39 protein-coding genes are annotated in these 45,777 nt (G+C 45.5%); 37 read left to right on the forward strand and 2 right to left on the reverse strand.

The genetic code is table 11. The annotated features are described in order from the left end of the window. Positions 1–455: 455 nt before the first annotated feature. The 7 genes from galU (at position 456) to rfbC (ending at position 7,316) form a co-directional block, all read left to right on the forward strand. Complete coding sequence (galU, locus tag B6K08_RS11405; RefSeq protein WP_080326177.1) at positions 456–1,325, forward strand: UTP--glucose-1-phosphate uridylyltransferase GalU; 870 nt, start codon at positions 456–458, stop codon at positions 1,323–1,325. Between the two features lie 11 nt (positions 1,326–1,336). Further along, on the forward strand, positions 1,337–2,353 hold the full coding sequence (gene galE, locus B6K08_RS11410; RefSeq protein ID WP_080326178.1) for a UDP-glucose 4-epimerase GalE: 1,017 nt from the start codon (positions 1,337–1,339) through the stop codon (positions 2,351–2,353). Between the two features lie 219 nt (positions 2,354–2,572). Beyond that, complete coding sequence (gene ychF, locus B6K08_RS11415) at positions 2,573–3,679, forward strand: redox-regulated ATPase YchF (protein ID WP_039205849.1); 1,107 nt, start codon at positions 2,573–2,575, stop codon at positions 3,677–3,679. 21 nt (positions 3,680–3,700) lie between these two features. After that, complete coding sequence (gene rfbA, locus B6K08_RS11420; RefSeq protein ID WP_080326179.1) at positions 3,701–4,600, forward strand: glucose-1-phosphate thymidylyltransferase RfbA; 900 nt, start codon at positions 3,701–3,703, stop codon at positions 4,598–4,600. A 1-nt stretch (position 4,601) separates the two neighbouring features. Next, the gene (gene rfbB / locus B6K08_RS11425) at positions 4,602–5,582 is read left to right on the forward strand and encodes a dTDP-glucose 4,6-dehydratase (protein WP_080326180.1); all 981 of its coding nucleotides are present in this window, start codon (positions 4,602–4,604) and stop codon (positions 5,580–5,582) included. An 8-nt stretch (positions 5,583–5,590) separates the two neighbouring features. Further along, positions 5,591–6,502: a dTDP-4-dehydrorhamnose reductase gene (gene rfbD / locus B6K08_RS11430; protein WP_080326181.1), complete on the forward strand. Its 912-nt coding sequence runs from the start codon at positions 5,591–5,593 to the stop codon at positions 6,500–6,502. A 208-nt stretch (positions 6,503–6,710) separates the two neighbouring features. Beyond that, on the forward strand, positions 6,711–7,316 hold the full coding sequence (rfbC, locus tag B6K08_RS11435) for a dTDP-4-dehydrorhamnose 3,5-epimerase (RefSeq protein ID WP_080326182.1): 606 nt from the start codon (positions 6,711–6,713) through the stop codon (positions 7,314–7,316). Between the two features lie 236 nt (positions 7,317–7,552). On the opposite strand, the gene B6K08_RS11440 is transcribed toward rfbC, so the two are convergent. Continuing rightward, entirely contained in the window at positions 7,553–8,344 is a 792-nt protein-coding gene (locus B6K08_RS11440) for a carbon-nitrogen family hydrolase (protein WP_080326183.1), read from the reverse strand. Between the two features lie 72 nt (positions 8,345–8,416). Here B6K08_RS11440 and B6K08_RS11445 point away from each other — a divergent pair, with 72 nt between their 5' ends. From B6K08_RS11445 to B6K08_RS11590, 30 genes are all read left to right on the forward strand, one after another. Continuing rightward, positions 8,417–8,599, forward strand: a complete 183-nt coding sequence (locus B6K08_RS11445) for a DUF951 domain-containing protein (protein ID WP_027397681.1) — start codon at positions 8,417–8,419, stop codon at positions 8,597–8,599. A gap of 79 nt (positions 8,600–8,678) precedes the next feature. After that, on the forward strand, positions 8,679–9,857 hold the full coding sequence (locus B6K08_RS11450) for a hypothetical protein (protein ID WP_080326184.1): 1,179 nt from the start codon (positions 8,679–8,681) through the stop codon (positions 9,855–9,857). Further along, positions 9,841–10,377: a hypothetical protein gene (locus tag B6K08_RS11455; RefSeq protein WP_143254915.1), complete on the forward strand. Its 537-nt coding sequence runs from the start codon at positions 9,841–9,843 to the stop codon at positions 10,375–10,377. The genes B6K08_RS11450 and B6K08_RS11455 overlap by 17 nt, the downstream gene beginning before the upstream one ends. 276 nt (positions 10,378–10,653) lie before the next feature. After that, complete coding sequence (locus B6K08_RS11460; protein ID WP_080326186.1) at positions 10,654–11,949, forward strand: putative porin; 1,296 nt, start codon at positions 10,654–10,656, stop codon at positions 11,947–11,949. A gap of 191 nt (positions 11,950–12,140) precedes the next feature. Beyond that, positions 12,141–13,835 carry a putative bifunctional diguanylate cyclase/phosphodiesterase gene (locus B6K08_RS11465; protein WP_080326187.1) on the forward strand — a complete coding sequence of 565 codons (1,695 nt, stop codon included), beginning with the start codon at positions 12,141–12,143 and terminating at the stop codon, positions 13,833–13,835. Between the two features lie 291 nt (positions 13,836–14,126). After that, a complete protein-coding gene (sucC, locus tag B6K08_RS11470) occupies positions 14,127–15,326 on the forward strand; it encodes an ADP-forming succinate--CoA ligase subunit beta (RefSeq protein ID WP_080326188.1) in 1,200 nt (399 codons plus the stop codon). Positions 15,327–15,340: 14 nt separating this feature from the next. Next, positions 15,341–16,243, forward strand: a complete 903-nt coding sequence (sucD, locus tag B6K08_RS11475; protein ID WP_027397675.1) for a succinate--CoA ligase subunit alpha — start codon at positions 15,341–15,343, stop codon at positions 16,241–16,243. A 395-nt stretch (positions 16,244–16,638) separates the two neighbouring features. Next, a complete protein-coding gene (gene mreB, locus B6K08_RS11480) occupies positions 16,639–17,661 on the forward strand; it encodes a rod shape-determining protein (protein WP_080326189.1) in 1,023 nt (340 codons plus the stop codon). A gap of 25 nt (positions 17,662–17,686) precedes the next feature. Beyond that, complete coding sequence (flgF, locus tag B6K08_RS11485; RefSeq protein WP_080326190.1) at positions 17,687–18,496, forward strand: flagellar basal-body rod protein FlgF; 810 nt, start codon at positions 17,687–17,689, stop codon at positions 18,494–18,496. Between the two features lie 117 nt (positions 18,497–18,613). After that, a complete protein-coding gene (gene flgG, locus B6K08_RS11490) occupies positions 18,614–19,405 on the forward strand; it encodes a flagellar basal-body rod protein FlgG (RefSeq protein WP_039211403.1) in 792 nt (263 codons plus the stop codon). Continuing rightward, positions 19,405–20,154 carry a flagellar basal body P-ring formation chaperone FlgA gene (gene flgA, locus B6K08_RS11495; RefSeq protein WP_080326191.1) on the forward strand — a complete coding sequence of 250 codons (750 nt, stop codon included), beginning with the start codon at positions 19,405–19,407 and terminating at the stop codon, positions 20,152–20,154. The genes flgG and flgA overlap by 1 nt, the downstream gene beginning before the upstream one ends. 35 nt (positions 20,155–20,189) lie before the next feature. Continuing rightward, on the forward strand, positions 20,190–20,780 hold the full coding sequence (locus B6K08_RS11500; RefSeq protein WP_052212524.1) for a flagellar basal body L-ring protein FlgH: 591 nt from the start codon (positions 20,190–20,192) through the stop codon (positions 20,778–20,780). Between the two features lie 26 nt (positions 20,781–20,806). Then, complete coding sequence (locus B6K08_RS11505; RefSeq protein ID WP_080326192.1) at positions 20,807–21,922, forward strand: flagellar basal body P-ring protein FlgI; 1,116 nt, start codon at positions 20,807–20,809, stop codon at positions 21,920–21,922. A 12-nt stretch (positions 21,923–21,934) separates the two neighbouring features. After that, on the forward strand, positions 21,935–22,411 hold the full coding sequence (locus tag B6K08_RS11510) for a rod-binding protein (RefSeq protein ID WP_052212141.1): 477 nt from the start codon (positions 21,935–21,937) through the stop codon (positions 22,409–22,411). An 85-nt stretch (positions 22,412–22,496) separates the two neighbouring features. Further along, a complete protein-coding gene (locus B6K08_RS11515; RefSeq protein WP_080326193.1) occupies positions 22,497–24,002 on the forward strand; it encodes a phosphodiester glycosidase family protein in 1,506 nt (501 codons plus the stop codon). A gap of 71 nt (positions 24,003–24,073) precedes the next feature. After that, positions 24,074–26,146, forward strand: coding sequence for a SpoIVB peptidase S55 domain-containing protein (locus B6K08_RS11520; RefSeq protein ID WP_159446774.1), 2,073 nt, complete (start codon positions 24,074–24,076; stop codon positions 26,144–26,146). Positions 26,147–26,405: 259 nt separating this feature from the next. Then, the gene (locus tag B6K08_RS11525; RefSeq protein WP_080326195.1) at positions 26,406–27,176 is read left to right on the forward strand and encodes an MlaE family ABC transporter permease; all 771 of its coding nucleotides are present in this window, start codon (positions 26,406–26,408) and stop codon (positions 27,174–27,176) included. Positions 27,177–27,195: 19 nt separating this feature from the next. Next, complete coding sequence (locus tag B6K08_RS11530) at positions 27,196–27,936, forward strand: ABC transporter ATP-binding protein (RefSeq protein WP_080326196.1); 741 nt, start codon at positions 27,196–27,198, stop codon at positions 27,934–27,936. A gap of 2 nt (positions 27,937–27,938) precedes the next feature. Beyond that, positions 27,939–29,216: an MlaD family protein gene (locus tag B6K08_RS11535; protein ID WP_080326197.1), complete on the forward strand. Its 1,278-nt coding sequence runs from the start codon at positions 27,939–27,941 to the stop codon at positions 29,214–29,216. Positions 29,217–29,297: 81 nt separating this feature from the next. Beyond that, entirely contained in the window at positions 29,298–30,653 is a 1,356-nt protein-coding gene (locus tag B6K08_RS11540; RefSeq protein ID WP_080326198.1) for a TolC family protein, read from the forward strand. Positions 30,654–30,784: 131 nt separating this feature from the next. Then, positions 30,785–35,230, forward strand: coding sequence for a translocation/assembly module TamB domain-containing protein (locus B6K08_RS11545; RefSeq protein ID WP_080326199.1), 4,446 nt, complete (start codon positions 30,785–30,787; stop codon positions 35,228–35,230). Between the two features lie 21 nt (positions 35,231–35,251). Beyond that, a complete protein-coding gene (locus B6K08_RS11550; RefSeq protein ID WP_080326200.1) occupies positions 35,252–35,884 on the forward strand; it encodes a sigma-70 family RNA polymerase sigma factor in 633 nt (210 codons plus the stop codon). Between the two features lie 136 nt (positions 35,885–36,020). Beyond that, positions 36,021–36,584, forward strand: coding sequence for a hypothetical protein (locus tag B6K08_RS11555; RefSeq protein ID WP_052212134.1), 564 nt, complete (start codon positions 36,021–36,023; stop codon positions 36,582–36,584). A 33-nt stretch (positions 36,585–36,617) separates the two neighbouring features. Further along, on the forward strand, positions 36,618–38,606 hold the full coding sequence (locus B6K08_RS11560) for a BamA/OMP85 family outer membrane protein (protein ID WP_080326201.1): 1,989 nt from the start codon (positions 36,618–36,620) through the stop codon (positions 38,604–38,606). Then, positions 38,606–39,937 (forward strand): AIR synthase family protein, encoded by a 1,332-nt coding sequence (locus B6K08_RS11565; RefSeq protein ID WP_080326202.1) that lies wholly within the window; start codon positions 38,606–38,608, stop codon positions 39,935–39,937. The genes B6K08_RS11560 and B6K08_RS11565 overlap by 1 nt, the downstream gene beginning before the upstream one ends. 116 nt (positions 39,938–40,053) lie before the next feature. Then, positions 40,054–40,518, forward strand: a complete 465-nt coding sequence (locus B6K08_RS11570; protein ID WP_039206226.1) for an OmpH/Skp family outer membrane protein — start codon at positions 40,054–40,056, stop codon at positions 40,516–40,518. Positions 40,519–40,599: 81 nt separating this feature from the next. Beyond that, entirely contained in the window at positions 40,600–41,664 is a 1,065-nt protein-coding gene (locus B6K08_RS11575) for a coiled-coil domain-containing protein (protein ID WP_080326203.1), read from the forward strand. Positions 41,665–41,703: 39 nt separating this feature from the next. After that, positions 41,704–42,153, forward strand: coding sequence for an OmpH/Skp family outer membrane protein (locus tag B6K08_RS11580; protein WP_051555527.1), 450 nt, complete (start codon positions 41,704–41,706; stop codon positions 42,151–42,153). Between the two features lie 28 nt (positions 42,154–42,181). Further along, complete coding sequence (gene lpxD, locus B6K08_RS11585; RefSeq protein ID WP_039207796.1) at positions 42,182–43,201, forward strand: UDP-3-O-(3-hydroxymyristoyl)glucosamine N-acyltransferase; 1,020 nt, start codon at positions 42,182–42,184, stop codon at positions 43,199–43,201. A 418-nt stretch (positions 43,202–43,619) separates the two neighbouring features. Beyond that, entirely contained in the window at positions 43,620–44,762 is a 1,143-nt protein-coding gene (locus tag B6K08_RS11590; RefSeq protein ID WP_080326204.1) for a glycerophosphodiester phosphodiesterase family protein, read from the forward strand. Positions 44,763–44,867: 105 nt separating this feature from the next. On the opposite strand, the gene B6K08_RS11595 is transcribed toward B6K08_RS11590, so the two are convergent. After that, a partial coding sequence (locus tag B6K08_RS11595; protein WP_143254916.1) for an IS3 family transposase occupies positions 44,868–45,777 on the reverse strand: 910 nt, incomplete at its 5' end.

Here is a 45,777-nt window from a genome sequence, read left to right on the forward strand (position 1 = left end):
GCAGGAATTATCTCCGGAGGGCATGACCCTGATGAATAGCTAAGCTGGCACCCTGGTTATGGATAGGCAGAACGAAGGAAGTGAGGACTCCCCTTGTTGGGATGATCCTGTTGGACATGAGAGGTGAGCTGCCATATAGGGATGGGTATTACATCGAGGCCATTTAAAATAGTTTAGTGATGACGTTTTATTTGGTATACCCATTAACACTATATATCTGCCCTGTATGAGGTGAAGATCACTCCATAACCTTAGCTTCATTCATTATGAGGACTCAAAGAAGTATTGATTTTACTGAAGAAAACACTTGACTATATGGAGAGGATATGGTAAGAAAAAGGTTTCTTAACGCAACATGACCTATTGTTCAAGACATCTGTCCCAGTCTATTTTTTTGCCTTAAAATATGCTAAAATTAATTGTTGCCATAAATTTAAACGTACGGAGTGTATATTATGCAGAAAATCAGAAAGGCAGTGATTCCTGCAGCGGGCTTTGGCACCCGCTTTTTGCCGGCCACCAAGGCCACCCCAAAGGAAATGCTGCCCATTGTAGATAAACCGACCATCCAGTACATTGTGGAGGAGGCTCTGGCCAGCGGTATAGAGGAAATCCTTATTATCAGCGGTCATGCCAAGCGGGCCATCGAGGATCATTTTGATTCTGCTCCCGTCTTGGAGGCCATGCTGGAGGACAAGCACAAGGATGACCTTTTGGCCATGGTTCGGGAGACTGCCGATATTAACATACATTACATTCGTCAGAAGCATATGCGGGGCCTGGGGGATGCCATTCTCTGTGCCCGTTCCTTTATGGGGGGAGAGTCCTTTGCGGTGCTTCTGGGCGATGATGTGGTTTATACTGAAGGAAAGCCTGCACTGAAGCAATTAATTGATGTTCACGAGTCCTATGGCGGCAGTGTTCTTGGCTGTCAGCTGGTGCCTGATGAGAAGGTGAGCTCCTATGGCGTTGTAGCTGGTGAGCAGATTGCCGGAGCAAATCTCCTGAAGGTTACTGATATGGTGGAAAAACCGGACGTTGGGGAAGCACCTAGCAATATGGCGGTTTTGGGACGTTACATAATTTCTTCATCAATCTTTGATATATTGGAAAAAACTCCACCAGGAAAGGGAGGGGAAATTCAGCTCACTGATGCCTTGAAGGTGCTGGCAGAAAATGAGCCGGTATGGGCCTTTAATTTTGAAGGCCAGCGCTATGATGTGGGGGACAAGCTGGGCTTCTTGAAGGCTACAGTGGAATTTGCTTTGCGTCGTGAGGACCTGGGTACGGAGTTTAGAGCATATTTAAATGATGTATTGAAGTAATGAGGTCGCTTATGAAAATTTTGTTAGCCGGGGGAGCTGGATACATTGGCTCCCATACGGCAGTTTCTCTGTTGGGAAAAGGCCATGAAGTAGTTGTGGTTGATAATTATGATAATAGCTCTCCTGAGTCCATAAGGCGGGTGGAGCAGCTTACGGGAAAGTCCGTGGCTCTCTATGAAGCTGACGTCAAGGACAAAGTAAGGGTACTGAAAATAATGCAGAAGGAGCAGCCGGATTGTATTATCCACTTTGCGGGATTAAAGGCAGTGGGGGAATCTGTTCAGCAGCCTATCCGTTATTATCGCAATAATATAGATACGACTCTTACACTTTTGGAGTGCATGGAGCAGACTGGCTGCAAGGAAATCGTATTTTCTTCTTCGGCTACTGTTTATGGTTCAGAAAATCCTTCCCCATGTCATGAAGGGATGCCAAAGGGCAGCTGTACCAATCCATACGGTTGGACAAAATCCATGATGGAGCAGATTTTGCAGGATGCCTCTGTGGCGGACAAGGAATTAAGTGTGGTACTCCTTAGGTATTTCAACCCAATTGGTGCCCATGAATCTGGCCGCATTGGTGAAGACCCTCAGGGCATACCGAATAATTTAATGCCTTATGTTTCTCAGGTGGCTGTGGGCAAACGGGAAAAGCTCACCATTTTTGGTGGCGATTATGATACTCCTGATGGTACCTGTCTCCGTGATTATATTCACGTTATGGATTTGGCTGAGGGCCATGTAAGTGCTGTGGAATTCTGTGCCCACCATCACGGTACGGAGATTATTAATTTAGGTACTGGTCAGCCATATAGTGTGCTGGATATTGTGAACACCTTCCAAAAGGTCAATGATGTTAAGGTGGCCTATGAAATTGGCCCACGGCGTACCGGGGATTTGCCGGCGGTGTATTCCAATGCCCATAAGGCGGAACGGGTGCTGGGCTGGAAGGCAAAGCGCAATCTGGCAGATATGTGTCGTGACAGCTGGAACTGGCAGAAAAATAACCCTAATGGGTACAAGAGATAAAAATCGTTGGCTGCCAGACGAAGCATTAGGCCGATGGTCGTAAAGAAACTGCTTTTTGCTAGCCTGCATTAGCTTAAAAAATCAATTGCTTGAGCGAAGCGAGTTTTGATTTTTTTAGCTATTTTAATTAGCAAAAAAAGTTTTAGACCTGAGTGCCGTGCTGAGACTGACAGCCAACGATGATTTATTAGATCATTATTAGTAGGGAGATATGAAAAATTGAGTAATTTAGAAGTAGGTATAGTTGGTTTGCCTAATGTGGGCAAGAGTACACTTTTTAATGCTATAACCAAGGCTGGAGCAGAGGCGGCAAATTATCCATTCTGTACAATTGAGCCAAATGTAGGTATAGTTGATGTACCAGATGAGCGTCTTCAGGTGCTTCACGAAATGTATGATTCCAAGAAAACCACCCCGGCAGCATTCCGTTTCGTGGATATCGCTGGCTTGGTAAAGGGTGCCTCCAAGGGTGAAGGTTTGGGCAATAAGTTTTTGGAGCATATTCGTCAGGTGGATGCAGTGGCCCAGGTGGTACGCTGCTTCGATGATGGCAACATTACCCATGTGGAGGGCTCCATTGACCCTATTCGTGATATTGAAATAATTAATACTGAGCTGTGTCTTGCTGATATGGAAGTGCTGGAGCGTCGTTTGCTGAAGCTCACCAAGCTGGCCAAGTCCGGAGCCAAGGAAGCCAAGGCAGAGGCTGAGGTGCTGGAGAAAATTAAGGCAGCTCTTGATGAAGGTAAAACTGTTCGTAGTGTTGATCTCTCTGATGATGAAAAGGACATGATTAAGGAAATGAATTTCCTTACCTTGAAGCCTACCCTTTTCGTTGCCAATGTCAGCGAGGATGAGGTGGCTACCGCCGATACGGATAATCCTCATGTACAGCGGGTAAAGGAATATGCTAAGACAGAAGGCGCTGAGGTGGTTACCATTTCTGCCCGTGTGGAGTCTGAAATCGCCGAGTTGGATGACGAGGAAGCCAAGGAATTTTTGGCAGACATGGGCTTAAAGGAGTCTGGTCTTCAGAAGCTCATAAAGGCGGCTTTTGATTTGCTCGGTCTTATGACTTTCCTTACTGCCGGTCCTGATGAGTGCCGTGCCTGGACTATTGTAAAGGGCACTACTGCTCCTAAGGCTGCGGGGAAGATCCACTCAGATATTGAGCGTGGCTTTATTCGTGCGGAAATCGTTAATTTTGATGATTTGGTGGCAGCTGGCTCTACTGCAGCAGCCCGCGAGAAGGGACAGGTCCGCCTGGAGGGCAAGGACTACATTATGCAGGACGGAGATGTAACCTACTTCCGCTTTAACGTGTAAGAGATAAAAAGGAGATAAGGTATGAAGGGCATAATACTTGCAGGAGGTTCTGGCACTCGCCTGTACCCACTGACGATGGTAACCTCCAAGCAGCTGTTACCAGTCTACGACAAACCAATGATTTATTACCCAATGTCCGTCCTCATGCGGGCGGGAATTCGTGACATTCTCATTATCTCCACCCCTCAGGATACCCCGCGTTTCCAGGCTCTCTTAGGTGATGGTAAGCAGTTTGGCGTCCATCTTTCCTATGCCGTACAGCCAAGTCCTGATGGTTTGGCTCAGGCCTTTATTATTGGTGAGGAGTTCATCGACAAGGACAGTGTTGCCATGATTCTCGGTGATAATATTTTTTCGGGACATGGTATGACCAATCGCCTTAAAACTGCGGTAAAACACGCGGAGATAGGTAATGGGGCCACGATTTTTGGCTACTACGTGGATGATCCTGAACGCTTTGGTATTGTGGAATTTGATAAGGAAGGCAAGGCAGTGTCCATTGAAGAAAAACCAGCCCAGCCAAAGAGCAATTACTGTGTAACAGGGCTCTATTTCTACGATAATCGTGTTATTGAGTACGCCAAGGCCCTTAAGCCAAGTGCCCGCGGGGAGCTGGAAATAACCGATTTGAACCGCATTTATCTGGAGCGGGGGGAGCTGAGGGTAGAGCTGCTGGGGCAGGGCTTTACATGGCTGGACACCGGAACCCACGAGTCCTTGGTAGATGCCACTAATTTTGTTAAGACCATTGAAACCCATCAGCACCGTAAAATTGCCTGCCTTGAGGAAATCGCCTATTTGAATGGCTGGATTTCCAAGGAAGATGTGCTGCGGGTTTATGAGGTGCTGAAAAAGAATCAGTATGGACAGTATTTGAAGGATGTACTGGACGGCAAATATCTTGATGTTACGGGAGTTTAAAATGACTATTATTGTTACTGGCGGTGCCGGATTTATTGGCAGCAATTTTATTTTTCATATGTTGAAGGCCCATCCGGATTATAGGATTATCTGTTTGGACAAGCTCACCTATGCAGGCAATCTTTCCACATTGGAGCCTGCCATGACCAATCCAAAATTTTTGTTTGTAAAGGCGGATATCTGTGACCGTAAAGCAGTAAATGAACTGTTTGAAACACAAAAGCCTGATGTGGTGGTAAATTTTGCCGCTGAAAGTCATGTGGATCGTTCCATTGACAATCCGGATATATTTTTGGAAACCAATATAAAGGGGACAGCTGTGTTGATGGATGCTTGCCGCAAGTATGGCATCAAGCGCTATCATCAGGTGTCTACTGATGAGGTTTATGGTGATTTGCCTTTGGACAGGCCGGATTTGTTCTTTACCGAGGAAACACCGCTCCATACCAGCTCACCATACAGCAGCTCAAAGGCTGGGGCAGATTTGCTGGTAATGGCCTATCATCGGACATATGGACTGCCTGTAACCATCAGTCGTTGCAGTAATAACTATGGTCCATATCATTTTCCTGAAAAGCTGATTCCTTTGATGATAACCAATGCCTTGGCAGACAAGCCGTTGCCGGTTTATGGCGAGGGCATCAATGTGCGGGATTGGCTCTATGTGGAGGATCACTGCAAGGCTATTGATTTGATTATTCATAAGGGCACTGTAGGCGAGGTTTACAATATTGGCGGCCATAATGAAATGCGTAATATTGATATTGTGAAGCTCATTTGCAAGGAGCTGAACAAGCCGGAAAGCCTAATTACTTATGTTACAGACCGTAAGGGCCATGATATGCGTTATGCTATCGACCCAACCAAGATTCATAATGAGCTGGGCTGGTTGCCGGAGACCAAATTCGCTGACGGTATCAAAAAGACCATCAAGTGGTATTTGGAGAACGAAAAATGGTGGAAGCCGCTGCTTAAGAATTGAGGTGCCCTATGAAGGTATTTGTTACTGGTGTGGCGGGGCAGCTGGGCCATGATGTGGTGAATGAATTGCATAAGCGGGAACATGAGGCTGTGGTCTCAGACATTGCACCTGTATATAGTGGCATTCAGGATGATAGTGCCGTTTGCTCTGCCGAGTATATTCAACTGGATATTACTGATAAAGAGGCGGTTCGGGAGACCATAGCTGATATACGCCCTGATGCGGTGGTTCATTGTGCTGCCTGGACTGCTGTTGATGCTGCAGAGGACGAGGCCAATAAGGATAAGGTTTGGGCGGTAAATGTTACTGGTACTGAAAATATAGCTGAGGCCTGCAAGTCTATAGACTGCAAAATGCTGTATCTCAGCACGGATTACGTTTTTGATGGTGAGGGCACTGAGCCTTGGCAGCCTGATTGCAAGGAATATAAGCCACTTAACGTATATGGTGAAACTAAGCTGGCTGGAGAGCAGGCCGTAAGTCGTCTGCTATCTAAATATTTTATTGTACGTATTGCCTGGGTATTTGGAAAAAATGGCAATAATTTTATTAAAACTATGCTTAAGGTGGGACAGACTCATCCAGAGCTGCGGGTAGTCAGCGACCAGATAGGGACCCCGACATATACCTACGATTTGGCAAGGCTTTTGGTGGATATGTGTGAAACGGAACAATATGGCTACTACCACGCCACCAATGAAGGGGGCTATATCAGCTGGTACGAGTTTGCCTGTGAGATTTTCAAGCAGGCAAATATGGATGTAAAGGTTACTCCGGTAACCACTGCAGAGTATGGCCTCAGCAAGGCCAAGCGCCCATTCAACAGTCGCCTTGACAAAAGCAAGTTTACAGAGGCAGGCTTTAAGCCATTACCAACATGGAAAGATGCTTTACGAAGATATTTGCAAGAAATTAGATAAGAGCAGATGGCTTGAACAATAGGTTATATTGCGTTAAGAATTTTTTTCTTGCCATATCTTATTTATTTAGCGGAAAAATGTTGCTTGTTTGAGCGTAGCGAGTTGCAACTTTTTTCGCTATTGTTAATGGCAAGGGAAAAATTTAGCAATATGACCGTGTGAAAGACACTGCTCTTGGATAATTGTGTATATCTACTAGGAGATTTTTATGGGACAGATAAAAGTTACTAAGGCCCCTATTGATGGCCTATACATAATTGAGCCCACTGTTCATGGCGACAGTCGTGGCTATTTCATGGAAACTTATAATCAAAAGGATATGGAAGAAGCAGGCCTCACCATGACCTTTGTTCAGGACAACGAAAGTATGAGCAGCAAGGGAGTCCTTCGCGGTCTTCACTATCAGAAGCAGTACCCTCAGGGAAAGCTGGTGCGGGTCATTGAAGGGGAAGTCTTTGATGTGGCTGTGGACTTGCGTAAGGACAGTCCTACCTTTGGCCAGTGGTTTGGGACAGTTTTAAGCGACGAAAACAAAAAGCAGTTTTATATTTCCCCTGGCTTTGCCCATGGTTTTTTGGTGCTTTCTGATGTGGCCAGATTTTGCTACAAATGCACTGATTTTTACCATCCTGGCGATGAGGGCGGCTTGGCATGGAATGACCCGGAAATTGGCATAAAGTGGCCCGAGCTGGTGGGGAGCTACAGTGGAACTGCTGACAGCACAGGCTACCAGCTTGCAGATGGCACGCTGCTGAATCTCAGCGATAAGGATAAAAAATGGCTGGGGCTCAAGGATTCCTTCGTATTTGAATAATATAACGGCAGTGACAGTTTCCTTTCACTCAGCTGTGGTACTAAAAATATTGTTTTTCAACTATTTGAATAGCAAGAAAAATTATAACTCGCTTCGCTTTTCGATTTATTTGAGGCTCGCTCAAACAGATAATTTTTCTTACTAATGCAGGTATGAAAAAAATATTTTTTGACGCACCACAGCTTAATGTTCAAGTAAACTGCCCCTGCCGTTTTTTTCTATTACTGTATTCTCAGTTAGTAAATCTCTGGCCTTCGGTCCTTAAATACATCTATTGTCTCATGTATTTTATATTGCATGGCGATGCGGAGGTTGGCCTGGATGGCCTCACCCTCCAGCTTATTTGTGGAGCCCTGGGCCAGGATTTCGCCCCAAGGATCTATTATGGCGGAGCTGCCTCCAAGGTGGAAGTCGTTATCATCTGGATCGGAAATGCCATTTACTGCCACCACAAACATCTGATTTTCAATGGCACGGGCCCTTATCAGAGTATCCCAATGAAGGATTCGCTCAATAGGCCAGGCTGCCGGAATAAACAGCACACTGGTTTCCTCCAGGGCCAGTTTTCTGATAAACTCTGGAAAACGCAGGTCGTAGCAGATGGCAAGACCACATTTTATGCCATCCAGCATAAAGGTCACAGCCCTGTTCCCCGCCGCAAAGTCCTTGGCCTCTCCGGAGGGAGAGAAAAGATGTACTTTGTCGTAGGTTGTTACCAGGTGGCCGGAGCGATTAAATACGTAGCTGGAATTATATATTTTCCCGTTTCGGTTCACCGGCACGGAGCCAGCCACAATATTCACCATATATTTTTCTGCCAACCGGGACATATTTTTTACGATACTATCCCCATCCAAGTCGGAAAAACGTTGGATAGGCCGGGGATAAAAGCCCGTGGTCCAAAGCTCTGGCAGTACAATTACGTCAGGCCGCATTGCTGCAGCATCATTTACCATACGTTCCATTGTGGTTACGTTATGCAGTCTGTTTCCTAAAAGAATGGGAAGCTGAATAGCAGATACCTTCATAAAATTATCTTACTCCTTTATGGGTTATTGCCATCAGATTAAAAAATCTGTAAAATGTTAATAGGTGATTTTATGGAAAAAATCCAAATTGAAATTGGTGATGTGGTTCGCATGAAGAAGCCTCATCCTTGCGGCAGTCATGAATGGGAAATAACCCGGGTGGGCATGGACATTGGCCTTATATGTAAAGGCTGTGGCCATTTCGTAATGATGCCCAGGGTGAAGTTCAACCGCATGGTCCGTGAAAAATTGTAATATCAGTATAACACAATTGTTCGTAAAATTCTATTATACTAGGACAAAGGTACCCGTATAAAAGGGGGGACCAAGGTTTATGACACAGGTAAAATCAATAAAAAATATATGGCTAAATAAATGGCTGGTTTCCTCCGTGGTTTTTCTGTTTGTGGCTGTGGCCGTTTATATTGGCTTAATGGGAATGTATCAGTACATTCACAAGACCAATATGGAGGATACACAGAAGGTGGCGGACCAATATGGTGCCAGCCTTCAGTATGTCACCAGGGATTTTGCTGCTAATACTATATATTTAGCGGATGTGGCCCAAAAGCAGCGGGCTAATGATGCCTGGTTTATTCCCGCTGCCCAGTCAGCCATACAGAGTGACAACCATGTGGCAGGAGTACAGTATACCCCTGTGGGACGGGCACCTATGGCATATCCTGCGGGATTTAGCTTTGCCGGTGACCAGAAGCTGGCGGCGGTCTTTGCTAAGATGCAGGACATGGTGATGTCCGGGGATGGAGAATCCTTGGCAGTGGGCCCTGTGACCAAGCAGGATGGCAGCATGGTGGTTATTGCCATGTCCCCGGTATTGGCCTACAACAATCGTACTGCAAAATTTGATTATATCGGCAATGTGGCGGAAATTCTGAAAATGCCTGATGCTATTCAGGATGATTCATATCATGCTTTGGTTAATTCCGGCTACGATTATGCACTTTATGGCAACAACAAGGATATGGATCATGATGGTCTTATAGGTCGCTCGGAGGGGGACATAGGTGACAGCTTCGCTTCGTCATCCGCCAGAGTGCCAGGGGGCTATTGGCAGATAAAGCTGGCCCCACAGGACAGCTGGACCCAGCAGGGAAGTCCTCTCAGCCTTGGCGTAGGCATTGTTATGGGCCTTCTTATAGGGGCTATTACCTTTTTTGTCTTGAAGTCAAGGGAACCAAAGCAGCCACTGATGGCCCATGCCAATCGTGAGCTGGACGGTGATATTCTAAATGAGGAAATTCCTATTGAGGATGTGCCGGAGGAGGAACTGGATGATATGGAAAGGGCCTTGCTGAAGCGCCGTCGTTTCCATCAGCAGTTCAGACAATCCCAAGCAGAGGGCTCTGTGGTGGAGTACGAGCTGTCATCCTCAGTCGTGGAAAACAATGCTAATAGCACTGAAGAACAGGAAATTATTGCTGATGGCGAAGCTAAAACAGATAGTGAAGCTAAAACAGATACAGAAGGTACTGAAAGTGATGGAAAAAAATAGAACCATAAAACTTATTGAGAATGTAAAGAATATGATACATAAAAATATCATTAACGGCGTTAAAGGAGCTGTGGCCCTAGTGGCCATGGCTCTCACTTTCGTGGTGTGTCTTGGGGGTAGTGTCGACAATGCAGAGGCGGCTCAAAGGGTGGATCGCCATTTTGTGGACAGCCTTGATGGCACCGGCTACTATGTGGATGTCAAAACTATTAATGTTCAGGATAATGCCGTCACGGCAGATGTATATATGGTTAAATCGCTGTACAACACCATGTATTGTTACGGGGTGGTATATAACCTGGCGGAACAGTCCTATCAGTACACATATACCAAGATATATCAGTATGACACCAGAAAGCTCACCTCCTACAGTGAAGTGCCTTCCATGGTATATGGATATTCTAACGCTGCCCTTGGAAATAATATGATTATGGCGGAGGTTTTGCGTTTCTGTCAGGAATATCGCCCGGATAGCCAAAATACTAAGAATAACACATATGTAGGGGAATGGCTGGATTAAGACCTCATCCGCCCTTCGGGCACCTTCCCCAGAGGGGAAGGCATTTTATGGCTTGTGCTGCGGCTTTTAAATTAAAGAAAGATTAAAAATGTCTAAGTAATAAATTAATTTTTCTGAAAATAGTTGCATTATTAAATTGATTGTGTTACTATACGGATGTATCAGGGGTGAAAGAGACTCTAGAAACGTTGAGGGAACATGGATACTCGCGGAGAAGAGCTTCTTGAGACTCTGATGTCGAATAATAATTTATTTTATTAAAGGAGGAGTTCTCAAATGAAGAAGACTCTCGTATCCGCATTGACTACCGCTCTGGTAGTAGGCGCTGCTTCCACTACTTTTGCAGCTGCTAATCCTTTCGCTGATGTTCCTGCTGACCACTGGGCTTATGATGCAGTTTCCGAGCTGCAGGCTAAGGGTGTAGTAAACGGCTATGCTGTTGACAACACTTTCCGTGGCAACCAGAACATGACCCGTTATGAGATGGCTCAGATCGTAGCTAAGGCTATGGCTAAGGTTGAGAGCGGCGATGCTGCTACCAAGGCTATGGTTGACAAGCTGGCTGCTGAGTTCCGTGATGAGCTGGCTAACCTTGGCGTTCGCATGGACGACCTCGAGGCTCGTATGGACAACGTAAAGCACAGCGGTTTCATTCGTTATCGTTATGCTAGAAACACTGGCGATTTCGATGGTGTGGATCCTACCAACATCATTCGTTTCCGTTTGAACTCTGCAGTAAAGATTAACGACAAGGTTGACGGCTTTGCTCGTTTTGAGACTGATCATAGCGTAAATCATGATGCAACTTCTGATAACAATCGTCTTGAGCGTTTGTGGGTACATGGCAAGGTTGGTACTACCAACATCTATGCTGGTAAGATTAACCCACATGATGCTGTTACCTCCCTTGGCCATGGTATCATGCTTGATGGTGCTATGACTGGTGCACAGGTAACCTTTAATAAGGGTGCTGTATCCTGGACTATTGATGCTGGTACTACTCATAGCACTGATGCTTATGGTAATGCTGGTATTGCTGGTGTTGGTCATGCTACTAAGATTGTTGGTACCCATGTTGACTACAAGAAGGGTAACTTCGATGCTGCTATTGGTTACTACAACTTCAGCAACAAGGATGGCCTCAGAGAGATTTACAATGCTGATTTTGCTCATTGGGGTGTTTGGGGTATCGGCCTCGGCTATAAGTTCGGTAAGGATTTCTACCTGACTGGTGACTATGTTCGCGCTAACAAGGCTGTAAACAATGCAGCTGGTGAGCAGCTCGATAAGGACGGCTGGAACGTTCAGTTGAACTACAAGGGTGCTAAGGAGTCTCAGCCTAAGTCCTGGGGTGCTTATGTAGGCTATCAGAAGCTGAGTCCTACTGCTACTCCATTCCCAACCTATGATACTGTTTTCAACAACAATACCAAGGGTTGGAAGGTTGGCGTTGACTACACCTTCATGAAGAACATCGTTGGTTCCATCCAGTACTTCGATGGTAAGGTAATCAAGGGTGGCCAGAACGACAAGGCTCGTCGCATCTCCGGTCAGGTAACCTTCTCCTTCTAATCTAAATTAGAAGCCAGATTAGTTACTAACTAAACAAACAGACCTGCTACTAGGTAAAACTAGTAGCAGGTTTTTGTTTTGCTCATTTTTTTCATTGGTTAAAAGGAATATGGTCAAATATGTGGAATATTTATAAGGAACCATGAAAATACTTTGATAGGTTTGGTTCGCCTGAAGGCGGGGTGGATATTATGAATGATAGATCCGTAATGCTTATAGTGGATGATGTGGAAATAAACCGGGCTATACTTTCCCAGTTTTTCCAAAATGAATATGAAATATTGGAGGCCCCTAACGGCAAAGAGGCACTAGATATTCTGGAGACTCGTAATGTGGATATTATACTCCTGGATTTAATCATGCCTGTAATGGGGGGCATGGAGCTTTTGGCAGTGCTTCATAAGCACCCAAGGTTCCAGGATATTCCCGTGGTGGTAACCACCTCCCAGGGACTGTTGAACAGTGAAATTCAGGCATTGGAAAATGGGGCTGCTGATTTCATTACCAAGCCATATAATCCTATTGTGGTGCAGTGTCGGGTGCGGAATGTGATGGCAAGGCAGGAAAATGAATGGCGCAAGGAACGTCAGCGTCTTCAGGCAGAAAAAATCAGCGCCATGCAGACCCTTATTGAAACGGATCAGCTCACCGGCCTTTATAACCACCACACCATGCTGGCAAAAACCGCGGAGATGATTCAGGAGAACAGGGCAACCCAGTATTGTATCGTGTATCTGGATATCAGCTGCTTTAAGGTGATAAACGAGCTCTTTAATATGGAAACGGGAGATATGATATTAAAGACAGCAGCAGCCTACTTTAAGACGGTTGTGGGTAACCGTGGGTTGGCGGCCAGACTCTCAGCTGATCATTTTGCCCTCTGTATGCCGGAAAATTCCTTGGATATGGAGCTGGTTATCCAGGGACTGGATGCGGTTATGCGCTCCTTGGCTGTCTATAGAAGCATTATGTTTTATGCCGGGGTTTTCACCGTGGACAATGTTTATCTTACGGTAAACAAGATGCTGGACAGGGCCCACATGGCAATGAATACGGTAAAGGGAAATTACAACAGAAGGTTTGCTTATTATGACGAGCAGCTAAGAACAGCTCTTATGGAGGAGCAGATGCTGGTGCGGGATATGGAAGGGGCATTGGATAACAATAACTTCTGTATTTTCCTCCAGCCAATTTATGATTCCACCACAAATAAAATTAAGTCAGCAGAGGCCCTTATCCGGTGGAATCATCCACAGCGTGGCATGATAAGCCCCGGAGTGTTTATCCCTGTTTTTGAGAAGAACGGCTTTGTAACGAGGCTGGACCGTTTTGCCTGGGAGTCGGCCTGTCGTTTCCTCAGTCGTCAGCGGGATAATGGATTGGATGTGGTACCAGTATCGGTGAATGTGTCCAGAGTGAATATGTACGACCACAATTTTGTTGACTACATGACTTCCCTTTTGGCCAAATATGATCTGGAGCCCTGGATGCTGCGGATAGAAATGACAGAAACTGCCTATGTGGACAATCCGACCCAGATGGTGAAAATATTGCGGAGGTTGAAAAATGCCGGCCTTACGGTGCTGATGGACGATTTTGGCAGTGGATATTCTTCCTTAAATATGCTGAAGAATATTGCTATGGATATTTTAAAGCTGGATATGAAGTTTGTTCAGGATATTGAAACATCGCCGAGGGCGGCTACTATCATGAAGAGCATTGTGAATATGGCCCATGACCTTGGCATGGACGTTATAGCCGAGGGGGTAGAAACGGAACCTCAGGTGAGCTTTCTGAGGGATATAGGCTGTAGGCTGATACAGGGCTATTACTACGCAAGACCTATTGCGGCAGATGAATTTATGGATAAGCTTATGGCAGAATAATATTGGGGAAGTTGGGTGAAAGTTTGTCAAACGAATTACCCAACTTTTTCCTATTTTTAGAAGAAAAACAGGAAAAAGTAGACATTTTCCCCAAAAAGTTATATGATGTATTTGTTAGCAAGGGGTATTTCAATGAGACTTATTCAGTGGGAGAGTTATTCTCACACTGGATGTAGTCGAATTAATCCAGAGCTTACGGGTGCTTAGCTCCTGTCTAAGAGGAGAGGGGCTTAGCACCCGTTAGCGTGGGAAGTTATACATTACGGGGTAAAATAGAGGAGGACAGAAAAGATGAACATTCATGAGTATCAGAGCAAAGAGGTCCTGAGACAATTTGGTGTTAATGTGCCAAATGGAAAGCCAGCTTTTACTGTTGAAGAGGCAGTAGAGGCAGCTAAGGAACTGGGCTCTAAGGTAACTGTTGTTAAGGCACAGATTCATGCTGGTGGTCGTGGAAAGGCCGGTGGCGTTAAGATTGCCAAGAATCTGGATGAGGTTAAGGCTTATGCTACCGAGCTTTTGGGCAAGATTCTGGTTACCCACCAGACTGGTCCGGATGGCAAGAAGGTTAACCGTCTTCTCATTGAGGAAGGCTCCAATATAGCAAAAGAGTATTACCTGAGCTTTGTTAATGACCGTTCTACTGCCAAGATCGTTATGATCGGTTCCGAAGAGGGCGGTATGGAAATCGAGAAGGTGGCTGCTGAGTCCCCTGAAAAGATTATCAAGGAGTACATTGACCCAGCTATTGGTCTTGCTCCATTCCAGGCAACCCGCATGGCTTACAAGATGCACTTTAAGCCAGAGGCTATCAAGAAGGCTTCTGCTACCATGATTAAGCTGTACAACGCATTTATTGGCAAGGATTGCAGCCAGGTTGAGATTAACCCATTGGTTGTTACCGCTGAGGACGATGTTATTTGCCTTGATGCCAAGCTGAACTTTGATGACAGCGGACTTTTCCGTCATCCTGATATTGTGGAGCTTCGTGATGAGACCGAAGAGGATCCTAAGGAGCTGTGGGCTTCCAATGAGGGCCTGAACTATGTTAACCTTGGTGGCGACGTAGCCTGCATGGTTAATGGTGCTGGTCTTGCCATGGCAACTGTAGATATTTTGAAGTATTATGGCGGTGAGCCAGCAAACTTCCTGGATGTAGGCGGCAGCTCTACTCCAGAAAAGATTGCCACCGCATTTGAGATTATGCTTGATGGTGGCCAGGCCAAGGGTATTTTCGTAAATATCTTTGGTGGTATCAACAAGTGCGATGTTATCGCTGAAGGCATCCAGAAGGCCGCTCAGATTATTGCTGAGAAGACCGGTCAGGATGGCATCCCAGTTCCAGTAGTTGTTCGACTCGAAGGTACCAATGTTGAGCGCGGTCGTCAGATTCTCACCGAGAAGCCTGTTAAGAACGTATTTATGGCTCCTACCATGGAGGGCGGTGCTCAGGATATCGTTAAGCGCGTTGAAGAAGCTAAGAAGAACTAAGGAGGTCTGCTGAAATGGGTGTTTTGATTAATAAGGATACAAAGGTAATTGTACAGGGTATAACCGGTAAAACTGCAGCCTTCCATACCAAGCAGATGCTGGAATATGGTACCAACATTGTGGCTGGTGTTACTCCAGGCAAGGCTGGTCAGACTGTAGAGGGTGTTCCTGTATTTGATACAGTTGAGGACGCAGTAAAGGCAACTGGTGCCACTGCTTCTGTAATTTTCGTTCCTGCCCGCTTCGCTGCTGATTCCATTATGGAAGGCGTTGAGGCTGAGCTGGATTTGGTGGTATGTATCACCGAGCATGTTCCTGTTCAGGATATGATTAAGGTTCGTCGCTACATGGAGGGCAAGAAGACTCGTCTTATCGGTCCAAACTGCCCTGGTATTCTCACCGTTGATGAGGCCAAGATGGGTATTATCCCTGGCTACATTCACAAGAAGGGCCATGTAGGCGTTATCTCCCGCTCCGGTACCTTGACTTACGAGGCTACCTTCCAGCTTTCCAACGCTGGTATCGGTCAGACTACTGCCATCGGTATCGGTGGTGACCCTATTAAGGGCACTGACTTCATCGATGCTCTGAAGCTCTTTAATGAGGATGATGAGACCAAGGCTATTATGATGATTGGTGAAATCGGCGGTACTGCAGAGGAAGAGGCTGCCCAATGGATCAAGGAGAACATGAAGAAGCCTGTTATTGCCTTCATCTCCGGTGTTCAGGCGCCTCCGGGAAAACGTATGGGTCATGCTGGTGCAATTATCGCTGGCGGCAAGGGTACTGCAGCTGACAAGATCAAGGCTTTGAATGCTGTAGGCATTCCAGTAGCTGAGACCGTAGCCACCATGGGTGAGACTGTGGTTAAGAAGCTGAAGGAAGCCGGCATCTATGACGAGTGCCACACTTGCTAAGAGTATATAAATAAAAGACTTAAGAGCCAGGAAACTGCTGAACTCAGCTCGGGTCTCGGGTCTAAAACTGTTTTTGCTTTATTTAAATAGCTAAAAAAATCATAACTCGCTTCGCCCTAAAGGACTAGCTTCGCGTCGCTCAAACAGATGATTTTTTCAGCTAATGCAGGAATGCAAAAAGCAGTTTCTTAACGACCTTCGCCCTAATGCTTTCGTTCAGCAGTAACCTGGCTCTTTTATATTTTATGCTTACAAGAGTTGAGTCCAGCAGTTCCTCTACTCTTTTCTTTTTTTATTGAAATCTTTCTCCTTTTATATTATATTTAGTATATATCGATAAAAATAGGCGAGGTGTATTTAGTGCGCCTATATATAGATGGAAGGAAGATGTTTTAATGTTTGGCATGTCAATGGATATTGGCGTTGATTTAGGTACTGCAAATGTTTTGATATACATAAAGGGCAAGGGTGTAGTGCTGCGGGAGCCATCTGTGGTGGCAGTGGATCGTGATACCAACAGGGTCTTGGCCGTAGGTGAGGATGCCCGCCGCATGATTGGCCGTACGCCTGGAAATATTGTGGCTATTCGCCCATTGCGTGAAGGCGTTATCAGTGACTATGATATTACCGAGGCAATGCTTCGTTATTTTATTGAAAAGGTTACAGGCCGTAGCTTTGTATTTCGTCCCCGCATTATGATTTGCGTTCCATCAGGCGTTACCATGGTGGAGCAGCGTGCCGTGCAGGAGGCAGCAGAGCAGGCCGGGGCCAGAAAGACCTTCCTCATCGAGGAGCCTTTGGCAGCAGCTTTAGGTGCTGGCCTTGATATTTCTGAGGCCTATGGCTGTATGGTGGTGGATATTGGTGGTGGTACCACAGATGTGGCTGTTATCAGTCTGGGTGGTATTGTAGCCAGTGATAGTCTGAGAACTGCCGGTGACAGCTTCGATGAGGCCATTATTGACTACGTAAAACGTAACTTCAATCTGATGATTGGTGAGCGTACTGCTGAGGACATAAAGGTATCCATTGGCGCTGCCTTCCAGGGTGCCCGTAATGGCAAAATGGAGGTTAAGGGCCGTGATATGCTCAGTGGCTTGCCTAAGCTGGTGGAGGTCACCACTGATCAGGTGGCGGAAGCTCTTAGAGAGCCTGTTACCAAAATCGTGGAATGTGTGAAGAAGGTGCTGGAGGAATGCCCTCCGGAGCTGGCGGCGGATATTATGGACAGAGGCATTGTCCTGACCGGTGGCGGTGCCATGTTATATGGCCTTGATGACCTGATTCACCGTGAGACAAGAATTCCTGTTGGCCTGGCTGACGATGCCCTGTCCTGTGTGGCATTAGGTACTGGCAAGGCCCTTGATAATATTGATAAATTGGACGACAAGAAGTCCATGTCTTTCTGGAGAAAATAAGGCGATTTAAAGAGGAGGACTTAGTATGTGGCGAGGACTTTATACCGCTGCTACAGGTATGATTACAGAGTCATATCGTACAGACACCATTGCCAACAATCTGGCAAATGCCAATACCACCGGCTTTAAGCGTGATGATGCCGTTAGCAAGGAATTTGAGCCAATGCTCATGCACAGAATAGATGATATGTCCAAGACCCAGAGGGATGTTACCACCTTTAAGGGCTTCTCTCTCAATAACAATGCGCCTGTTATCGGTGAACTGGGGCTGGGCTCCGAGATAGATGAAATCGTAACTGACCATTCCCAGGGCTCTTTCCAGACTACTGGTAATCCCTTCGATTTGGCTATTTCCGGCGAGGGCTATTTTATGGTAAATACTCCTCAGGGGCAGAGATATACCAGAGATGGTAATTTCTACCGCTCCTCCACGGGACGGCTGGTAAACGTCAATGGCTACAATGTGTTGGATGACAGAGGACGTCCAATTGATATTCCGGATGAGGCTACTACAATTATTGTAGGTCCTAATGGAAATATCACCATGAACGATAATGTGCCCGTGGCTCAGATTGGCTTGTTCCAGTTCCAGGGTGGGGACCAGGTGATGATGAAGCAGGGGGATAACCTCTACCGTACCAATGGCAATCCTCGTCGAATGAATGCCACTGGGGAAATTCAGCAGGGCGTGCTGGAGCGTTCCAATACCAATGTGGTTTCCGAAATGGTAAATATGATTGCCAACTATCGTTCCTACGAGGCTAATTCCAGGGCTGTGGTTACCCAGGATACCATGCTGGAAAAATCCGTCAACGAAGTAGGACGCAATATGTAAGTGCAGTTTTAATGGTTTCCTAATGTTACCATTAAGTATATATAATGTTTTGACGATATACTAAGATAAGAAAAATTAGTGTTTTTTGTCTGTTTGTAAAATGGAGGTTTTTGCCTTATGATGAGGTCATTATGGTCCGCTGCTTCAGGAATGAAGGGCGAACAGAAACAGATGGATGTACTTTCCCATAACATTGCCAATGTTAATACCTATGGTGCCAAGCCACAGCGTGCTGAATTTCAGGATTTGATTTATCAGACCCTGAGGGCTGGTGGTGCTGAAAGCGGTGATGGTACCATGTTCCCAACTCCTGTGCAGATTGGTCTTGGTTCCAAGTTTTCCGCCACTACCCGTGTTTTTACCCAGGGTAATATTCAGGTTACAGATAATGTTACTGATATAGCCATTGAGGGTGAGGGCTTCTTCCAGATTCTCCTTCCGGATGGAACCACTGCCTATACAAGAGATGGTTCATTTAAACTGGATGCAAACCGCAATCTGGTTACTACAGATGGTTATCCGCTGACAGATAATATTCAGTTTGATACCAATGCTCCATCTGACAGTATAACAATTTCTTCCACCGGTGCGGTTTCCAATACTCCGTCAGGTGGTGCTCCTACTGTTAAAGGTCAGATTACCCTGGCAAGATTTTTGAATCCTGCTGGCTTGACCGCCATTGGCAAGAATATGTTTATTGAATCTGCTGCATCTGGTGAACCTATCCCAAACAATCCTGGTACTGATGGTACAGGTACTCTTATCCAGAGTGCGCTGGAAATGTCCGCAGTTCAGATTGTTGACGAAATGGTCAACATGATTGTGGCTCAGCGTGCTTATGAGTCAAATTCTAAGGCTATTACCACCTCCGACTCCATGCTGGAGATTGCCAACGGGTTGAAGCGCTGATGAATAAAATCCTTGGCTTATTATTGGCAGTTTTTTTGCTACTGCCTATGTCGGCTTCCGAAGGAGCCAAGGTGGTGGTTGCCCCAACAGTTCAATTACCTCAGGTGATACTGAGGGAGGCTCTGATTCAGCAGGCGACGATTGGCATTGAGGATTATCTGCAAACAGGTGGAGAGACCCGACGCCATACCATAGAGTCCATAAATGTCCCAGCGGGGCTAAGGCTCCCGGATGGTCGTATAACCTACAGAGTTACCCTTCCCAATGGGGTTCGTTTCAGCAAGGGAACCTTGGTAAATGTGGACGTGCTTTTAAATGGCAGTAAGTATACTACCATGAGGTGCCTCATGCGGGTACGGGCCTACGATATGATGGTGGTGGCCAATAAGCAGCTGGTACAGGGCACGGAAATCACAGCCCAGGATCTTCGTATTGATGAGCGGGAGTACAAGGGGGAAAACTGGACCTATTTTACGGATGTAAAGCAGGTGCTTGGCAAGGTGGCCCGTCGTGGCATCGGCCAAGGAGAGATTATTACCTCCATAAATATTCAGAATGCAGTGATAATCCATTCCGGGGACTTGATAGACCTTACAGCAGTGGTTAACGGCATACGGGTGACCACCCAGGGCAAGGCTATGGAAAACGGCCGTGAGGGTGACTATATAAAAGTAAAGAATCTGGCTTCCAATAAGGTGGTCAGGGGAAAAGTTATTGATAAGAACAATGTGGAAATTTCCGTTAGATAATGAGTTGATGGTATTTTCGGAGGCAGGTGAGCTTAATGAAATGTATTTTGTCCGTTATTATGGGGGCAATGATGTTTTTTCAGGTGGGGATAATGGTTCCTGCCACTGCCGGTGCAGTGAGCTTGTGGAGCGAGGATTCGCGAAATATTTTTTCTGACCGCAGGGCATCCCAGGTGGGGGATATAGTCACTGTTGTCATCAGCGAAACGGCCACTATGACTTCCACAAAGAATTCCAGTAATTCCAAGTCTGGCAAGCAGAATCTTGATGCTGGTTTGGGGATTTTTGACTTTTTGGCAGCGGCCAGTGCCAGCCAAAATGATAACTTTACTGCCAGTGGCAGTGCCACCAACAGCAATACGGCCCGAGGAACCATAACTGTGACCGTAACTGATGTGGCACCAAACGGTAATTTGATTATTGAAGGAACCCAGTCTATTTGGAATAACAAAAATGAACACAAGATTACCCTTCAGGGTATCATTCGCCCAGATGACATTACTTACAACAATACCATTCCGTCCAACAAGGTAGCGGAGGCAACTGTGAAGTTTGATGGCAAGGGTCCATTGAATTCCAAGCAAAGACAGGGTATCATTACCCAGATTTTCAACTTCCTGTTCTAAGTATAGGGAATTTTGGAGGACTAAAGATGAAATCCGTTGTGAGAATAGTATCACTGGTGCTGTGCCTGTGTGTTATGGCCACCGGTGTGGTGTTTGCGGATAGCGCAACTACAAGAATAAAGGATATTGCCAAGGTGCAGGGCGTTCGCTCCAACCAATTGGTGGGCTATGGCCTGGTGGTTGGTCTTAATGGTACCGGTGATTCCAACAAAATGACGCCTACCATTCAGTCAATTGGCAATATGATGAGTGCCTTTGGCGTGGGCTTTGACACTAATGGCCTAAAGCCAAAGAATGTGGCAGCAGTTATTGTAACGGCCACTCTGCCTCCTTTTGTACGAGAGGGGGACAATATTGATATTACGGTTTCTTCCATTGGTGATGCTACCAGCATTCAGGGAGGAACCTTGGTACAGACCCCTTTGAAGGCTGCCAACGGCAATGTCTATGCTGTGGCCCAGGGGGCTGTGTCCACTGGTGGGTTTGTGGCAGGCCGTGGTGGCGGCAGTGCCCAGAAGAATTTCCCAACTGTAGGTACCACACCAAATGGTGCTATTGTGGAGCGTACAGTGGAGGATGATTTGTCAGAGCTGGGAGGGAAGCTGTCCCTTTCTCTTAATAAGGCTGATTTTACCACTGCCAGTCGCGTGGCAGCTGCCATTAACAGCAACTATGGCGGTATCGCCAGAGCTACCAACCCAGGACGAGTGGATGTAACTATTCCGGCATATTTCCGCAATTCTGTGGTGGATTTTGTGGCTTCCTTGGAGGATATTAACGTTATTCCTGATAATGTGGCCAAGGTGGTTGTAAATGAGCGTACTGGTACCATCGTTATGGGTGGCAATGTATCCGTTGACAGTATTGCCGTTACCCAGGGTGGTCTCAGCGTAAAAATAAAAAAGGAAACTGAAGTAGACCAGCCTGAACCATTCAGCATGGGACGTACTGTGGTGACTCAGGATGAAAGTGCCGAGGTTGAGGAGCAGACAGCTAATTCTATCGTGCTTCCGGCTACTGCCAATATTAATGATATTGTTGGTGCTCTCAACGCTGTGGGGGCTACTCCAAGGGATATTATTTCCATTTTGCAGGCAATTAAGGCCTCTGGGGCCTTGCACGCAGAGCTGGAGATTATCTAAGCAGGTGATGTTATGAATATTGACAATGTAAGCAGCAACTGGATAATGGCCCAGCAGGCCACCGACAAGGGGGCCAAGGCTGTGGATGATGCCCAGAATTTCGCTGATGAGCTGAAACGGGCCAGCGAAAATGTGGCTAAGCCAAAGACAAAGGCGGCAACTGCTGCTGGAGAAATGACTCCTGAGCAGAAGGCCTACGACAAGAAGCTGAGGGAAGCCTGTCAGGGCTTTGAGGCCATGTTCCTTAACATTATGTATAAGGAAATGCGCAATACCGTTCCTGAAGATAGTCTTTTTGGTGATTCCAATGCGGATAAGATTTTACAGGATATGCGGGATACGGAAATGGTGAATCAGATGGCCAAGGCCGGGGGCGTAGGCTTGGCTGATGTGCTGTATAAGCAGCTGACCCTTGAAGACAAGGCCAAGGCAGATTGGACTCAGCGGGTGGAGAATATGAGTCCAAAGGATAAGGTTGTAAGAACCTGATTTTACGGGAGATGAATTAATGGGGGCTATTGCATTTGACGCGATGGCCCTCTTATTTTTATAGAACATAGGAGCTTTTTAGAATATGATTTTTAACAAGAAAAAAATTGGGGCAGCTGTATTGGCTGCAGTTTTTACCATAAATGTGGCAGCGGTGGGAGACAGCATTTCCTACGCAGCAAAGAAAAATGATAAGAAATCGCCAGTTCAGACTACCCAGTCAGTAAATACAAATAAGCCGGCGACTTCAGCTCAGTCTGGAAAGACAAGTAGTCAGACAGTGTTGAGTAATATCCGCCTGGGTGATAATGCAAAATATACACGGGTTGTGCTGGATATGAGCAGTGCTAAAAAATACTCTGCAGTATATGAAAATAATAATACCCGTCTGGTGATTACTATGGATGGTGTTACTTCACCTTTGGCGGCAGCTCCGGCAGGACGTGGTGCTGTAAAGGACCTTATTTTGGCAAAATATGGTGACACCCTGCAGGTTATAGTGGATATGAAGGCGGCTATGCCAAACAAGGTGTATACACTGCAAAATCCCAACAGAATTGTAATTGATGTAAACAAGGAATATGAGGAGGAATCCTTTAATCAGGTGGAGGATGGCCTTCTTAATGGTAAATATGTGCGGGTGGATGGCCGCGGTATGCTGACTGCCTATATGCTGGATATTGACCCTGCCAAGTTTGATGTTACCTTGGCCCTTGGGGCTGGAAAGGTTTCCTCCGGCCTTAGAAAGCTCACCACCATTGCCAGCAGTAATGGCGCAGTGGCGGGGGTAAATGGAGGTTATTTTGACTGGAGCGGTGATTTCCTCATCGGCGATATTCGTATAAATGGCAAGACCGCCGGTATCGGTACACAGAACCGTACAGGACTAATAAAGCGTAAGGATGGTTCTTATGATATTGGTCGAGGCAATTATTCCGGGGCAGTAAAGGTTAATGGCCGCAGTATTTCCTTCTGGGGGGTAAATTGCCCAAGGGGAACAGACTCCATTGTTATGTATAATTCCCTTTACGGATATTCCACTGGCACCAATGAATTTGGCACTGAATACGTTATTGTGGATGGACGGGTACAGTCCATTGGCAAAGGCAACAGTGTGATTCCTGCCGATGGTGTGGTGGTTTCTGTTCACGGACAGTCTCAGGCAAATTTCGCTGGTATTAAGGTGGGAGATAAGGCTGTTATAGAGGAAGGCTTTGGACCAGAGGTGGGAGATGCCCCTGATTTCTATGGTGCAGGACCTCAGCTGGTGGCCAACGGTAGGGTAAGTGTGGCTTCAAATGCGGAGCAGTTTGGCAATGATGTGGCAGGAGGCAGGGCACCAAGAACTGCCGTGGGCTTGAAGGATAATGGACATCTGCTGTTGATGGTGGTGGATGGCCGCCAGAGCCACAGTATTGGTGCTTCCCTTACGGAAATGGGGCAGCTGCTGGTGAAATACGGTGCAGTAAAGGGCTTTAATCTGGATGGTGGCGGTTCTTCTGAAATGATATTGAACAACCGCATCGTTAACAGCCCTTCTGAGGGCGTAGAACGCCGTATTGGAAACGCAATGCTAGTTATGAGAAAGTGATTTTGTTACTGTTGTTTTTCAGATATATAAGCTATAATTAGCTTATGCGTTAAATGGCAAAATCATAAGAGGTGATTATTATAAATAGATTTTTAAATAGATTAAAGAAACGTGCTTTGGTTGCAGGAATTGCTCTCAGCCTTGCAATGGGTTCCATATCCTTCGCTATGCCGGAGATTATGCCCCTTACAGAGGTAGCTCCTGGCATGACAGGCAAGGGCTATACCATCATTGACCAAAGCGGTGAAATTAAGTCCTTTGATGTGGAAGTGGTGGGAGTCAACGGCAGCAGTAGCAAGCTGGCCTCTCCACGTATTCTCATTGATTTGTCCGGAGAAATGATTAAGACTACTGGTGGTATTGTATCCGGCATGAGCGGTTCACCTATTTATGTGGACGGCAAGCTCATTGGTGCAGCCTCAGCCTCCTTTAACAACGTGTACCTTGATAAAAGGGTAATGGTAACTCCTATTGAGTATATGTTGAAGCTGTGGGATTTGCCGGATAATAAAAATCAGACCCAGCTCCCTCAGATTGATTTGAAGAAGATCCGTGAGGAAGCAGCCAAGAAGGCAGAAGAAGAGGCCAAGAAGGCAGAGGAAGAGGCAAAAACTAAGGAAGAACAAAAATCTGAAGGTGAAACTGCTCCCCAGAAGGCTTCTGTTGAGGATTCTGCCACTAAAAGCGAGGATGCTGTAAAAGAAGAAAAGCCAGCTGAAAAAGAACAGACGGATAATACTTACATAACCAAGGAGGAGCTGGAGGCCCAGAAGGAGGCTGAAGCGCCTGAAAAGCAGGGGGAAGCTCCTAAAGAAAATGATGAGCAGGACAGGGAAAAGGCGTGGAAGATGGTGTCAGGCTTCTCTGGCAAGGGCGTGGATTTCCTTTCAGAGAAGATTCCTGGAATAAAGCTGCGGGATGCGGCCAATTGGAATTCCAATGCGGGGCCTGCTACCATTGATTACAATGCCACTTTGGAGCCAGGTGGTGCCGTAGGTGTGGCACAGATTGTGGGAGATTACTACATGGGAGCCATGGGTACGGTAACCGCTGTGGATGGCAAGAGAGTATTGGCCTTTGGCCATGGAAACACGGACCGGGGAAATGTTAATTACTTTATGACCGGGGCAGATGTGTTCTCCACTGCCCATGGCCCTTTGGACGGCATGAAGATAGGTCACATGACCTCTATAATCGGTCGTGTAAATCAAGACAGATATGATGGCATAGCAGGCATTTTGGGGGAATATCCTCAGAATGTTCCAGTTATTCTGACAGTAAATGATACCGATTTGGCCAATTCCCAGACCTATCATTCCTTTGTGGCTTATGATGAAGAGGTGGTGCCTCTGTTGACAACGGCTATGGTATACGATTCCATGTATAAGACCATAGATAGGGCCATTAATGGTACCGCCAAGGTTCATTTTCGCATTCGCACCGATATGGGGGAAGATGGTGTAATCGAGCGTACCAATATGTTCTATAACGGCAGTGATGTGGGCAAGCAGGCTGTTGGTGAGCTTAACGAGATTTTGAACACCATCTGTACCAATAAGGACAGGGAAGCCAACATCTATGATGTAAAGGTGGATGTGTTTATTGGCGGCCAGCGCATGACAGCGTCTATTTTATCAGCAACCCCTGATAAAACAGAGGTATGTGCCGGGGATAAGGTGATTTTTAAGACCACATTGAAGCCTTATCGTCAGGAGAAGATAACGGTGGATGTTCCTTATACTGTGCCAAAGACCCAGCTGCCAGGAACATTGAATCTTGACCTTCACGGTGGTGGACTTATTAATGTGGCTAAGCTACTGTTGGCCCAGCAGGCTGGGGATGCTTCCCTGGAGGAGGATCAGAGTGTCAAGACTGAGGCCAAGATAAAGGAAATGCTGAAGACTGCCTGCAATAATGATATTGTGGTGGAGCCGGCAGCCGCCCCTATTTTGACTGATGAGCAGCAGAAGGCAGCTATCAAGGAGGCTATAAAGCAATCCAAAAAGCTGGCAGAGAATGGGAATAAGTCCAAGGTGGATAATTCCAAGCCTGTGGAGGCTGTACAGCGTACCGCCACCGACTATGTAATAGAAAATGTAATTCACACAACATTAAAAATCGTGGAAAAAAAAGAAAAAAACTGATAATATAATGGCAGGTTAAGTTTACTTGAACATTAAGCTGTGGTGCGTCAGAAAATATTTTTTTCATACCTGCATTAGCGAGAAAAATTACTTGTTTGAGCGAAGCGAGTTGTAATTTTTCTTGCTATTCAAATAGTTGAAAAACAATATTTTTAGTGCCACAGCTGAGTGAAAGTAAACTATACCTGCCATATTTATATGCTTATAAACATATATTCATTACGTTTTAATATTGATTTTTATGAGGGCTTAATAAAATATGTTTGTTAGGTTTCTGGAGATAATTGGTGCTTCAGTTTTGGAGCTGTTATATTTCATCGGTGACGTTATGCTGCTGTTTATAGGCGCATTAAAGCAGATGCCCGTCAAGATTCGGGTGCGTCACGTCATCCATCAGATGTCCCATCTGGGTGTGGATACCCTGCCTATAGTGTCCCTTACCATGATGTTCACCGGTATGGTAATGACCCTGCAGGTAGCCAATGAGTTCATTAAGATGGGGGCTGAGTCCACCGTAGGTGGCATTATAGCCATTGCCATCGGCCGTGAGCTGGGACCAGTTCTGGTGGGGGTTGTGGCGGCCGGCCGTGTGGGCTCTGCCATGACAGCGGAAATAAGCACCATGAAGGTAACGGAGCAGATTGATGCCCTGCGAGTTATGGGAACCAATCCTCTGGGATACCTGGTGGTGCCGAGGATGCTGGCCTGTATGATAATGGTGCCATTGCTTACGGTGTACGGTGACGTTATCGGCGTTGTCGGGGGCTGGGGTGTGGCCAAATATTATGCTGGCATTTCTTCCTATGTGTATGTGAATTCCATTCCTGAATATGCAGTGCTGAACGACCTTACAGGGGGACTTGTAAAGGCCGTAGTTTTTGGTGTGGTTATTGCAGTGCTGGGATGTTATTATGGCATGAAGGCCCCGGAGGGGGCCGAGGGCGTAGGTAAGGCCACCACCAAGTCGGTGGTAAGTGCCATCGTGGTTATTTTTATGTTAAATGTACTGCTTTCCATGGTATTGTATTAATTAATGGTGGAGAGGTTCCATGATAAAAATTGAAAATGTATCCATGTCCTTTGGGGACAAGAAGGTACTGGACAACATAAATTTGGAAATTAAAGACGGGGAAACCTTGGCCATTATTGGTGGTTCCGGCTCCGGCAAGAGTACCTTGCTGAGGCTGATGATAGGGCTTGATCACCCCACCGGGGGAAAAATTTGGCTGCGGGATAAGGATATTGCCCACATGCCGGAAAAAGAGCTGGATGAGCTTCGCCTTCACATGGGTATGGTATTTCAGTATTCTGCCCTCTTTGATTCCATGACTGTAGGGGATAATGTGGCCTTTGGCTTAAGAGAGCATACGGACTACAGTGAGGAAAAAATAGCAGAAATAGTTAAGGAAAAGCTGGAGGTTGTGGGACTTCCGGGAACGGAGGATATGATGCCGGGAGAGCTTTCCGGCGGTATGAAAAAGCGTGTAAGTCTGGCCAGAGCCATAGCTTTCGGCCCGGATATTATATTTTACGATGAGCCCAGCTCCGGACTTGATCCAATTATGACGGACAAGATTGATGAGCTGATTATTTCCACCCAGAAGCGGCTAGGGGTAACCTCAGTGGTGGTAACCCATGATATGGACAGTGCAATTCATATTGCTGACAGAATAGCCATGATTTATGAGGGAAAGCTCATTGCAGTGGATACAGTAGATAATTTCCGCAGAATAGAGGATCCGCGGGTTAGGGCCTTCCTAAGGGGCCTATATATTGGCAAGGAGGCATAAGGGTGAATACAGAGGTTAAGGTTGGTGCCTTTACGGTGGGGGGCTTGGCCCTGGTAATGGCAGTGTTTGTATTTCTTACTAATTTTAGTTTTGGGGGAGACAAGAGCTATAATCTTTACGTAAATTTTGGTCAGGCCATCGGTCTGACTCCTGGTAATGCAGTGGCTTACGCCGGTGTAACCGTGGGCAGCGTGGAGGCCATTAGCCCGAACGGCCCTGGGGTTTTGGTGCGGGTAAAAATTCAAGATGATGTGAAGATTCCAAGAAAATCCGCCTTTACCATTACCTCCAATGGTGTTATGGGAGCTAAGTTTGTTAATATTCAGCCCGCGGTTGACAGCGATTTAAATGATTGCTTCCAGCCGGATGATTATGTGGAAGGTCAGGGGGAAACGGGTATTGATAATGTAATGCAGGGGGTCAGTGCGGCCCTTGAACAGGTACATGAGCTATTGGCCAATATGAATGATATTATCGGTGATAACGATACCAAGGCGGCGTTAAAGGATATTTCCATGAATATGCGTCAGGTAACTGATAATCTGAATGTGATGACCGCTACTCTTGCCAATGTAGCAGTAAGCTCCCAGGATGATATTCGCAATATGGCCAGAAACCTTAATGTGATGACGGCAAGCTTAACACGTAGTGCCAACAGCGTGGAGTCCATGATAAATACCTTTAGTGGTGATGGGACTACGGCGGAAAATCTGAAGCTGGCAGTTAATAATTTGTCTGAGGCCAGTGTTCGCCTTAACAATATGGCCAAGTCTTTGGAGGGGGTGGTTACTGACCCGCAGGTGGCAGACGATTTAAAGCAGACCATCCATAATACCAGAAATCTTACGGAAAGAGCGGACAACATGATGTCCAGGATTTCCAGCATTAAGGTGGGCGGTGGCCTGGAAACCATGTACAGTGGTGGCAAACACGACTGGTCCAGTAATTTTGATGTTGGTCTTTATAGTGGCAACAGCTATGGTAAAATTGGAGTTTCTGATATTGGCCGGGAAAATTACTTCAATTTGCAGGCAGGTACCCGTTCCGGTGCCTTCGGAGGCCATGGAGGAATTATTGACAGCAAGGCCGGGCTGGGTATAGACTTGTTCGGCGGCAATAAGGTTCAGCTTTCCGTGGATGCCTATGACCCAAATGAATTTAAGCTCCGTTCCCGCCTTTCCTTTGAGGTGGCCCCTAATACCTATCTTTTTGCCCAGATGAATGATATAAATCGCAGCAAAAACAGGGCAACCTATTTTGGCTTACGGAGAAGCTTTTAAAAATATGTTTTTAATCTGATTCTCATGTTTTTTTCAATAATCGGTAGTAATATATTACTCTAGAGGAGGTATCTATATTCAATGAATAATAATAGATTTAAGAAGCTAACTACCCTGGTAATCAGCGGTGCTATGACCATGTCCGTGGCTGGTACGGCAATGGCTGAAACCATGGATGTAAATATTGAGGATTGTGTTAACCTGGCCATGGCCAATAACCATACCATAAGAAGTGCCATTGATGATTATGATTCTGCAGTATGGGCACGCCATATAGCCCGTCGTCAGCATGGCCCTACGCTGAACTGGACCAGTGCAGCCCGCCGGATTGGTGGCAATGTATATAGTGCGGCAAATGTTAATTCTTTGTATTCCAATACCGTTTCTGTAAGTATGCCAATTTATTCCGGTGGTCAGCTGGAGGGAGCCATTAAGGCTGCAGATTTGTCCTTGAATGCCAGCGAGCTGGCTTTGGAGAGCACCAAGCAGAGTGTTAAGGCCAAGACTCAGGCGGCTTATTATAATGCCCTTAATTGCCGTAATCAGATAGCGGTATCACAAAATTCCGTAAAGACTCTGGAGGAGCATTTACGTAATGTAAATGCCCAATTCAATGCGGGAACTGTAGCCAAATCGGATTTGCTGGCTTCTGAGGTACAGCTTTCCAACGCCAAGCTGAATCTGGTTTCTTCCCAGAATAATTATGATTTGGCCATTGCCAATTTGAATAATATTGTGGGTGTTCCTAGTGGTACCCAGCTGAATTTAAAGGATGAGCTGGGGTATATACCTTATGAGATTTCCCTGGAACAGTGCTCTGAGTACGCCCAGCAAAATCGTCCTGATATTTTGGCGGCTGACTACAGGGTAAAAGTTGCCGAGGCCCAGCGGGATGTAGCCGCATCCGGTAATTTGCCGAAGGTTAATGCGTCGGTATCTAAATCCATAGCTGGCGATAAGGCCTTTGGTGAGGATGATAGGGCAACAGATCCATTCTATACCCAGAATAACTGGTATGCCGGTATTGGTATAAGCTGGGATATTTTCGATAACAATGTAACCCAGGCTAAGGTTAAGCAGGCCAAGGCAGCTATTGAAAAGGCCAAGGAGGCGGCTCAGCAGGCAAGGGATACCGGAGATTTGGAGGTTCGTACAGCATATCTTAATCTCACCTCTGCGGAAAAGAGTATTGAAACTGCCAAGGTGGCTGTGGAAAAGGCCAAGGAGGATTACAAAATCGCCCAGGTTCGTTACAGTGCCGGCGTGGGCACCAATCTGGATGTAATGGATGCCGAGGAGAAGCTGACAGCTGCCCAGAGCAAATATTACAATACCTTGTATCAGTATAATAACAGTAAGGCTGATTTGGATCGGGCCATGGGTCTTATGGTGGATTTGGATGTAAGTAAATTGCAGGAACAATTAGCAAAAAATTAATATAAATTTTAAAAAGTTTACAGTTTATTATGTTATACTTAAGTTGCAATGTGCAGTGTTAAGTATGTGACTGCCACCTTATTGCGTGGCAGTTTTTCTTTTATTAGGGATTTATTCTAGGGGGATATTTAATGGACCGTAAGGTTATGGGGAAGGTCACTGGCCTTTTGGGCATAGTGTTTATTATAATGGCCTGTATTTACGGTTATATCACATCTTCTGCCTTTATGGAGAGTACTGCTGAAAATGCAGCCTCCATTGCCAGTGAGGTGCTGGATACCAAGGTGGAAATCGGTCTGGTTAAGGTGGATTCCTTTAATTCAGTGGATATAAGAGATATAGCTGTTTATGACAAGCAGGATAAGATAATTGCCAAGGTAGCTGATGCCAAAGTGGGTTTCAGCTACCTTGCTATGTTTAAAAACTCTGTTTCTGAAGGCATTAGGGCTGTATATATTACTGATGTGGAGGCAGATATCCACCAGCGCAGTGATGGCAGCTGGAATTTTACTGATTTGGTGTCTGAGGAGCCAAGTGATAGTAAATTCACCGGCAAGGTGCATATTAAGGACGGAATACTGAAAACTGCCTATAATGGCCAGGATATTTTGGTGGAGGATTTACAGGCAGATCTGGATTTTGATAATTATCCTGCTGTGCGTCTGGAGGGTACTGCCAAAAATCAGGGGGCAGTGGTGAAGGTGGCTGCCAACTATGGTGGCTCCAAGGATACCTTTAATGTGGAAATTACAGATTTGGAGCTGGCTAACTATATTGCTTTTATACCATCAGGCACCATACCACAGGATATGGTTAAGTCAGACAGTATTAAGGGCAAGATAACCAGAGCTGTAGCTACTGGCGAAAAAGTCGGTTCGGAGCTGTATTACAGCGGTGAGCTGGAGCTTCAAAAGGGCGAAGCTGTTATTCTGGATAAGAAAGTGGAAAATATTAATGGCTTGTTTACCTTTACCGAAAAGGCAATTCAGGTGTTTATGAACGCGGAAACTGCTGGGCAGAAGGCTACTGCCAAGGGTAAGGTGAAGCTGGTGGAGGGTCGTCCAATTCTTGATTTGACGGTGGCCTCTGATGGCTTTGAGCCGGGAGCTCTTATAGATGATATTCCATATAGTGGGCCTGTGGCCTTTAATGCCCGGGTGACTGGGGATGCCACCAATCCTGTGGTGGATGCGGAGGTGAAAATCGCTGATGGCAGTGTCAGCGGTTATGATTTTACCAACTGCACAGCCAGGGTTAGATATGCAAACGAGGCTGTAACTGTAACAGCGTTAAGTTGTGATATTTTTGGCGGCCATGTAACAGGGGAGGGGGATTTTGATGCCAAAACCTTTGATTTCGTGGCTAAGGTGAAGGCTGACGGAGTTAATCTTTCCCAAGCCTCAGCCAAGCTTCCTGAGTTAAGTGAAGCAGGGGGAGCAGTGTCTGCTGATCTCTTTGTTACGGGTAACGTAAATGATGTTGGCAATACCCGGGTTATGGGTACCGTGTCTTCTGATGGCGCTTCCTATATGGGAATTGGCGCTAACAGAATTGACGGTTCCTTTATTTATCAAAATAAAGACCTCCATGTGGATTACGTCAGCGCAATACTTGAAAATGGGGGCGAAGTAGGACTTCAGGGGGATTTACTTCTTGGTGAGCAGCTTGATATAAGTTTCTATGGCCGTGATTTTGATTTGTCCCTTATAAGCAATATTGCACCTGAGGCAGATGTTTCCGGATTAAGTGATTTTCGGGGGAAATTGAAGGGAACCCTGGATGATCCTGTATTGGGAGCTTCCTTTGCAGCCCGTGATGGTGTTCTCTTTGATCAGCCATATAAGCGGCTTCATGGCAAGGCCATTGGTGGACTCCGTGGAGTTGGCGTAAAGGACCTTATAATTGAAGGTGATTATGACAACCGCTGGGAAGTAAATGGTATTGTGGGCTTTTTGGGTGAGCGTCGGATTCATCTTACTGTTTCCACCAGAAATGCCCGTATGGAAAATATGCTGAAGGCGGCAGAGGTGGATATACCACTTACAGGCAGCGTGGATAATGAGATTGAGGTTAGCGGCACCTTGGATAACCCTTTGGTGAAGGGACACTTCAATTACAAGCTGGGCAAGTTCAGCGATGAAATCGTTATTCAGAGTATTACTGGTAATTATACCTATGAGAATAATCTGCTGACTTTGACAGATATCCATATCTTGTCTCCGGGAATTAAGGCATATATTGGCAGCGGTACTATTACCTCCGGTGGTGATATGAATATCACAGTTGAGGCCAAGGACATTAATCTGGATGATTTTGACAAACGTTCCCCTGTTCCGTTGGATGGCTATATAGATTTTATTGGTACTTTGACAGGTAATGTGGAGTCACCAATTTTCCACGGCACCATATCCTCCAATGGGGTAATATTGCGGGGAGAGGAATTTGATAAGGTGGCGGGAGATATTGACTACCGCAATAATCGAATTTTCTTCAAGAATATGTATGTAAAGCAGGGAGATGGAAAGTATACCCTTAATGCCAGCTATAATTTTGTTACTGAGGCCATCGGTGGCAGTATTTCCCTGAATAATGTGAATATTAAGTCTTTGGGGATTATAGCAGGTTGGGAAAACAATAATATTACTGGTAAATTAAACGGTGATTGTAATATTGCCGGGACCGCAGACAATCCAAGTCTGGTAATTGGTGCTTATGTTACTGATGGTTATTTCGGCACATATCCACTTAGCGATGTATATTGCAATGCTACCCTTGATAATAGGGTTATCAAAATAAAAAACCTTACGGGATCTGAAGGTACACAGGGAAGATTTACGGCCCTTGGCACCATAGATTTGGATGGAGATGTATCTTTGACAGCTGATGCCACCAATATTGATGCAGGAGCATTGGCAGGGGCTGCGGGATATACCGGGGAAATTACCGGTAAAGTGAACTGTCATGTGGAGGCTGCGGGTGAAACCGCCAACCCTATGGCTGAAATAACACTGTATGGTGAAGATATCGGTGTTCGAGGAGCTTCTCTTGACAGTATTTCCGGCAAGCTTATGCTGCAGGATAAGACTCTTCATATAAAGGAGCCTCTTGTTGCTCAAAAAATGGTGGGGATTAATTCCAACAGAGTTGTGGTGACGGGATATGCTCCCTTGGGAGCTTTCGAAGCTGATGACTCTAATGACAATGAGCAGATGAATTTGACAGTATCCTTGGAGGATGCTGACCTTAGTTTGTTACCAGCTTTGTCTGATTATGTGGAATGGTCTGTGGGGCCAACAGATGGTACGGTGCATATTACCGGCACTGCAAATCATCCTTCCTTTGAGGGCAATATTGTGGTTACAGATGGCGCATATAAAATAAAGGGTGTGGCCAATCCAGTTATTGACGTTGATCTGCGCTTGTCCATGCTTGGAAATACATTTATGCTGGAGAGCTTTACCGGCAAAATGGGGGATGGTCATTATAAGATGACGGGCTATGCGGAAATGGATGGGCTTACCCCTGTTAGTTATCATCTTGGCTTTGATGCCGATAGATTGGATGTGCGCTGCAATTTCTTTAGGGGACCACTGACAACCACCATTAACATTGACAGTCTGGAGAAGCCGGATGAGTTTATTAAAGGTGAGCCAGTGGCAGCCAGAACCATCCCGAGAATTTCCGGACGACTGTTTTTGGAAAATGTAGTGCTTTCCACACCGCCAATTCCTACGGACAGCACAGAAATGCCGGAGGTAGGTCTGGATTTCGATGTGGAGCTGGGAAAGGGTGTTCGCTTTGTCAGTGCTAATCTTGGGAATCTGTTGTTGGTTGGTGAAGCCCATTTCCAAGGTACGACTCTCATGCCACATACCAGCGGTGCCATTACGGTTAAGAGGGGAAATATCAGTTATTTGAAGACAAATTTCCAGATTTATGAGGGGGCAGTGAGATTTAATCGAAGCGATAGTCTGTATCCGTCCATTACTCTAAGGGCAGGCACCAAGGTGGCCAGTACCAGAGTCTTTGTGAGTCTGGATGGGCCGGTTGAGCACATGCGGTTTAGGCTTATGTCTTCGCCACCAATGTCAGAGGAGAATATTATCCAACTGCTTACACTGAGAAGTGATTTCAGTAATAATATGAGTGACTCGGCAAAATTCGCTGCCATGTTTAATGTGGGACTTTCCATGACAGTGCTTTCTGAGGTGGAAAATGCCATTAGAAATGCCTTGGATTTGGATCTTTTCTCAGTGGAAAGGGATACTTCAGAATTCTTAAGTCAAAAAACAGGCGACAAAAACTATGAGGAAGTGTATAATATCAAATTGGGTAAATATATATCTGACAGAACCATGCTGACCTTTGTCAAGAGTGTTAATAACAGCGAATATAAGGCCGGTGTGGAATATGAGCTGACAGATAACCTGAATCTCATGTACCTATATGATAAGGAACATGCCAATGTCTTTGGTTTATCTCACCAGTTTAGATTCTCCACAGCACCTGTATATAGTGATGGGGAGAATGAAAAGCTGATTTATAGTGACATGGGATATGCAAGAATAACCAGATAAATTTCAGAGAAGAAGGTTACTATGAAGCTGTCTGAGTACATGCAGGAACTGAATAAGGTTAAGATGCTGGAGCCGGCGGAGGAAAAGGAGCTGTGGTATGAATTTAAGCATAACCATAACCCAGAGGCCCGTCGCCGTATCATCGAGGCATATCAGCCACTGGTGTTTAGGACAGCTATGCCCTTTAAGGATCTTAAAAATATCATGGATGTTATCCAGGAGGGCACTGTGGGCCTGATAGAATCTGTGGAGAGTTTTGATCCTGATAGGGGAGTGGCCTTCAGTTTCTTTGCGGTTTATCGCATTAGAGGCAGAATGTTCCGCTTTATGAAGGAAGAGGGCAATGCTGATATTGCTTGTCTGGAAGCAGAGCTGGAATCTGGCTTGTCCCAGCTGGATATGCTGGCGGATACAGGCACCCCGGTAACGGAGTTGGCGGAAATCCATCTGGCCTCTGATGTGGTGATGGAAGCCATGGACAGATTGCCTCATAAGGAACAGCTGGTGCTGAATCAGTTGCTGGTGAACAATCAGGAGATAAAGGATGTGGCAAATATGCTTAATGTAAGCACAGCCCATATTTATCGCCTGCAAAAAAGCGGTGTCCGTCGGGTACGTGGGATGCTGTCCCGATTTATGCATAATTGGAAGTAAGTGATATATGACAGTAAAAGACTGTAAATTGGCTTTTTTTGCTGAAAATGACGTTTTTTCCATTAATTTGGCAAATTATATAAATACGTTATTTGGCGACTTTACTCCATAGAAGTGTCTGCTTTTGGAGGCAATTATGGATAAAAATCGCAAAAATAAAGATAATAGGGCAGTAAGAAAGCATATTTCTGCAGCCAGAGATTGGCTGGGTCGTGCCGAAAGCTCCATGGACAAGGAAAATAGTTTGCGGGGTGATTTGGATGTGATGTTGGCTCAGGCAGAGCTGCAGCGGGCCCGGGAGACCAAGTTTGGCCATGGCTGGCGAAAATGGCTTATACGGCTGGCACCTTTGATTATTGCTGTAGCTGTGGGAATCGGCTATTTGGCCATTCTTAATAGCAGCAGGGTAATAGAGGCTCCTGCCAATATAACCACTGTTAAGGATAGTGATACTCCTTCCACAGGACTGGAGAAAACCCAGGTGGTGAAAATTCAGCCATCCATTGAGGAGCATGAAAGGGCTGTCCCCAATACTTCTGAAAACAGTGATACTGGTTTTGTACGTCAGGAGCCACCAATGGTTGAAGTGGAGCCGCAAATGCCACCTTCAGAGGTGCCCTCGGCAAGGACTGAAGGCAAGGTTCCTGATACAGAGATGCAGCAGCTGATGCAGGCTGCCGGCAAAACCTTAAGAGAGTAGTAAAAAGAAATAATAATACAGGAGGTTTTTCCTTTGAGATTTACTTCAAAGAATTCCAAAAAAAATTACAGGGCTTTGGCTTGTGCTATGGCTATGATGACTGGTTTATCCGCAGCACAGGTGGTTTTTGCCGCACCAGCTGATTCTGGCGTTATAGTTAACATGAAGGATGGTAAGTTGGCCGCTGTGTCAGAAAGCGGTGCTGGAGCTGATATTGACCGCAACAAGAAGGAAGCTGCCAATGGGGTTGAAATTGGTGAATCCGTTGAAAACGTTGCTAAATCCCAGGATACCACCAATGCAGCCAAGGAGGCAGTAGCCAAATGGAATGGGGAAAGACCTACTGATGCAGAGGTTACTTCTGCGGCTCAGGCCTTGGTGGGGAAGACCATTATGGATATCAAAATTGAGGGGGCCACTGAGGACGTTTACAACACAGCATTGTTATCCCTCAACTCCAAGGTTGGAGATGCTCTAACCATTGATGGACTGTCCAGAGATGCTAATAATATCTATGAAACAGGTTATTTCTACGATCTTTACCCAAGCTTTGAGGAAATTCCGGAGGGTGTAATTGTTACCTATCATGTATTTACCACCCCTATTATTTCTGATATAGAGATTACTGGCAACAGTAAGCGGGAATCAACTGAGAAGCTGATTAAAGCAATGCAGCTGAAGCCGGGAGACCGTCTAAATCGTAGGTCCTTGCAGGAGGATTTGGCCAATATTAAGAAGGTATATGTGAATGATGGCTATATTATGGCCAAGGTTCATGATATGGGTATAGATGATCATGGCAAGGTTTCTATTCAGGTCAATGAAGGTATTTTGGAGGGCTACAAGGTAAAGGGCCTTAAGAAGACCAAGGAGAAGGTTGTTATCCGTGAGCTTCGTACCAAGGTGGGGGAACCTCTTAACAAAAAGGATGTGGTACGCAGCTACAATCGCCTTACCAATCTTAATTACTTTGAGTCCATAGATATAAAGCCAATTCCAGGTGTGGAGCCAAATGCCTGCATGCTGGAAATTGATATAACTGAAAAGAATACTGGCGCCTTTGGTGTAGGTGCTGGTTATAGCACTGCTGATGGTTTTATAGGAATGGTTAGTATCGGTGATAGAAACTTCCGCGGTATTGGAGATTCCATCAGTGTTATGTATTCCATAAGTGGTTCCAGCACTGATGCCAGAGGTTGGATGTTCACTTATCGTAAGCCATGGCTGGATAAGAAGGAAACCGCTGGTATTATCAAGATATATAATCGAACTTATAGATATAATGATTATGACACTAATGGTGATTTGATAGAGGAAATGCTTCGTAAGGCCAAAGGTTTTGAAATAGGCTTTACCCGTCCTGTAAGTGAGTATTCCACTAACGGAATATACTTCAAGAATAGTGACGATACCTATGACAATCATAAATCTGGTCCTTATGACCGTAGACAACCGCAATGGTCTGAATGGAATAAAGAAAACTTTGGTCTTACCCGTTCTGTTACGCTGTCTCATACTACTGATACCAGAGATAATATTATGTATCCAACTGGTGGTCACTATGTACAGCTATCTGCTGAGTTTGCAGGTTTGGGTGGGGACTTCAACTATCAGAAGTACGTCATTGATGATTCTGCCTATTGGAAGGTAGGCCGTAACCAGATTGTGGCCTTCCGTAACTCCTATGGCCATTCCAATAATGAGTTGAGCTATTTTAATAAGTTCAGAATTGGTGGTCAGGGAACTTTGCGCGGTTATAAGGATGACCAGTTCCGTGGTGACAGCATGTATATCGGCAGCTTGGAATTCCGTTTCCCTCTGTATAATAAAGTTAAGGGTGCAATCTTTACTGACTGGGGAGCAGCGTGGGATGATAAGTGGTTGCCTAATGACTTTAATGATTTCCATGCCAGCGTAGGTGTGGGCGTTATGGTAGAAACCCCTGTTGGCCCTATTCGTATTGATGTGGGCCACGGGTCCCAGGGTAACAGAGTCCACTTTAATGTGGGTGCTTCCTTCTAATGAAGGGCTCGGGCTTTGTTAAAGGAAACTTAATAAAGAAATTTATAATAATATTGATACTGGCCATGGTTGACCTGGCCGGTATCAGTTTTTCTTCAGATAATGTCGTTTGGGCTGCCTCTGTGGAGGAAGTGAAAGCAACTGTATATAGTGACGGTCATATTCCCCAGGGAGTGTGCCAACGTATGGAAAAGAGTGTTCAGGCCATTGGAGCCCAGCTTCTGGAGGGGAAATCCCTTGAAAATGTCCAATCGCAAAAGACCCATTATGAAAACATTATCCAGCAGGTGTTTGACAAGGTGCTGGTGGGTTATACTGTAAGGTCTGTGAATATTCAGCCCGGGGAAGAGTTAACGATTTCTGTAGGGCTCTTGGGCTGGAATGATAAAATTGATACTATCACTGTGGAAAAACGTGTGGTAGGGATGCCAGGGGTAGTTGAGACGCTTCTTTTGGAAGATATCTCTGATATGGACCAGATTTTTGCAGATGTGCTTCGGGACCTTCCAGTGGCAGCGGTGGACTGGACTAACGGTGTTATAAAGCATAGAGTCAAGGATTTTATGAATGAAAGAGCACCGGAATTCAGGGCTGATTTCGATGTGGAGGTTGGTGAATCCACCAGGGTGGTTGTTGATATATATCCATTACTTCCAGTGGTACGCACTATTGACCTTAGCATGAGATCTGATACCCTGCCTAATGCGGCTCTTCTTACGGAACGTCAGAATATGCAGGACGGGGCAGATATGTTTGTGGGGGTTCCCGTGGCCTTTGTCAAACGTCATAAGGATACCATAGAGGAGCTTTTGTCCAAGCGTATTGATGATCTGGAGGTGGCAAAATTCTGGGGTATCCACACAAAGGTGGATATTAAGCCTGCTGAACGCATGGAGGTTATGAGCCGTTCCAATTCCCGCAATGTATATGTCCGTTTTGAGGGCTGGGGTGAGCTGGGACACCGTACTAAGAATAAGGATAACGGTGAGATAATGTTCCGGGGGCTTTTCGCCAAACAGTTCACCAGTCGTGACGGGGCCTTTGCCTTGGTGGATTTCTATCCTAAGAATACGCGTTGGGATTTTGATTTGGGCCTGTATCGTGAAATTGTGCCTAAGGTTCGGGCTAATGTGCGTTATTCTGTTTTGGATAAATATTGGAAGGGTGGCATTGAGTATAATTTTGCCAAGCGCCTTGCCTTTCGTTATGAATACCGGGATCAGGATCATATCAGCGAATTTGCCTTAAGGTACAAGCTCCATGATTTTCTTGCATTAGAGGCAGTTATGGATAATGATGATAAATGGTTGAGGTTCATAGGATATTTTTAATCTATATCTTATTGAATGGGGAATAATAGTTTGGTATAATATGTGCAGTCATAAGGCGAAGCTATTGCCGTGACAGTGCGATAATATATTTTTATTCACAAAAAGGAGATAAAATTATGGTACAGTTAAAGAAAACTCAGGTTAAGATTATTAGTGTTCTCATTGCTTTGGTATTTGTTGGTTCCGTTGTAGCTCTGGCATTGTCCCAGTCCAATAACAGCATTGCCAATGCTGCCGCATCCTCTAATGTTGGCGTTGTTGATTATTCTCAGTTCAGCGCCATTAAGGATGTAACTGATATGCAGGCTCAGATGCAGAAGCTGGCTCAGGATGCTGAGAAGGATTTCAATGAGAAGGCTGCCGGCATGAGCGACGAGCAGAAGCAGGAATACTACCAGCAGACTATGCAGCGTCTCCAGCAGCAGCAGGCTGACATGATGGAGCCTGTACGCGCAAAGATTGAGGCAGCTGTTAAGGAAGTAGCTGATGCCAAGGGGATTACCGTGGTTATCAACAAGGAGGCTGTCGTATATGGCGGCACTGACCTGACTCAGGATGTTCTGAAGAAGCTGAACAAGTAATTTTAAATTAAAACGAGATAGTAAGGGTGCCGAGCACACGATGTGCTCGGTACTTTATTACCTCATAAAAGGGGGATTCTTATGGCTGTTAAGGGAAAGCAGGATAAAGCTGATGTTAAGGATAACAGCTTAAGAAACAGACGGATATGGATGGGAGCAGCGGCTATTACGGTTCTTGTTTTAGCGCTTTTTTTTCTGTTTAACCGTCAGGATACCCCAGTAGCATCCCAGGAGCCTGATGTCGGTGTTATGGACATGGGGGAAGTTATAAGGGCTCACAAGGATTATGGAAAGCTCCAGACCTTGATGCGGGAGGTTGCTGCACTGGAAGCAGAATTAAAGCTTAAGGGCTTTGAAATGACAGCTCAGGCAGCCAAGGCCGATAAAAAGCTGTTTGATGATGCTGCCAGACAAAAGGCAAATTTGGAGATTATTACCAGACATTCAGAAACAATGGAAGAATTGAAGGTGCGGGCTGACAATATTTATCGGCGCATGAAGCCCCAGTTTGACAAGGAACGGGATGCCATTGATCAGGAATATGGCAACCGTATTTTAAACATCCAGCTTAAGGCAGACAATGCAGTAACCTTGGAACTGTCTGAGGCGGAAAGGGCCAGTCTTAAGGCGGAGTGGAATCGCCTGAAGGATGAGCGCAATGAAAAGCATAACAAGCTATTGGCAGATCAGCAGCGTCGTTATGATGAAGCCGTGGAGGTAGAGACTGGGGAAATCAGACAGGCAATGTTGGCTGAACGGGACAATATAGCAGGCAAATCCCAGGCTGATGAGTTGCAGCATTTCAAAGATGTACAGGACAGAAATGCCCAGGCCATTGATGATGCCATGAAACCAATTCAGCTAAAGATGGACATGGCCAAGAAAAAGACTGCCCTGGAATTAAAGCTTACTGAGATGAAGCTGCTTGAGCAGAAAATCTTTGATGATATTTGCGGCAGAGCTGCCAAGCTGGCCATTATTCACCATCTTAATTTGATAATTGCAGATCCTATAGATAATATTCTTGGGGAGGAGTATAATAGCTTTGGCCTAGGTGATTGGCATGAGCTGAAGTCGCCAGTTATTGGTATTAATACACTGGATCTTACCCAGGAAATACTACAGGAAATGAAAAATATTCAGTAATTATTTGTACGTATTTATAAGGAAAAGAGGCAATATTCAATGAATTTCAAGAAAAAAACTTTGGTTTTGGCAATGTCCGCAGTTTGTGCCATGATGATAACAGCTGGCTGTGGTAAGGTTAACGTGGGCTATGTGGATTATGCCCGTGTTCAGACTGAGGCACCTCAGATAAAGAACTCCATGGATGAAATGCAGAAGCGTATGGAGGAATTCCAGAAGGATGCAGAGAAGCAGCTTCAGGAGCAGGGGGCCAATATTAAGTCTGAGGAGGATGCCCAGAAGTTCCAGGAGCTTCAGCAGCAGCTCAGAATGCAGGGGGCTGGAATTCAGCAGCAGTATGCAACCCAGGTTCAGTCCAAGATTTATGCCGCCATGGACGGTATTGCCAAGGAAAAGAAGCTGGACACTGTAGTGAGAAGCAACGGCAAGGATGGTATGGTTATTGGCGGTGTGGACGTTACTGATGATGTAATTGCCAAGCTGCAGTAACCTGTAATTTTAAGGGAGATTTGGGAATATGAAAATGACATTACAGGAGATAGCAACACTGGTAGGAGGGCGTTTAGCAGGGGATCCTTCTATTGTCATTAATGGAGTAAATAATATTGAAGGAGCCACCAAGGAAACTATCACCTTCGCGGATGAGGCCCATGTGGAGGAGGCTGCAAAATGTAACGCAGGTGCAGTTCTGCTGCCTAATGCTGTGGAGGTGGATTTTCCGCTGCCTGCCATCTATGTGGAAAATACCAGAGCCGCCTTCGCAGTTCTGTTAACCACCTTTACGCCTCCTATTCAGCATGAAAAGGGTGTAAGTCCTGATGCTCATATAGGTAAGGATGTTACTATGGGCAAGGATGTTACTATTCTGCCCTTTGCCTATGTGGATGACTATGCAGTAATCGGGGACCGTGTGGTTATATATCCTCATGTTTATGTAGGCCAGTATGCCACAGTGGATGATGATGCTATCCTTTATTCCAGTGTTACTATTCGTGAACACTGCAAGGTGGGCAAGCGGGTTATCGTTCATAGCTCAGCAGTTATTGGTGCTGATGGCTTTGGCTTCACCACCAAGGACGGAGTTCATACCAAGGTTCCTCAGGTGGGTAATGTGGTGCTGGAGGATGACACGGAAATCGGTGCTCATGCTGGAATTGACCGTGCCACTATTGGCTCAACGATTATCGGTAAGGGTACCAAGATAGATAATTTGGTACATATTGGTCATAATTGTCACATTGGCCCTGGTAACCTTATTGTGGCCCAGACAGGTATTTCCGGTTCCACCAACACTGGAGCAAATGTTACCTTTGGCGGACAGACCGGTACTGTTGGTCACATCAATATTGGTGGCAATTCTGTATTTGCGGCCAGAAGCGGTATTATTGGCAATACTCCTGAGGGAGTATTCTATGCGGGATTCCCTGCAAGACCACATCAGGAGTGGCTCCGTATGCAGGCCCACATGAAGAAGCTCAATGATATGAGTAAAAAAATAAAGGCTTTAGAGAAGAAAATAGAGGAACTGACAAAATAATAATACTAAAAATGTAATAATATATACGGGGACTGCTATCTTTAGCGCCGTTACACTTCTAAAATTTTTTATTGCTTTTATATAGTGCAAAAAATCATAACTCGCTTCGGCCCAATAGGCCTTGCTCAAACAGATGATTTTTTACACTATAGCATCGGTATAGCAACAAAAAATTTCTTAACGAAGCGTAACTAAATGCTAAATCTAGCGGTCCCCGTATATTTTTGCATCTATTTAGATATTGCGCTAAAGATAGCAGTCCCCGTCCTTTTTATAACTAACAATGATTAACTATATGGCTGTATTATTTATTGATTTAAGACATTATTCCCATGCAAAAAGGACAAAAATTGTATAAACATTTTTTCAATTTTCTGTTATACTTATTATAGATTCATTATTTTAAGGGGGAAATAAAATGAAATTGAATCGTAAAAAAATCGCTATGGGTATTTTGGCAGCAGTAATGGCAACAGGGGTAGCCGGTTTTACTGATGCACCACAGGCTGAGGCAAAGGTAGACTTTGGGGATGTCTTTGATTTTGAGCCTCATCGTGGCGGTAGAGATGCCCGTCCTGAGAATACTCTGTATTCTTATGCTTATGCCATTGAAAATGGTGCAACCTGCATCGAGTGCGATATGCAGTTCACCGGGGATGGTGATATTGTAATGAGCCACAACCCAATTCTGAATCACGAGATTACCCGTGATGCCAATGGCAAGTGGATTGAGAATGGCAAATATGATATCCGCAAGATGACAGTTGCTGAAATTCAGAAGTTTAATGTATCCAAGATTAATCCTGATGTTGATTACTACAAGATTCATGGTCAGACCAGAGTTGATCCTGAGTTTGCCCAGATTCCTACCCTGGAGCAGTTGTTCCAGCTGGTAAAGGCTTCTGGTAACGAGAATGTTAAGTTCAACATTGAGACAAAGTCCTATCCTGATCCATTGCAGGTTAAGGAGCATGCAGGCAATGCTGATAAGAAGGCATTCCTCACCCGCTTCAACGAGCTGGTAGCAAAGTATGGTATGGAGGACCGTGTAGTTCTTCAGTCCTTCGACTGGGAAACCCTTATGATGGAAAAGAAGATGAATCCAAACATCACTCTTTCTGCTCTTATTGAGGAAGAACCATCCTGGGGCAAATCTGCTGAATCCCTGAGACCTTTTGACAAGGAAAAATCTCCTTGGCTTGGTGGCTTGGATATTAAGGATTTCAAGGGTGACGCAGTAGCTGCTGCTCATTCCTTCGGTGCTGATATTGTTTCTCCATACTATGGTGAAATTAGCAAGAACATGGTGGACGAGGCTCACAAGCTGGGTATGAAGGTAGTTCCTTGGACCGTAAATGATGTTAAGGACATGGAGATGATGTACGACATGGGTGTTGATGGTCTTATTTCCGATAAGCCATGGATTCTCCGCTCCTTCCTGGAAAAGAAGGGTGCAAAGCTCTATCCTAAGCACCCATTCCAGTCTGAGTATCATCTGACTCCTGACCATGTAGAGGTTCAGACCGACAAGGTTGCTGGCGGCGCTGATGCTTCCTACTAATTAAAAAAATTGAGTATTACAAATGCCCTTCAAGGATTGTACCTTGTAGTGACCCCATAAAGTTAGACCTTAACGGTAGTAGCAATTATTTGCTGCTACCGTTTTTTATGCTGCGGCATGACGTAAACGGTAGTCGACTGGGCTGAGCCATCCCAGCTTAGCTTTGATTCTTTGTTTATTGTAGTATGTGATGTAATTTCGGATTGCTCGTTCCAGTTCGTCAAAGCTGTGATAGGTATGGCCATAATAGATTTCCTGTTTTAGTAGGCCAAAGAAATTTTCCATCACGCTATTATCCAGACAGTTTCCCTTGCGAGACATGCTTTGAAAGATTCGTTCTTCTCTTAATCGTTCTATATAATTTCTCATTTGATAGGGCCAGCCCTGGTCTGAATGGAATGTCCGACGGTAAGGGCAGTCACTGGTAATGTCAATTGCTTTCTCTAAAGCAGACATAATACCTTGCGATGACGGTCGTTTCGTGATACTAAAACTAATGATTTCACGATTATAAAGGTCAAGAAACGGATCTAGATATGCTCTGCGAGTGATAATATTCCCTTTGCTGTCAATCTCATAATACTTGAATTCAGTGGTATCTGTGGCGATTTTCTGATGTGGAATACATGTATTAAAGCGGCGACGTAACCGATTTGGTGCAATACGCCCAACAGTTCCTTTGTAAGAATTATATTTGCGGCTTTTGTGGGCAAATGATTTTACCTGTAGTCCCAATTTCTGAACAAGGCGTTGGACCTTCTTATGATTGACTAAAAAGCCCTCTTGGCGGAGCTTGCCATAAATTCGACGATAACCGAAGTCCTTGTCGCTCTGCCGAATTGCTTTGATTTTTGCCTCTAATTCGGCATCCGGATTTTCCCGGTCAAATCGCTTCTGCCAATACATATAGGTGGCTTTTGGAAGTTTAATAGCTGCAAGGATATCTTTTAATTTGAATGATCCTCGGAGACTGTGGGCGATCCTTGCTTTCGCTTCTGCGCCTCTTGCTCCAGGC

The organism is Anaerovibrio lipolyticus DSM 3074 (assembly GCF_900141865.1).
GTDB lineage: Bacteria > Bacillota > Negativicutes > Selenomonadales > Selenomonadaceae > Anaerovibrio > Anaerovibrio lipolyticus.

Excerpts from the sequence above, each read along its gene's own strand:
- B6K08_RS11510 (WP_052212141.1), top strand. The coding sequence starts at position 21,935 with ATGAATATTGACAATGTAAGCAGCAACTGGATAATGGCCCAGCAGGCC.
- rfbD (WP_080326181.1), top strand. The coding sequence starts at position 5,591 with ATGAAGGTATTTGTTACTGGTGTGGCGGGGCAGCTGGGCCATGATGTG.
- B6K08_RS11540 (WP_080326198.1), top strand. The coding sequence starts at position 29,298 with ATGAATAATAATAGATTTAAGAAGCTAACTACCCTGGTAATCAGCGGT.
- B6K08_RS11550 (WP_080326200.1), top strand. The coding sequence starts at position 35,252 with ATGAAGCTGTCTGAGTACATGCAGGAACTGAATAAGGTTAAGATGCTG.
- mreB (WP_080326189.1), top strand. The coding sequence starts at position 16,639 with ATGTTTGGCATGTCAATGGATATTGGCGTTGATTTAGGTACTGCAAAT.
- rfbB (WP_080326180.1), top strand. The coding sequence starts at position 4,602 with ATGACTATTATTGTTACTGGCGGTGCCGGATTTATTGGCAGCAATTTT.
- B6K08_RS11590 (WP_080326204.1), top strand. The coding sequence starts at position 43,620 with ATGAAATTGAATCGTAAAAAAATCGCTATGGGTATTTTGGCAGCAGTA.
- flgG (WP_039211403.1), top strand. The coding sequence starts at position 18,614 with ATGATGAGGTCATTATGGTCCGCTGCTTCAGGAATGAAGGGCGAACAG.
- B6K08_RS11580 (WP_051555527.1), top strand. The coding sequence starts at position 41,704 with ATGAATTTCAAGAAAAAAACTTTGGTTTTGGCAATGTCCGCAGTTTGT.
- B6K08_RS11460 (WP_080326186.1), top strand. The coding sequence starts at position 10,654 with ATGAAGAAGACTCTCGTATCCGCATTGACTACCGCTCTGGTAGTAGGC.
- flgA (WP_080326191.1), top strand. The coding sequence starts at position 19,405 with ATGAATAAAATCCTTGGCTTATTATTGGCAGTTTTTTTGCTACTGCCT.
- B6K08_RS11445 (WP_027397681.1), top strand. The coding sequence starts at position 8,417 with ATGGAAAAAATCCAAATTGAAATTGGTGATGTGGTTCGCATGAAGAAG.
- B6K08_RS11465 (WP_080326187.1), top strand. The coding sequence starts at position 12,141 with ATGAATGATAGATCCGTAATGCTTATAGTGGATGATGTGGAAATAAAC.
- lpxD (WP_039207796.1), top strand. The coding sequence starts at position 42,182 with ATGAAAATGACATTACAGGAGATAGCAACACTGGTAGGAGGGCGTTTA.
- B6K08_RS11545 (WP_080326199.1), top strand. The coding sequence starts at position 30,785 with ATGGACCGTAAGGTTATGGGGAAGGTCACTGGCCTTTTGGGCATAGTG.
- B6K08_RS11575 (WP_080326203.1), top strand. The coding sequence starts at position 40,600 with ATGGCTGTTAAGGGAAAGCAGGATAAAGCTGATGTTAAGGATAACAGC.
- B6K08_RS11555 (WP_052212134.1), top strand. The coding sequence starts at position 36,021 with ATGGATAAAAATCGCAAAAATAAAGATAATAGGGCAGTAAGAAAGCAT.
- galU (WP_080326177.1), top strand. The coding sequence starts at position 456 with ATGCAGAAAATCAGAAAGGCAGTGATTCCTGCAGCGGGCTTTGGCACC.
- B6K08_RS11500 (WP_052212524.1), top strand. The coding sequence starts at position 20,190 with ATGAAATGTATTTTGTCCGTTATTATGGGGGCAATGATGTTTTTTCAG.
- B6K08_RS11505 (WP_080326192.1), top strand. The coding sequence starts at position 20,807 with ATGAAATCCGTTGTGAGAATAGTATCACTGGTGCTGTGCCTGTGTGTT.
- sucC (WP_080326188.1), top strand. The coding sequence starts at position 14,127 with ATGAACATTCATGAGTATCAGAGCAAAGAGGTCCTGAGACAATTTGGT.
- B6K08_RS11565 (WP_080326202.1), top strand. The coding sequence starts at position 38,606 with ATGAAGGGCTCGGGCTTTGTTAAAGGAAACTTAATAAAGAAATTTATA.
- flgF (WP_080326190.1), top strand. The coding sequence starts at position 17,687 with ATGTGGCGAGGACTTTATACCGCTGCTACAGGTATGATTACAGAGTCA.
- B6K08_RS11525 (WP_080326195.1), top strand. The coding sequence starts at position 26,406 with ATGTTTGTTAGGTTTCTGGAGATAATTGGTGCTTCAGTTTTGGAGCTG.
- B6K08_RS11570 (WP_039206226.1), top strand. The coding sequence starts at position 40,054 with ATGGTACAGTTAAAGAAAACTCAGGTTAAGATTATTAGTGTTCTCATT.
- B6K08_RS11515 (WP_080326193.1), top strand. The coding sequence starts at position 22,497 with ATGATTTTTAACAAGAAAAAAATTGGGGCAGCTGTATTGGCTGCAGTT.
- rfbA (WP_080326179.1), top strand. The coding sequence starts at position 3,701 with ATGAAGGGCATAATACTTGCAGGAGGTTCTGGCACTCGCCTGTACCCA.
- sucD (WP_027397675.1), top strand. The coding sequence starts at position 15,341 with ATGGGTGTTTTGATTAATAAGGATACAAAGGTAATTGTACAGGGTATA.
- galE (WP_080326178.1), top strand. The coding sequence starts at position 1,337 with ATGAAAATTTTGTTAGCCGGGGGAGCTGGATACATTGGCTCCCATACG.
- B6K08_RS11530 (WP_080326196.1), top strand. The coding sequence starts at position 27,196 with ATGATAAAAATTGAAAATGTATCCATGTCCTTTGGGGACAAGAAGGTA.
- rfbC (WP_080326182.1), top strand. The coding sequence starts at position 6,711 with ATGGGACAGATAAAAGTTACTAAGGCCCCTATTGATGGCCTATACATA.
- B6K08_RS11440 (WP_080326183.1), bottom strand. The coding sequence starts at position 8,344 with ATGAAGGTATCTGCTATTCAGCTTCCCATTCTTTTAGGAAACAGACTG.
- B6K08_RS11450 (WP_080326184.1), top strand. The coding sequence starts at position 8,679 with ATGACACAGGTAAAATCAATAAAAAATATATGGCTAAATAAATGGCTG.